At 66.6% G+C, this 51350-nt stretch carries 45 protein-coding genes and 10 pseudogenes; 22 read left to right on the forward strand and 33 right to left on the reverse strand.

Annotated elements, in window-relative coordinates:
- Together OG435_RS49545 and OG435_RS49550 are read left to right on the forward strand one after the other, a co-directional pair.
- A partial coding sequence (locus OG435_RS49545; RefSeq protein ID WP_266888461.1) for a hypothetical protein occupies positions 1 to 380 on the forward strand: 380 nt, incomplete at its 5' end.
- 476 nt (positions 381 to 856) lie between these two features.
- Positions 857 to 3526: a DEAD/DEAH box helicase gene (locus tag OG435_RS49550; RefSeq protein ID WP_266888464.1), complete on the forward strand. Its 2670-nt coding sequence runs from the start codon at positions 857 to 859 to the stop codon at positions 3524 to 3526.
- A 233-nt stretch (positions 3527 to 3759) separates the two neighbouring features.
- Here the strand turns inward: OG435_RS49550 and OG435_RS49555 are convergent, their stop codons facing one another.
- The 5 genes from OG435_RS49555 to OG435_RS49575 all read right to left on the reverse strand — a co-directional run bounded on the left by OG435_RS49555 (position 3760) and on the right by OG435_RS49575 (position 10000).
- Positions 3760 to 4695, reverse strand: coding sequence for a ParB/RepB/Spo0J family partition protein (locus tag OG435_RS49555; RefSeq protein WP_266888466.1), 936 nt, complete (start codon positions 4693 to 4695; stop codon positions 3760 to 3762).
- Between the two features lie 29 nt (positions 4696 to 4724).
- A complete protein-coding gene (locus OG435_RS49560) occupies positions 4725 to 5411 on the reverse strand; it encodes a ParA family protein (RefSeq protein ID WP_266888469.1) in 687 nt (228 codons plus the stop codon).
- 252 nt (positions 5412 to 5663) lie between these two features.
- On the reverse strand, positions 5664 to 7916 hold the full coding sequence (locus tag OG435_RS49565; protein WP_266888471.1) for a hypothetical protein: 2253 nt from the start codon (positions 7914 to 7916) through the stop codon (positions 5664 to 5666).
- Positions 7913 to 9019 carry a hypothetical protein gene (locus OG435_RS49570; protein ID WP_266888473.1) on the reverse strand — a complete coding sequence of 369 codons (1107 nt, stop codon included), beginning with the start codon at positions 9017 to 9019 and terminating at the stop codon, positions 7913 to 7915. Before OG435_RS49570 ends, OG435_RS49565 begins: the two co-directional genes overlap by 4 nt.
- 9 nt (positions 9020 to 9028) lie before the next feature.
- The gene (locus tag OG435_RS49575; RefSeq protein WP_266888475.1) at positions 9029 to 10000 is read right to left on the reverse strand and encodes a hypothetical protein; all 972 of its coding nucleotides are present in this window, start codon (positions 9998 to 10000) and stop codon (positions 9029 to 9031) included.
- A 250-nt stretch (positions 10001 to 10250) separates the two neighbouring features.
- On the opposite strand from OG435_RS49575, the gene OG435_RS50930 reads away from it, so the two are divergent.
- Together OG435_RS50930 and OG435_RS49590 are read left to right on the forward strand one after the other, a co-directional pair.
- A protein-coding gene (locus OG435_RS50930) for an IS630 family transposase (protein WP_430625886.1) occupies positions 10251 to 11329 on the forward strand; the annotation gives its coding sequence in 2 pieces (ribosomal slippage) (positions 10251 to 10752 and positions 10752 to 11329; 1080 coding nt in all).
- 377 nt (positions 11330 to 11706) lie between these two features.
- Complete coding sequence (locus tag OG435_RS49590; protein WP_266888477.1) at positions 11707 to 13122, forward strand: DHA2 family efflux MFS transporter permease subunit; 1416 nt, start codon at positions 11707 to 11709, stop codon at positions 13120 to 13122.
- 165 nt (positions 13123 to 13287) lie between these two features.
- On the opposite strand, the pseudogene OG435_RS49595 reads toward OG435_RS49590, so the two are convergent.
- Together OG435_RS49595 and OG435_RS49600 are read right to left on the reverse strand one after the other, a co-directional pair.
- A pseudogene (locus OG435_RS49595) lies at positions 13288 to 13663 on the reverse strand (transposase); the annotation flags it as partial.
- Between the two features lie 70 nt (positions 13664 to 13733).
- The gene (locus OG435_RS49600) at positions 13734 to 14453 is read right to left on the reverse strand and encodes an IS6 family transposase (protein ID WP_266888479.1); all 720 of its coding nucleotides are present in this window, start codon (positions 14451 to 14453) and stop codon (positions 13734 to 13736) included.
- Positions 14454 to 14633: 180 nt separating this feature from the next.
- Between OG435_RS49600 and OG435_RS49605 the strand changes: the two genes are divergently transcribed.
- From OG435_RS49605 to OG435_RS49620, 4 genes are all read left to right on the forward strand, one after another.
- The gene (locus OG435_RS49605) at positions 14634 to 15179 is read left to right on the forward strand and encodes a hypothetical protein (protein ID WP_266888481.1); all 546 of its coding nucleotides are present in this window, start codon (positions 14634 to 14636) and stop codon (positions 15177 to 15179) included.
- 335 nt (positions 15180 to 15514) lie between these two features.
- Entirely contained in the window at positions 15515 to 16756 is a 1242-nt protein-coding gene (locus OG435_RS49610; RefSeq protein ID WP_266888483.1) for a hypothetical protein, read from the forward strand.
- A 106-nt stretch (positions 16757 to 16862) separates the two neighbouring features.
- Positions 16863 to 18155, forward strand: a complete 1293-nt coding sequence (locus tag OG435_RS49615) for a hypothetical protein (protein ID WP_266888485.1) — start codon at positions 16863 to 16865, stop codon at positions 18153 to 18155.
- Positions 18156 to 18604: 449 nt separating this feature from the next.
- Positions 18605 to 18952 carry a hypothetical protein gene (locus tag OG435_RS49620; protein ID WP_266888487.1) on the forward strand — a complete coding sequence of 116 codons (348 nt, stop codon included), beginning with the start codon at positions 18605 to 18607 and terminating at the stop codon, positions 18950 to 18952.
- Between the two features lie 471 nt (positions 18953 to 19423).
- On the opposite strand, the gene OG435_RS49625 is transcribed toward OG435_RS49620, so the two are convergent.
- The 4 genes and pseudogenes from OG435_RS49625 to OG435_RS49640 form a co-directional block, all read right to left on the reverse strand.
- Positions 19424 to 20143 (reverse strand): IS6 family transposase, encoded by a 720-nt coding sequence (locus OG435_RS49625; protein WP_266888479.1) that lies wholly within the window; start codon positions 20141 to 20143, stop codon positions 19424 to 19426.
- A gap of 499 nt (positions 20144 to 20642) precedes the next feature.
- Complete coding sequence (locus OG435_RS49630; RefSeq protein ID WP_323188073.1) at positions 20643 to 21782, reverse strand: ISAs1 family transposase; 1140 nt, start codon at positions 21780 to 21782, stop codon at positions 20643 to 20645.
- A gap of 14 nt (positions 21783 to 21796) precedes the next feature.
- Positions 21797 to 22509, reverse strand: a pseudogene (locus OG435_RS49635) (helix-turn-helix domain-containing protein); the annotation flags it as partial.
- 70 nt (positions 22510 to 22579) lie between these two features.
- Complete coding sequence (locus OG435_RS49640) at positions 22580 to 22981, reverse strand: STAS domain-containing protein (protein ID WP_266888489.1); 402 nt, start codon at positions 22979 to 22981, stop codon at positions 22580 to 22582.
- Positions 22982 to 23217: 236 nt separating this feature from the next.
- Between OG435_RS49640 and OG435_RS49645 the strand changes: the two genes are divergently transcribed.
- Positions 23218 to 23937, forward strand: coding sequence for an IS6 family transposase (locus OG435_RS49645; RefSeq protein WP_266888479.1), 720 nt, complete (start codon positions 23218 to 23220; stop codon positions 23935 to 23937).
- Positions 23938 to 24018: 81 nt separating this feature from the next.
- Positions 24019 to 24222, forward strand: a pseudogene (locus OG435_RS49650) (integrase core domain-containing protein); the annotation flags it as partial.
- Between the two features lie 94 nt (positions 24223 to 24316).
- On the opposite strand, the gene OG435_RS49655 reads toward OG435_RS49650, so the two are convergent.
- The 4 genes from OG435_RS49655 to OG435_RS49670 all read right to left on the reverse strand — a co-directional run bounded on the left by OG435_RS49655 (position 24317) and on the right by OG435_RS49670 (position 26523).
- A complete protein-coding gene (locus OG435_RS49655; protein ID WP_266888491.1) occupies positions 24317 to 24625 on the reverse strand; it encodes a transposase in 309 nt (102 codons plus the stop codon).
- A 121-nt stretch (positions 24626 to 24746) separates the two neighbouring features.
- Positions 24747 to 25193: a hypothetical protein gene (locus OG435_RS49660; protein ID WP_266888493.1), complete on the reverse strand. Its 447-nt coding sequence runs from the start codon at positions 25191 to 25193 to the stop codon at positions 24747 to 24749.
- A gap of 452 nt (positions 25194 to 25645) precedes the next feature.
- Positions 25646 to 25978, reverse strand: a complete 333-nt coding sequence (locus OG435_RS49665) for an integrase core domain-containing protein (RefSeq protein ID WP_266888495.1) — start codon at positions 25976 to 25978, stop codon at positions 25646 to 25648.
- Positions 25975 to 26523, reverse strand: a complete 549-nt coding sequence (locus OG435_RS49670; RefSeq protein ID WP_323188074.1) for an IS3 family transposase — start codon at positions 26521 to 26523, stop codon at positions 25975 to 25977. Before OG435_RS49670 ends, OG435_RS49665 begins: the two co-directional genes overlap by 4 nt.
- A gap of 177 nt (positions 26524 to 26700) precedes the next feature.
- On the opposite strand from OG435_RS49670, the gene OG435_RS49675 reads away from it, so the two are divergent.
- Positions 26701 to 26910: a hypothetical protein gene (locus tag OG435_RS49675; RefSeq protein ID WP_266888497.1), complete on the forward strand. Its 210-nt coding sequence runs from the start codon at positions 26701 to 26703 to the stop codon at positions 26908 to 26910.
- Positions 26911 to 26959: 49 nt separating this feature from the next.
- Here OG435_RS49675 and OG435_RS49680 read toward each other — a convergent pair.
- From OG435_RS49680 to OG435_RS49690, 3 genes and pseudogenes are all read right to left on the reverse strand, one after another.
- Positions 26960 to 27445, reverse strand: a pseudogene (locus OG435_RS49680) (IS6 family transposase); the annotation flags it as partial.
- A 77-nt stretch (positions 27446 to 27522) separates the two neighbouring features.
- Positions 27523 to 27774: pseudogene (locus OG435_RS49685) on the reverse strand (DDE-type integrase/transposase/recombinase); the annotation flags it as partial.
- Between the two features lie 22 nt (positions 27775 to 27796).
- Positions 27797 to 29530 carry an IS1182 family transposase gene (locus OG435_RS49690; RefSeq protein WP_266875295.1) on the reverse strand — a complete coding sequence of 578 codons (1734 nt, stop codon included), beginning with the start codon at positions 29528 to 29530 and terminating at the stop codon, positions 27797 to 27799.
- An 89-nt stretch (positions 29531 to 29619) separates the two neighbouring features.
- On the opposite strand from OG435_RS49690, the pseudogene OG435_RS49695 reads away from it, so the two are divergent.
- Together OG435_RS49695 and OG435_RS49700 are read left to right on the forward strand one after the other, a co-directional pair.
- Positions 29620 to 29733: pseudogene (locus OG435_RS49695) on the forward strand (IS6 family transposase); the annotation flags it as partial.
- A gap of 408 nt (positions 29734 to 30141) precedes the next feature.
- Positions 30142 to 30639, forward strand: coding sequence for a hypothetical protein (locus OG435_RS49700; protein WP_266888502.1), 498 nt, complete (start codon positions 30142 to 30144; stop codon positions 30637 to 30639).
- 207 nt (positions 30640 to 30846) lie between these two features.
- On the opposite strand, the pseudogene OG435_RS49705 reads toward OG435_RS49700, so the two are convergent.
- The 3 genes and pseudogenes from OG435_RS49705 to OG435_RS49720 all read right to left on the reverse strand — a co-directional run bounded on the left by OG435_RS49705 (position 30847) and on the right by OG435_RS49720 (position 33503).
- Positions 30847 to 31607, reverse strand: a pseudogene (locus OG435_RS49705) (transposase family protein).
- 264 nt (positions 31608 to 31871) lie between these two features.
- Positions 31872 to 32426, reverse strand: coding sequence for a hypothetical protein (locus tag OG435_RS49710; protein WP_266888504.1), 555 nt, complete (start codon positions 32424 to 32426; stop codon positions 31872 to 31874).
- A gap of 369 nt (positions 32427 to 32795) precedes the next feature.
- Positions 32796 to 33503, reverse strand: coding sequence for an IS6 family transposase (locus OG435_RS49720; RefSeq protein WP_266888379.1), 708 nt, complete (start codon positions 33501 to 33503; stop codon positions 32796 to 32798).
- A 69-nt stretch (positions 33504 to 33572) separates the two neighbouring features.
- Between OG435_RS49720 and OG435_RS49725 the strand changes: the two genes are divergently transcribed.
- Positions 33573 to 34208, forward strand: coding sequence for a hypothetical protein (locus OG435_RS49725; protein ID WP_266888506.1), 636 nt, complete (start codon positions 33573 to 33575; stop codon positions 34206 to 34208).
- A gap of 46 nt (positions 34209 to 34254) precedes the next feature.
- Complete coding sequence (locus OG435_RS49730; protein WP_266888509.1) at positions 34255 to 34554, forward strand: hypothetical protein; 300 nt, start codon at positions 34255 to 34257, stop codon at positions 34552 to 34554.
- Here the strand turns inward: OG435_RS49730 and OG435_RS49735 are convergent.
- The 3 genes from OG435_RS49735 to OG435_RS49745 all read right to left on the reverse strand — a co-directional run bounded on the left by OG435_RS49735 (position 34551) and on the right by OG435_RS49745 (position 36732).
- Positions 34551 to 35468 carry an IS3 family transposase gene (locus OG435_RS49735; RefSeq protein ID WP_266874687.1) on the reverse strand — a complete coding sequence of 306 codons (918 nt, stop codon included), beginning with the start codon at positions 35466 to 35468 and terminating at the stop codon, positions 34551 to 34553. The two genes, OG435_RS49730 and OG435_RS49735, sit on opposite strands and share 4 nt — an antisense overlap.
- Positions 35465 to 35773, reverse strand: coding sequence for a transposase (locus tag OG435_RS49740; RefSeq protein ID WP_266874686.1), 309 nt, complete (start codon positions 35771 to 35773; stop codon positions 35465 to 35467). Before OG435_RS49740 ends, OG435_RS49735 begins: the two co-directional genes overlap by 4 nt.
- Positions 35774 to 35922: 149 nt before the next feature.
- Positions 35923 to 36732: a transposase gene (locus OG435_RS49745; RefSeq protein ID WP_323188075.1), complete on the reverse strand. Its 810-nt coding sequence runs from the start codon at positions 36730 to 36732 to the stop codon at positions 35923 to 35925.
- Here OG435_RS49745 and OG435_RS49750 point away from each other — a divergent pair.
- A complete protein-coding gene (locus OG435_RS49750) occupies positions 36628 to 36873 on the forward strand; it encodes a hypothetical protein (RefSeq protein ID WP_266888511.1) in 246 nt (81 codons plus the stop codon). The genes OG435_RS49745 and OG435_RS49750 overlap by 105 nt on opposite strands.
- Before the next feature lie 194 nt (positions 36874 to 37067).
- Here the strand turns inward: OG435_RS49750 and OG435_RS49755 are convergent, their stop codons facing one another.
- The 4 genes from OG435_RS49755 to OG435_RS49770 all read right to left on the reverse strand — a co-directional run bounded on the left by OG435_RS49755 (position 37068) and on the right by OG435_RS49770 (position 40114).
- Positions 37068 to 38543 (reverse strand): NF041680 family putative transposase, encoded by a 1476-nt coding sequence (locus tag OG435_RS49755; protein ID WP_323188072.1) that lies wholly within the window; start codon positions 38541 to 38543, stop codon positions 37068 to 37070.
- 253 nt (positions 38544 to 38796) lie between these two features.
- The gene (locus tag OG435_RS49760) at positions 38797 to 39216 is read right to left on the reverse strand and encodes a hypothetical protein (RefSeq protein WP_266888513.1); all 420 of its coding nucleotides are present in this window, start codon (positions 39214 to 39216) and stop codon (positions 38797 to 38799) included.
- An 11-nt stretch (positions 39217 to 39227) separates the two neighbouring features.
- Positions 39228 to 39689, reverse strand: coding sequence for a MarR family winged helix-turn-helix transcriptional regulator (locus OG435_RS49765; protein WP_266888515.1), 462 nt, complete (start codon positions 39687 to 39689; stop codon positions 39228 to 39230).
- Entirely contained in the window at positions 39686 to 40114 is a 429-nt protein-coding gene (locus OG435_RS49770) for a transposase (protein ID WP_266888517.1), read from the reverse strand. The genes OG435_RS49765 and OG435_RS49770 overlap by 4 nt, the downstream gene beginning before the upstream one ends.
- Before the next feature lie 309 nt (positions 40115 to 40423).
- On the opposite strand from OG435_RS49770, the gene OG435_RS49775 reads away from it, so the two are divergent.
- The 4 genes and pseudogenes from OG435_RS49775 to OG435_RS49790 all read left to right on the forward strand — a co-directional run bounded on the left by OG435_RS49775 (position 40424) and on the right by OG435_RS49790 (position 44500).
- Entirely contained in the window at positions 40424 to 41443 is a 1020-nt protein-coding gene (locus OG435_RS49775; RefSeq protein WP_266888520.1) for a glycine-rich protein, read from the forward strand.
- A gap of 571 nt (positions 41444 to 42014) precedes the next feature.
- Positions 42015 to 42590, forward strand: a complete 576-nt coding sequence (locus OG435_RS49780; RefSeq protein WP_266888522.1) for an IS3 family transposase — start codon at positions 42015 to 42017, stop codon at positions 42588 to 42590.
- A 449-nt stretch (positions 42591 to 43039) separates the two neighbouring features.
- Positions 43040 to 43699 (forward strand): hypothetical protein, encoded by a 660-nt coding sequence (locus OG435_RS49785; protein WP_266888524.1) that lies wholly within the window; start codon positions 43040 to 43042, stop codon positions 43697 to 43699.
- A 150-nt stretch (positions 43700 to 43849) separates the two neighbouring features.
- Positions 43850 to 44500: pseudogene (locus OG435_RS49790) on the forward strand (IS6 family transposase).
- A gap of 635 nt (positions 44501 to 45135) precedes the next feature.
- On the opposite strand, the pseudogene OG435_RS49795 reads toward OG435_RS49790, so the two are convergent.
- Positions 45136 to 45795 (reverse strand): annotated as a pseudogene (locus tag OG435_RS49795) (transposase); the annotation flags it as partial.
- 49 nt (positions 45796 to 45844) lie between these two features.
- Between OG435_RS49795 and OG435_RS49800 the strand changes: the two are divergent.
- Both OG435_RS49800 and OG435_RS49805 read left to right on the forward strand, forming a co-directional pair.
- A complete protein-coding gene (locus OG435_RS49800; RefSeq protein WP_266888242.1) occupies positions 45845 to 46144 on the forward strand; it encodes a transposase in 300 nt (99 codons plus the stop codon).
- Entirely contained in the window at positions 46132 to 47070 is a 939-nt protein-coding gene (locus tag OG435_RS49805; protein WP_266888243.1) for an IS3 family transposase, read from the forward strand. The genes OG435_RS49800 and OG435_RS49805 overlap by 13 nt, the downstream gene beginning before the upstream one ends.
- Before the next feature lie 39 nt (positions 47071 to 47109).
- On the opposite strand, the pseudogene OG435_RS49810 reads toward OG435_RS49805, so the two are convergent.
- The 4 genes and pseudogenes from OG435_RS49810 to OG435_RS49825 all read right to left on the reverse strand — a co-directional run.
- Positions 47110 to 47226 (reverse strand): annotated as a pseudogene (locus OG435_RS49810) (IS6 family transposase); the annotation flags it as partial.
- A gap of 81 nt (positions 47227 to 47307) precedes the next feature.
- Entirely contained in the window at positions 47308 to 48375 is a 1068-nt protein-coding gene (locus OG435_RS49815; protein WP_266888526.1) for a hypothetical protein, read from the reverse strand.
- Positions 48376 to 49936: 1561 nt separating this feature from the next.
- Positions 49937 to 50659, reverse strand: a complete 723-nt coding sequence (locus OG435_RS49820; protein WP_266888527.1) for an IS6 family transposase — start codon at positions 50657 to 50659, stop codon at positions 49937 to 49939.
- A 35-nt stretch (positions 50660 to 50694) separates the two neighbouring features.
- On the reverse strand, positions 50695 to 51350 hold a 656-nt coding region (locus OG435_RS49825; RefSeq protein WP_266888529.1), incomplete at its 5' end, for an IS3 family transposase.

Genomic DNA, 51350 nt, shown 5'->3' on the forward strand with positions numbered 1-51350 from the left:
GGGAGACCGATGATCTCTACTACAAGTACCAGTACTGCATGAAAGCAGTCTCCGAGGCTCAGCGGCCCCTGCTGGCCAAAACCCTGGCAAGCGAATCAACCTTTTCCATGGCTAAGGCGGCTGCCCTTGCTGGAATGCACGCATCACGACAACTGGAGGACGCACTTTTCCATCGAAAATCATCCACTAAAGAAGCACTTGCCTGGGGTGCAGCATACAAGAAGAAGATAAAAAGAGAAGAATATAATATTCTCCTTGCTGTATTCAACTCGAAAAACGAAAAAATCGTCGCGGCGATCAAGAATCTAGAGCTCGATCGATCGGACAGAAAGAAGCTGGCCGAGTATCTCCTGAAACCCAGCTTCGAATTTGAGGATTAATCAGGTTGAACTCGTCGTTGCCCCGACGGTCCCCCGGGGCGAGCAGGGCGGTGAAGCCGGTGATCTAACCCGAAAATACCCACCTCGATCTCGGACGCCTGTCTGAGCTGAGGGGCCGAGGGCGGCGAGGGTTGTGGCTATGCGGCCTTCGCGGTGAGGGTCACATCGTGACCGAGGGCCGTCGGACGGGCAGCCGCCACACGGCCCCATTTTCACGGCTGCGCCGACGTCCGGTATGCCGGATACAGAAACTCGTTGGTTTTGTCCAGCACTCTCAGCTGGCTGACGGTTCAGCCGGCGGCCGTAGCGCAGGGGGCCCGCGGGCTGGTTTGCTCCTGGTCGAGACCAACCAACCATAATGCATACACCATGGTGATGCACCATGTACTGTTGGCAGAAAGACGAGGCAGGGTCGGGGCCGTTACCTCTGGTCTGAGGCGTAGTCACTGGGATCCGGTATCGGGGAAGGCATGCGAATGTCTGGTATTCAGCTCAGGGAACATCAGGTGGACCAGCGGTCGGCGATCCGGAAATGGGTTGGGGTGCCGGTGAAATCGGCCGTGCCGCCTCAGGGGCTGCGGGGGACGATCGTGTCCGCGACTGGCTCGGGGAAGACGATCACCGCTGCTGCGAGTGCGCTGGAGTGCTTCCCGGGGGGCCGGATCCTGGTGACCGCCCCGACCCTGGATCTACTCGCTCAGACCGCGCAGGCCTGGCGCACTGTCGGCCACCGCGCCCCGATGGTCGCGGTGTGCTCGCTGGAGAACGACGCGGTACTCACCGAACTCGTGGTGCGCACCACGACCAACCCCGTGCAGCTCGCCCTGTGGGCCGCACGGGGGCCCGTGGTCGTGTTCGCTACGTACGCCTCCCTGGTCGACCGTGAGGACGCCACCGACCCTGAGGCCGTCCAGAAGGTGCGCGGGCCCCTGGAGGCTGCTCTCTCGGGCGGGGAGCGGCTCTACGGGCAGCGCATGGATCCCTTCGACCTGGCCATCGTGGACGAAGCCCACGGGACGGCTGGGGACCTGGGCCGGCCCTGGGCCGCGATCCACGACAACACCCGGATCCCCGCCGACTTCCGCCTGTACCTCACCGCCACCCCCCGGATCCTCGCCGCAGCGCAGCCGCGGAAAGCCGCAGCCGGGCCGGCGCCCGACATCGCGTCGATGGCAGACGACCCCGAGGGCACCTACGGTCCGTGGCTCGCCGATCTAGGACTGTCCGAGGCCATCGAGCGGGAGATCCTCGCCGGATTCGAAATCGACGTCTTGGAAATCCGGGACCCCACACCGCAGCGATTCGTACTCTCGGAGGAATCACTGCGGGGACGGCGTCTCGCGCTTTTGCAGACCGCACTACTCGAACACGCCGCGCGGCACAATCTGAAAACCGTGATGACCTTTCATCAAAAGGTCGAAGAGGCCCGGGCCTTCGCTGAAAAGCTTCCCGCGACAGCAGCCGAGCTGTACGTCAGCGAGAGTGACCCTGTCGCGCTGGCGCGCGCCGAGGAGCTCCCGGAGTCGTCGATCGAAGCGGAGCCCTACGAACTGGAGGCAGGCCGGCACGTGCCCCCCGGCCGGGTGTGGTCGGCGTGGCTGTGCGGCGATCACCTCGTGTCCGAGCGGCGCGAGGTGCTGCGCCAGTTCGCCAACGGCATCGACCACACCGGGCACCGCGTGCACCGGGCGTTCCTCGCGTCCGTGCGCGTACTCGGGGAAGGAGTCGACATCACCGGCGAACGCGGCGTCGAAGCCATCTGCTTCGCGGACACCCGCGGGTCCCAGGTGGAGATCGTCCAGAACATCGGCCGTGCGCTGCGGCTCAACCGGGACGGCTCCACCAAGGTGGCCCGGATCATCGTCCCGGTCTTCCTGGAGCCCGGGGAGGACCCCAAGGACATGGTGGCGTCCGCTTCGTACGCGGGCCTGGTCGCTGTCCTCCAGGGCCTGCGCAGTCATGACGAACGACTGGTCGAGCAACTCGCTTCGCGCGCTCTGAGCAGCGGGAAGCACACCGTGCACGTCCAGCGTGACGACCAGGGCCGGATCATCGGCGCCGCCGGCGGGGTCAAGGGGGACGACCAGGACCAGGAGGACGGGGCGGACGTCGCGGCGGAGTCCGCGTTGCTGCACTTCTCCACCCCGCGTGACGCTGCGGCTATCGCGGCCTTCCTGCGCACCCGCGTGTACCGGCCCGAATCCCTGGTCTGGCTTGAGGGCTACCAGGCACTCCTGCGCTGGCGCACCGAGCACGAAATCACCGGCCTGCACGCGGTCCCCTACGACACCGAGACGCCGGTGGGCGTCACGAAGAACTTCCCTCTCGGCCGGTGGGTCCACCAGCAGCGCAAGGCCCTGCGGGCCGGAGAACTGGAGGAGCGGCGCCAAAAGCTCCTGGACGCACCCGAAGCAGGCATGGTCTGGGAGCCGGGTGAAGAGGCCTGGGAGGACAAGCTTGCCGCGCTGCGCGCCTACCACCGGGCAAGCGGACACCTGGCACCCCGGCAGAACGCCCTGTGGGGCGAGGGCGAGACGATGGTGCCCATCGGGCAGCACATGGCCAACCTGCGGCGCAAGGGCGTCAAGAACGGCCTAGGGAAGGACGAAAAGACCGCAACGACCCGAGCCGCGCAGCTCGCCGCGATCGATGAAGACTGGGACTGCCCGTGGCCGCTGGACTGGCAACGTAACTACCGGCTCCTCGCCGCCCTGGCCGACGCTGACGGATCCCTCCCCGACATCGCCCCCGGAGTGACCATCGACGGCGACGACGTCGGCCGCTGGCTCCACCAGCACAAGCGCCCAGACGTCTGGGCACAGCTCACCGCCGAGCAGCAGAAGCGGTTGTCCAAACTCGGCATTCGCCCCGCCCTGGCGCCGACCCCCACCGCCCCGAGCACGAAGGCGACTCCCAAAGCGCAGCAGGCGTTCCAGCGCGGACTCGCCGCGCTCGCCCAGTGGGTCGCGCGGGAAGGCACCCGACCGGTACCCCGCGGGCACACCGAAACAATCACCGCCGAAGGCGAGACAGAACCCACCGTGGTGAAACTCGGCGTATGGACCAGCAACACCAAGAGCCGGCGCGACAAGCTCACCGCCGAGCAACTCGGCGCGCTCGCGAAGCTGGGCGTGGACTGGGCGTAACCGCCCCCGCCCACCCGGCCCGCCGGCCCCCTAGGAACGAAAGAGGGGGTCGGCCCGGCGGTACTGCCCCCGATCGAAGCGGGCACCGGGCCTGACCCGCGCACGCCATATCGGCGCGGGCTGCACATACCCTAACCACCCTGACTGAGCCGAGCTGATGCCGCCAAGAAAGCGGGACTTCCCCAATTGGGGAAGTCCCGCTCAATACCGGGCTCAGCCCGTGACGGTTGGGGTCAAGAAGCCGCTTCCTCCGCTTCCTGGCGCACGGGGCGGAGGGCGTCCAGCGCGGCCAGCATCACCGATTCGGGAGTTGTTCCCGTAGCAACGGCTTCCGCAGCAAACACGGCGGAGAACTCGGCAACCGCATCGGCCGGCATGGTCCAGGTGTGCGCAGCCGACTCGGGGCGCTGTTCCGGCACGGACCGGCCGCGCGAATTTTCCGCGGAAAATTTCCCGGCCTTCGGCGGCTTGGTCTGCGTCGTCTTGCGCGCTGCGGCCTTGTCGTCAACGCGGAGCAGCCTCGCGAGTTCCTCGCGCTGTTCGGCGAGAGGCATGCTCTCGATGCCCTTCACTGCTCCTAGCCGGCGCGCGTCTCGGATGGCGAGGCCTTCGGCTCCACGTGCCTTCGCCCTCACGGCTTCGCGCAGTTCTGGGTGAATCTTGAGGAGGTTCTTTCGGTGGCTGATCCATGGCTCCGACCAGCCTTCGGCGCTGGCCGCCTCTTTGGCCGTGGCGTACGTGGTGACGATGTCCATCACGACGCGGGCCTCCTCGATGGGGTCGAGGTCGGTCCGGCCGGCGTTCTCGTCGTAGGCCGCGCGAAGGACTGCCGCTTGGGAGGTGGCGAGGGTGTCGTCCGTGACGACGAGCAGTTCGTCACGCCCGTACTTCCGAGCGGCTGCGAGGCGGCGGTTGCCGTTGACGAACACGACGTCGTCGGGGCCCCCGCCGAGTGTCTGCGCGTCCTCGGGCCAGAGCTTCAGGTAGGCGGCCCGGGTGATGGCCAGGCAACTTTGGAGCTGACGATCCTTGATCGTGGCCAGGTCTGTCAGGTCGCCCACGGACTCGCGCGGGTTGCGGGGGTTGGGGAGACAGCGGTCGAGCGTCAGCCATCGGGCCTGCGGCCTGGTGTCCACCCCGGGCTGCTCCAGAACGGGATCGTCCGCCATGTCGGCGAAGGAGACACGGCGCCCCGCCATCAGGCACCGCCCTTGGCGGCCTGCGTGACGCTACCGCCGTAGCCGAGTTCAAGGGCGAGCTTGAAGTAGTCTTCACGCCCCCGGTACGCGGTCTGGCTGTCGCGGTATTGCGTGACGACTGTCCCCTCAGCGATGGCGCGACTGTGGATCTTGTAGCGTCGGACGACGCCCCGCGCGACCGGCCACCCCTTCTTAACGATGTAGGCCCGGGTGTCGTCCAAGTCGGCCTTGCCGTCCCTCGGGTCCCAGTTGTTGATGATGACCCGGTACGGGATCCCCCGCGGCTTGAGGACTTGCTCGATCGTGCGGGCGGTGGGGTCGAAGCAAAGCGGTTCGGTGATCATCGGCACCACGACGTCGTCGGCGATGTCCAGCGCTCTGTTCAGGATCTCCTCATCGGCGAGCGTGCCCGGGGTGTCGATGAAGATGTGCTGGTAGGTCTCCGTCTCGCCGAGCGAGTCATGCGTGACGGCAGCGAGATTGACCGTGGTGGTGGTCTTTCCCACCCCGCCCTTCTGGTTGGCGATGACGTGGATCCTCGCGCCGTGCTGCTTGAGCCTGACGAGCTGATCCGCCGCATGGTGTGCGGCCATGAAGTCGAAAGGCAGGCTGTCGCCTACCTTCTCGGCCCACGTGACCGCCGACCCCTGCGGGTCGGTGGACACGACGAGTACGGATGACTGCATGTCACATTCCAATCTGTCCGTGGATTTCCCGGTACGAGCCCGGTACTCCGGAGTGCTGCTACCGCCGGATCGGCCGGGGGCAGGCCGGTCCAGGGTCTCAGATCAGCGGCATCCCTCCGGGAACGGGGGCCCGGCTGGCGCCCGATTTTCCGCTGAAAATTTCCAGGGGCAGAACCCCGCCACAACGCAAAGAGGCCCGGTCCCCCCGGATCTCCGGGGGGACCGGGCCTCTTCGTGCGTGCCGAGCAGTCGTCAGGCGCCGGGCAGGCGCTCGCCCGTGTCCGCGTCGAAAGCGGCCCCGGAAGGGGACAGGCGGATCTTCCGCTCGGTCCCCTTGGCGCCTTCCTTCCAGATCTTGCCGCCGATGACTATCCGGACCGTGACGTCCGCCAGCGGGTCACTGACCGGAACCTCCAACTGAGGATCCTTGATGTATCGGTCGGGTCCGCGGGTGCTAACGGCGCTTTGACCGTCTGCCTCGATGCGCAGGTACTGAGCGTTGGTTTCGAAGAACGAGCGGAGTTCGATGATGACGCGGTCGCGGTCCCGGGTCCACTGAGCAACAACGTCAGCGTCGACGTCGTCCATGAGCAGGCTCGCGCCGGACTGTCCCTTGTACGCGGCGGCTGTCTGTTGCCGTGCTTCGGTGGCCCGGTCGGTTTCGGCCTTCTGCCAGATGCCGCCGGCTGTCAAGGCCAGGACGGCGATCACGGCGATGTAGGGCCAGGTCCGCCGGCGCGGTGCCGAGGGGGCCTTCTCGCCCGTCGTGTCTTGGGAGGGGGCGGGGGGCGGGGTCCCGTAGAGCGGCTGTGCGGGTGCGGGTACCGGCATCGGAGTGCCGGTGTTCGCGGGTTGCTGCTCCCACCATTCAACGTCTCGTCCCATGCGGGTGACGTTAGCCCGTAGCAAGGTGGCTGTCTCCGGCCTTCCGTTGAGTTCGGCCAACTTGGCCCGGGTGGAGAGCCAGGACAGGGCCTGGTCGGAGTTGATGCCGTGCGCGCGGATGTCCTGGGATTCACCCAGGACTGCCAGGTCGGATGCTTCAGCGTGCCGGCCTTCCCGCGCGGCCTGGACGACGTCGTGATGCCGACTGTCGATGACGGTGGGCGGCATGTCGAAGTCCCAGGCTCCTCCGGTATCCCGGCCTGCGTGCTGCGCGGCCGGTGGCGCCAGCACGTAGTCACTGTCTTCACAGCGGGGGAGCTCTTCGGGGAGCTCCCCCGCGTCCGCGTGCTCCTGGTGCTCCTCCTCCTCGTGGTGCTGCTCGTCCTCCTGGTCGTCCTCCTCGAAGGCGCCGTCCGGGTCTTGGTCGTGCTCGGCCTGGTCGGCTGCGGCCTTCTGTGCCTGGCGGCGGCGGGAGGAGGTATCGGTGAGGCGCACCTCTTCCTCGGTTTCGAGGACGGTCTTGATGATGTCCACGTAGTGCGGACCGACCTTCCACACCGCCTCTCCCTGCTCAAGACGGGGGATCTGCTCGACGGCCCACTGGGGCAGGCCGAGCAGCTCCCCGACAAGGGCGGCTTCTGGCGGTGTGAGCCGTCCGACGTGCGCGATCTCGCACAGTTTGGCCAGGTCCTGCGCCTGACCCTCTCCGAGGTCGCTCAGGGTGTGCATGATCGCCTGAATCGACAAGGACGCCTTACGCGAGTTCTTCGCGATCCGCTGAATCAGCCCCGTGGTGGCCGGGTTGCGCAGGATCTCCCAGGCCTCTTCGAGGACGAGGTGGCGGTGGCTGGCCGGCGCCTGGGGGAGCCACACGTGTTCGATCCATACAGCCACTACGGACATCAGGGCCGGAATCGCGGGGCTGTTGCGGTCCAGGCCGGAGAAGTCGAACGTGGTCATCGGGGAATCGACCGGGGGCAGGCTCGCGTGGTCCCCGTCGAAGAGGCCGGCCAGCGATCCCGAGATGTAGCGGTCGAGGGCGATGGCCGCGCCTTCGCCCCACCGCCGGAGTTTCGCGGCGGGCCAGGTGCCTGCCTCCGGGTGGACCAGGGCGTCGCGTACTCCGCGCAGGTCCACGGCCTTCGGGTTCGCTACGGCGTGCTGGAGTGCGTGCGCGCACTGCGGGTTCATGGCCTGGGGCTCCACCGCGAGGATGAGTGCGCGGATGAGTTCCTCCGGCACGCCGTGAGGGAGCACCGGCGAGCAGGGGTTGAGGGTGAACTCGCCGGCCCGGACGACCAGTCCGCCCAAGGCTTCGGTCACGGGTGTCCACTCACCGCCCTTGCGCTCTCCGAAGGAGTCAACAACGACGAACTGGTCTTGGTGCCGCCGGTTCTCCCGAAAGGCCCTGATCTTGTCCGTGGTGGACTTGCCGGAGCCGAGACCGCCCAGGGTGATCCCGATGGTGGACGGTAGGTCGCGCTGGTCCACAAGTACGGGGGACAGGTCGAAGGCGCGGCCATCGAGCAGGGACTTGCCGATGCGGATGCCGGGGAAGGCGTCGACGGCGGCGGCGAAGGGGGCGGTGACGGCTGCGGCATTGGCCGGGAGGCGGATCACAGGACCGCTCCTTTCCGGGTCTGGGCTCCGTGGGGGCTGGTCATCACGTGGGCGCGGTGCTGCTGGCCGGCAAGCCAGTCCAGGCCGAGGCGGTGCCGGTCGGCGCCGATGTCGGTTTGCAGGCGGGCGGCGGTGACCTCCTCGGGGCTGTCTCCCCAGGTGGTCAGGTACGCGTCCAGGTCGATCAGGGAGTCACCGGCAACGAGTGCACCGTGGGTCGTGTCGTCCGCGATGCTGTCGGCATCCGCCGCGACCTTGTCCATGCGGAATGCCTCGCTGATGGCGCGCGTCCACTTCGCTGAGCGCCGGGACTGGCCTTCGGGCAGCGGCCGGTACAGCACCGACAGGGACCGGTCGGGAAACGGCTCCGGGTTGGGGTTGAGGCGCCCTCGGACCGTGCCGAGCAGCAGATCCGGCATCAGGGTGCCGTCCGTCTGGGCCGGCCATCCGGTGATGCGGGCAGTGGACGCGTAGCGGCCGTCCACGAGGCCGACCCAGCCAGGGCCGCGCTCGGCCACCTCGGGAACGTCATCCACGTCGACCGGGATGAGCACGCCCAGCGCTTCGAACTCGCCTTCCAGGGTGCCCATGATCCGATCGGCTTTGCCCAGGCTCTTGGGGACGTGGACGGAGATGGTCTGGGTGTGGGTGCGGTATCCGTCCACGGTGGTCGAGTGGTAGGTGACGTGGACCTGGATGCCGGCCACCCGGGCCTGGTTCCCCGCGAAGGTCAGCGCGCGGCTGAGCGCCGCGTGGAAGCCGGCGCGGCGGGCGGGGTCCTGGATGGTGCCCTGCCCGGGGTACAGGGCCCACGTCATCGTGGCCCCGTCCGCGCCGGTCATGCCGGGCGGGGCGGTGCGTTCGGTCAGGCGCCGGTACCCGACCGTGGCCCAGCGGGCCAACGACCGGGGGCCCGGCGACATGTTGAGCAGCACCGCGGCTGCGCCGACCGCGCCGACCGACCAGAGCGGCGGGGGGCTGACGAATCCGCTGGCGAGCAGTACGCCCCCGACGCCGGCATTCACCTTGGCCAGCGCCAGTTCGGTGGGGCTCAGTCCGCGCTGAAGGGCCGGAACACGAAGGCCGGACGTCAGGGAGTACATGGGTTCCTCCTACGGGGTGCGGGGCGGGGGCGGCGCCCCACGGCTCGGATTCGGTACGGGTGCAGGTGCGGGGGTGCGGGGCGGGCGGGGCCCGCCGGACGGGCCGGGCGCGGGGCCCGGCCCGGACTGGCCGCCCCCGGCCGGGGGCCGGGGGTTGGCTGCGGCGGCAGCCAAGTGGGCTTGGCGCCGTGCCTCGGTCACCTGCTGGCGGCGGGGTGCTTCCCGCTCCGCCTTGTCGATCGCGGATCGGGTCGTGAGCTGACCGTGCGGCTGTTTCGCCCGGATCCCGAAGGCGCCGGCGAGCAGGGCCCCGTGTTGGCTCGCGGCCCGGCCCGGGGTGTCGACCGTGCGGGGCTGGCGGGGCGTGTTCTCGTTCTCGTAGAACGTGGGCACACCCGCCTTGACCACGGCCCGAGCAACGCGGTTGCTGGTGTTCTGCTCCACCGCGTCCCGGACTGCGTGACCAATCCGCGGCCCGAAGTACGGGATGCCGTGGAAGATCATCCGGAGCATGATGACGTCGGCCAGGCAGAGCAGGACCGCGTCCGCGATCAAAGCCCCCTGAAACCCCGCCACCAAGGGGGTGATGAGGATCATTGCGAACGGCGCGAAGATCAGCCCCAGCAACACCCTCACCCACGCTTTGACCGCGCGGGTGTCGCCCGCGCGGGCCAGCGAGGCCAGCACCAGAGGTGCGGAGCAGACCCACGCCAAAATGGCCAGGTTCCGGACCGCGAACACGATCGCCGCGAACCCGAGCGCGACCACCAGAGCCCCCATGAGGAGCATCCAGGCCAACGGATTCGCCTTGTCCGCCCCATGGTCCATGTCCGTCCGGATCGCGGCGAGCACGGTCCCCTCGCCACCGTCGAACATGGCCTTAAAGGCCCCGTTCACCGCCTTGCTGAGCAGCGCGACGATGCCGGGAACCGAGATCATGCCGACGACCGCCGCGAACGTCCAGCCGGTCGTCAGACCCATCTCTTTGAGCCGGGGCGATCCCTGCCACGCCGTCAGGCCACACGCCACAACGACACAAATGAAGATCGCGACGGCTAGATGTTGCCCGAGCCACAGAAACGGGCTGTAGATCCCGTCCGCCGTCTCCGGCGCCCACGAGCGCTCAGGCGCCAGGAGACGTCTCAGGCTCGTCATTACTGACTTCAGCTCTTTGGGGTGAATGTTTGCGAAGTCCCTGATGGGTCTGGGTGGGTGGCTGTATCCGTGGTGTGTGAAATATGCGGATGGGGGCGGGCTGACTCCTGCGGGACGTCGGCGCCGGGAGACGGTTCGTATGCAGGCGGCTGAGCTGTTCGAGCAGAAGATCAATCCGTCGGAGGTCGCACGGCGGCTTCGGGTGAGCGTGAAGTCGGCTTATCAATGGCATCAGTTGTGGCGGGATGGTGGTGTTCAGGCTCTGGCCTCCCGCGGTCCGAGCGGTCCACGGTGCCGTCTGTCCCCGCGGTGTCTGGAGAAGCTGGCCGCGTATCTGGAGCAGGGCCCGGCCGCTCATGGCTGGGTGGAGGACCAGGTGTGGACCGCGTCGAGGGTGGCCACGCTGATCGGCCGGAAGTTCCACGTCACCTACAGCGTCTCGGGCGCTACCCGGTTGATGCACCGGCTCGGCTTCAGCCCGCAGGTCCCCGCCCGGCGGGTCGCCGAACGCGATGAGCAGGCCGTGAGTATGTGGCGGGAGGCGACCTGGCCGGAGGTAAAAGGGCGAGGGCGGCCTGCGGGGGCTACGTCTGCTTCGAAGACGAAGCCGGGTTCACCCGCAGGCCGCCCCGGGGGCGTACCTGGGGCCGGCGAGGAGTGACTCCGGTCGTCACCATCAGCGGCCGGCGGTCGGGACGGCTGTCGGTGGCCGGGCTGATCGCGATGCGGCCAGGCTCGAGGACCCGGCTGTGTCACCGCCTACGGACCCATCCCGCGGGCAAGGGAACACGTCGCAGCATGAGCGAGCGGGACTTCATCGCGCTCGTCGACGGAGTCCACCAGCCGGTCAGGGCACCGATCGTGCTGGTCTGGGACCGGCTGAACACCCACGTCTCCCGCAGGATGCGCGACTTCGTCGCCGAGCGTGAATGGCTGACCGTGTTCCTGTTGCCCGCCTACTCACCCGAACTCAACCCAGTCGAGTGGGTATGGGCCCACGTCAAACGCAGCCTCGCCAACCTCGCCGTCATGGCCCTCGACCGCCTCGAAGCCCTCGTCCGCAACCGCCTCAAACGCCTTCAATACCGGCCCCACACCCTCGACGGCTTCATAGCTGGCACCGGCCTGACCCTCGACGCACCACCCTCACCCTGAAAAGCCGAAGTCAGTAGAAAGTCGGCAAATCCTTTGAGTACCTGATCCTGAAGCCTGCATGACAACTCCGGGCGCATGGGGATCCCAACGGAGCCGGCACCGAGTTGCCTCGTGATGATTGGTCGAGGCGAGGGCAGGATGTGCCTGGCATCCCCGGGTGGACCGGCCGATCGGGGGATGCCTGGTGTCGGTGTCGGCTGTGAAGATCAAAGGGATGCCGATCCAGGTGTTCGGTGTGTTGTCGAGTCTTTGGAGTCCTGCTGTGCGAATCGAAGTGTGTGTGAGCGCCATCGCCCGTGACGGGCTTTCGTTCCCCGCTTCGGTTTCCGGCGCCGTTTGGTGCGGCCGGGGCGGGCATGCCAAGGACACGACTGAAATTGCACCGCCTGCTTCGTAACCTCACGTCTTCCGGCTCGCCCGCGAGCCCTCAGACAGCGCTGTACGCGCTGTGCGTCAGCTTCTTCATGATCTGCCTGGACGCCACGGTCGTGAACGTGGCAGTCCCCGACATCCAAGCCTCGCTCGGGGCGTCCCTCAACGGGGCCGTCTGGGTCAACAGCGCCTACGCCCTCTGCTACGCCGTGCCGCTGATCCTCGCGGGACGGCTCGGCGACCGCTACGGCCCCAAGCGGATCTTCCTGACCGGCCTGGCCGGATTCACCGTGGCCTCGCTGGCCTGTGCACTCGCCCCGAGCCCTGAGGTGCTGATCGCGGCACGGGCCGTCCAGGGTCTGACCGCCGCGCTGATCGCGCCCCAGACCATGTCGATGATCGTGCACATGTTCCCCGCCGAGCGCCGCGGCAAGGCGCTCGGGGTGTGGGGTGCGGTCGGCGGTGCGGCGATGGCCGCGGGCCCCGTGATCGGAGGTCTGCTGATCACGTGGACCGGATGGCGCGGCATCTTCCTGGTCAACATCCCCGTCGGGATCCTCGGCTGGATCGCGGCAGCCCGACTGCTGCCCGACTGGCGGCCCGCCAAGGAGCACCGTCTCGACCTGTGGGGTATCGCGCTCAGCGGCCTGGGGCTGACCGCCCTGGTCTTCGGGGTGCAGAGCGGTGAGGCGTACGACTGGGGCACGGTTGCCGGACCGGTGACGATCCCCTTGATCCTGGTCTTCGGCCTCCTGTGTCTGGCGGTGTTCGTGTGGTGGCAGCACCACAACACCCGCGAGCCGCTCCTGCCGCTGCGGCTCTTCCACAACCGGAACTTCTCCGCCGCCTCCGTCGCGGGCGGTGCCATGGGAGCCGCCATGGGCGGACTGTTCCTGCCGCTGATGATCTACCTGCAGAGCGACCTCGGCTACAGCCCGCTGGCGGCCGGCGCCGCCACCGTCCCGATGTTCACCCTGTCCTCCATGTGCGCGCGTCTGGCCGGGAAGTGGTCCGACACCACAAGTCCCCGCGCCCTCGCGGCCCTGGGCTTCGCCCTGCTCACCCTGGGCACCGCCACTCTCGCCTGGCTGCTGCACCCCGGAATCCGCCTCTGGGTGCTGATGCCGTCGCTCCTCGTGGCCGGTATCGGGGTCGGCCTGGTCTCGGCGCCGCTTGCCGGGATCGCCACCCGGACCCTGGAGCCATCCCTGGTCGGCGCGGCCTCAGGAGTCTTCAACACCACCCGGCAACTCGGCGGAGCACTCGGCAGCGCCGCCACCGGCGTCCTCCTCCAGGCACACCTCGGCGACACCCCCACCACCGCCACCCAAGCGGCGCTGGCCTTCCCCGTGGCCATGCTCCTGATCGGACTCGCCTGCTGCACCGTCGTCAGGCCGGTCCCCAAGGCTCAGACCGTCTGATGACCCCGATCCGTGCATGACAAATTCGTCCGGAGGTGAGGACAGGTTGGGGTTGTCCGCGGGGACGTTCCTCGCTCTGGTGAAGTGAAGGATGAGCGGCCTCGCCTGGAGCTCGTTGTGTCAGAGTGAAGAGGCGGGGCAAGCCAGGTGCGGTTGGTGGCGGGGAACTCGGTCAGTCCCGGGTGTGTTCGCGGGGGGCCGGCTGGTTGGCCCGGCGGGACTGCCGGCGGGTGATGCGCCTGGTCATGAGGGTGATCGCGGCCCAGGTGATCAGGGTTTCGGAGTGCTGGACGAGACGTTCGTAGTCGCGGGCGTGACGGCGGGCGTGCATGACCCAGGCGTGCGATCTCTCGACGACCCAGCGGCGGGGCAGGACGACGAACCCGACCGCCTCCTTGGGCCGGCTCACGGTCTTCACTGTCAGGTTCAGGTACTTCTTCGCCCAGGTGACGAGTTGTCCGGCGTAGGCGGAGTCGGCCCAGACGATCGTGATCTCGGGGTGCATGAGCCGCAGGCGGAAGAGGACTTCCTTGGCGGTGCTGTCACGTTGTCGGTGGTGTGATCGTTTGATGGCGCGTCAGGCCGTGCGGGGGTAGCCGGCGGCTGGTTGCTCAGGCCGCGGAGGGCATGGCGGCGGCGCCGGTGATCTGGTCCCAGATCGTGAAGCGGACGGTCATCTCAAGGCGGTGGCGGCGGGCGGCCATCAGGTGGCGTCCGGTTCGGAAGTGGGGTGAGATCCCGGTGAACGCGGCCAGGAACCGCTGCGCTCCGCCGACGCTGCGGAAGCCTTTCATCGCCCGTTCCCGCTGCCTCGTCGGCTGGTGCGAGTTCTCCGCCCGGTTGTTCAAACCCTTATGGGCACGGTGCTCGACCGAGGGCATCACCTCACGGTGCGCTGCCCCGTACGAGGCGAGCTTGTCGGTGATGATCACCCTCGGCACCTGCCCGGTTGTGGTGAGGAGCCGGCGGAAGAAACGCCTGGCAGCAGCCTTGTCACGCCGGCTCTGGACCAGGATGTCGAGCACGTTGCCGTCGGCGTCGACGGCCCGCCACAAGTACTTCTGCTTCCCGCCGATCTTGATGAACACCTCGTCGAGATGCCACTTGTCACCGGGCTGCGGGCGCCTGCGGCGCAGCGCGTTCGCGTAGGCCTGGCCGAACTTCAGACACCACCGGCGGATGCTCTCGTACGAGACGATCACACCCCGCTCGAGCATCATCTCCTCCACCTCACGGAAGCTGAGGGGGAAGCGGAAGTACAGCCACACACAGTGCGAAATGATCTCCACCGGGTAACGGTGATTCGCATACGACAGCGTGCTCGACGACACGAATCAGACCCTTCGCCGGACGGACAACCCGAAGATCATCCCACCCCGCCCCGACAACGTGACAAGGCCTCCCAGCCCTCTGGAGCGGGGAACCCGCCGGGTCTGGAGACCAGGGAGCTGGAGCCGGAATATCTGCTGACGGTTCCGCAGGGCGAGGCGGCCCGGAGGCTTCTGGCTTATGTGACGGGGCTGGGCCTGGACGGTCCGGACGCGCAGCTGCTGGCCGTGGTCATCGCGATCCGTGCTGCTCGTACGGGGGCGGGCAACCTGAGCGGCCAGGACCTCGGCTCACTGCGCCTGACGGACCCGCAATCCGCTGTGTGGGCCCTGGAAGGCCTGGGATGGCGGCCGGCGGCCGATCTGCCGGGGGAAGACCCCAGCGTGCCCGTGGCGGTCGCCGTACCCGGCCTGGGCGGTCCTGAAAGCGCCCTGCCGTTCGGGAAGCTGGTCCGCTCCCGTGTATCGGGGTGGACGACTCGTACTGTGTCGGTGAAGCCGTTGAAGAAGACCGGGCCGGCGGTACGGCTGGCAGGCCTGTTCCTCGCCGCTCATGCCCCTGATGGCAACAGGCCGGCACCACTGCCCCCGGCCCTGCCCGGACACTGCCACGACGCGCTGCCCGAACTGCTCGCCAGGGGTTTCCTCGACAGCCTCAACGGCGATACCTACCGGCTGAACCCGGCCCTGCGCCACCACTCCGGGCGCTGCGCGGACGCCATCACCTGATGAGACACAGGTTTTCGGCCTTGGCGGCGGACCGGTTGATGACCGCCGGCGGTTGCTGGCGCTCAAACGGTCTTTCGGCCCCAACCGCCAGTGGAGGTGGAAGCGCGGCTTCTGGGCGTGGGTGCTTTGCGGTGTGTTCGTAGAATGGTCGGATGCCAGTCTCTAAGCCGCGTAAGAAGAAGCCGTCACGGTCTGTCGCCAAGGCGAGGCGGTCGGGGAGTCCCGCTGCTCGGGAGGCCGACAGGAGGGCACCTTCATCGGGACAGTCGACGCGGGGCACATGGGGCGATTTTCGCGATTTGGGGGAGCATCGTCGCTCGCTCGATCGGCGGCGGATGGATTTCGCGGCTCGCGACGCCGACCCCCTCGTCGCGAGCCTGGTAGCTGCGGACGACTCGGCGTCCGCGTCCTGGACCGAGGAGGAGTTGTGCCGCGGTTTGGGTCGGGTGCTTTCCGCGCAGGACGCGTCAAGAGACGCACGGCGGGAATCAGGGGTCTCCGGGATCCTTGACGATTACAGCCCGGACCAGCTGCTCGATGCTGTGACCGATGCCGCCGTGCAAGCGGCCTTCCAGACGGTCACGGCCGCCGAGCCGGAGTCCTCGGACGGCACGTGGCGGGTGCTCTTGGCCCTGGCCAGGATCACCCCGCACCCTGCGGCCCAGGTTGCCATCAAGGCCGTCGCGGATCTGCGGGGGCGTGTCGCCTCGGTTGCGAACGGGTCCATCGACAGCGCGCCGACTGGTACAGCCCTGTGGTGCCGGGACGTCTACGGCACCCGGTTTGCCGTCATCGCGCCGTTCGCCGCCGTGGGCGGCCCGGACCGGTGGTATCTGTGGGACATCGACGCTTGCGGCAATGACGCGCTGACCGTCGGTGCCGGCTACTTCCCCGATGCTGAGCAGGCCTTGGCCGCTTGGCGGGCCGCGGCCGGACCCGTCGCCACGTCCGGGTGTCGTCTCGAACCGGTCTCCGACCCTTACCTGGCCGCACGGCTGCTCCCGGGCCCGGCAGATTTCTTCCATCCCGGGGGAGAGTCGGAACCGCAGTACGCGGAATTCCACCGTTGCCGACGGCTGGCCCAAGAGCTGCGCCGCTCGGACTTTCTGGACGGGAGTACAGCGGCCACCACCGGCGCCGCTGTACTGGCTCAGCCGGTCGACAAGGACGCGTGGATCTCCGAGTTCGCGGCCTGGCGCGCCAAGTTCCGCCCCGGCCACAACGTGGTCCCTGATGACTTCCCGGTCGAGGAGGAGGACGAGGCGCCTCCCACCGAGGATGACGTCTACCAGGAGCTGGCCGGCAGCTGGCTCAGCACCGAGTTCCCTGAATTCGCCCATGCCTGCTCCCCGCACCGGATCGCCCTCCTGGCCGCGAACGTCCGCGATTTCTACACCAGCGACTTCGCACTGCTAGTGCTGCGTCTCGTCCCGGATTTGGCAGCCTGGCTCACCGAACGGTCCGAGCTACCGGCCGAGGCAAGCGGACGCACTCTGGCCTACGCCGAGAGCACGGCTATTCCAGATGCGGATTTGGGCTACCGCGCTCACAGCGCCCTAACGCCGGTACACGAGTAGAGACGGGTAGCGAAACGGACCGAGGGCTGTGAAACGGCCGTTCCCCCCACGCACGGGCGGGAATCCTGCCCGTGCGTGGGGGGAACGGCGAGAGCGGAGTGTGGCGGTGTTGGCGGAAGACACGGCGATGGTGCAGCGGTTGTTGGGCTGGCTGGTGCCCGACGGGGACCCACTCGCTGTGCTTTCCGCAGCTGGGGTCGAACGTTTCTGCTGGTATGAGCTGCCCTGCAAGTGGGACGCGGCCGCAGCTGAGCAGCACCGGGCCGTCGTGGTCTTGGCGGTCCTGCTGGCCGGTGCCGGCCGCGTGCGGGCTGCCGCGGTGTGCACGAGCGAGGTCACCGCCGAGGTGCTGGCGGCCTGGGAGCGTTCCGAGGAGGCGGGCTTCGCGGCCTACCGCAGGGCTGCGGCGGCCTCTCCTACGACCCCGCAGGATGTACCCGAGCTGAGCTGGGGCCAGGTCATGGGAGTCCAGGAGACGCTGGCCTACGCCAGCCTCGAACGTCGGCTCGAGCAGGCCCTGGACGAGGGCGAGCTCGACCCGGATGGGCGTACCTTCCCGGACGTGCGCCGACGGCTCGTCCAACACTGGCTCACCACTGCGCAGCCCGTGTTCGGGGGCCGTACCCCACTGGAGGAAATCCGCTGCGAACGGAGAGCATGGTGGGCTGCTGCGCCTCCCATGGAACGCCGTGTTCTGCTGGCTGCCGTCCTGCCTGCCCTGGAGGAGGCTTCTGCGGCACCTGCGGACACGGCTGAGCCGCTGAAGTGGCTGCTGGAGCAGATCGGTGACGGCGTCACCCTGACGCAGGCCGGCTACCTGCCGCGGGAACTGGTGGCCGCTGCGTTCGCCCGTTACCCGCACTGGTACCCGATCGGTAAGGGCCCGCGTTCAGAGGCGGACCTGTTCCAGCTGGCCCACCTGCGCGAACTCGCCCGCGCACACAGGCTGGTGGCCAAGCGCCATCGCGTGCTCAAGCTCTCAGCTGCTGGCCGCGCCCAGCTGGCGGATCCCCGTCTGCGTGAGCGCACGGCCGCGCTGGCGTGGCTCGGCAGTACCGCTGCCGAGCGGCAGGTGGCAGAGTCTGCCCTGTGCGCCCTATGGGCGGAGCCCCGCCTCCGCGAAGACCTGTGCGACGTTGTGCATCCGGTGCTTTCCGCGAGCTTCGCCCGTAGCGACGGCCCGGTGGAAGTGACGGAAACCGAGCGGCTGCTGTGGAGGTTCTGGCACACGGGCCGCGAGCTTGGATACCTCGAACAGGAACGGTCCCCCGACGCCCCGATCTCCCTGACCGCCACTGGCCGCCCAGCCGCCCTCACAGCCCTCCGCCTCCTGGCCGAGGGCCCACACGGTCACCTGCCCCATGTGCGGGCGCACTGTGACGAGCGGTCAGAGCGGTAACACCACACGCTGTCCCAAGACGCGCGGCGGCTGGGGAGCGGCCATTCCGGTCCCGGCCGGGGTCACCCGCCCGCCGGTAGGTGTTGACTGCCGCGAATGCGGCTACACCTGGGCCACTCGCGCCAAGGGTGGTGCCACCATTCGGTGTCCCGAGTGCGCCCACCCCCGCCGGGTCCCCGCCGCCGCCCGCACCGCCGCCGTACCGGCCAACTCCCCGGCGGGCCCCCGCGCCCCGGCCCGCCCCTCGTGCCGCCGCTCTCGACGAATGGGGCGAGGACGGCCTCGAGTCGGGCCAGGTGCGCGTGGAGCGTCGTGCGGCTACCCGCCGCGTCCTGGAGGAGTTGAAGGCGCTCCGGCGCCCCGCTCCAGGCCCTGCCCGGGATCCCGTGCCCGCTCCGGTCCTGGCTCCGGCCCCGCGGCTCGTCCGTTCTGCGCCGCAGCCGGCCCCGATGTCCGGGCGCCGCTTCACCCCGCGCCCGGTGTCCGCACCGGTCTCCGTGACGGCCCCGGCCACCGCTCGGCGCCGGACCGCAGCAGCCGCGTTCCTGGACGCCCTCGGCGGCGCCCTGCAAATCCGTACGGACGCCCCGCACGGCGGCTGCGAGGTGACCGACCCCGCGCAGGCACCCGGGCGCCGCGCCTGCGGCCAACAGGCGGCCCTGACCGTCCACTACACCGACCAGCGCAAGCGCCGCACCTTCGTGTACGCCTGCGCCACCCACGCCGAGCCCTTGCGCTACCTGGCCACCGCCCGCCCCGGCGTGCAGGCGGCCATCCGCAGCTACAGCCCCGGGTGACCGGTCCCGGCGGTCGCGCACCTGAAACGCACATCGACCACACATGGACTGAGGAATCCATGGGATACAAGACCAGCGAGGCTGGCCCAGGACGACCAGGAGCGAGGCCTGGGCCGGCTCCGGGGGTTCACTGAGATTCAGGCCGGAAGGATTCCCCTTCGAGCCATGTAATTCGTTCGAGGTGGTGTGAACTGTAGTGGTAAGTTCGACTGCCCTAAATTCGGGAGAAGATTTTATGGCATCCATCGTTTTTGAGGGTCACGGACAGTTCTACCCTTCCGTCTCTCCTCCGATTTGTACCGTGCCTGAAAATTCGGCGATATTTTTCTTTACGGAAGGCCTTAAAGGCCTGTCCCGAGGTGATGCGGAGGAGTTGCTGTCTAAGGACTCATTTGGGTGCTGTCACGTTGTCGGTGGCGTGATCGTTTGATGGCGCGTCAGGCCGTGCGGGGGTAGCCGGCGGCTGGTTGCTCAGGCCGCGGAGGGCATGGCGGCGGCGCCGGTGATCTGGTCCCAGATCGTGAAGCGGACGGTCATCTCAAGGCGGTGGCGGCGGGCGGCCATCAGGTGGCGTCCGGTTCGGAAGTGGGGTGAGATCCCGGTGAACGCGGCCAGGAACCGCTGCGCTCCGCCGACGCTGCGGAAGCCTTTCATCGCCCGTTCCCGCTGCCTCGTCGGCTGGTGCGAGTTCTCCGCCCGGTTGTTCAAACCCTTATGGGCACGGTGCTCGACCGAGGGCATCACCTCACGGTGCGCTGCCCCGTACGAGGCGAGCTTGTCGGTGATGATCACCCTCGGCACCTGCCCGGTTGTGGTGAGGAGCCGGCGGAAGAAACGCCTGGCAGCAGCCTTGTCACGCCGGCTCTGGACCAGGATGTCGAGCACGTTGCCGTCGGCGTCGACGGCCCGCCACAAGTACTTCTGCTTCCCGCCGATCTTGATGAACACCTCGTCGAGATGCCACTTGTCACCGGGCTGCGGGCGCCTGCGGCGCAGCGCGTTCGCGTAGGCCTGGCCGAACTTCAGACACCACCGGCGGATGCTCTCGTACGAGACGATCACACCCCGCTCGAGCATCATCTCCTCCACCTCACGGAAGCTGAGGGGGAAGCGGAAGTACAGCCACACACAGTGCGAAATGATCTCCACCGGGTAACGGTGATTCGCATACGACAGCGTGCTCGACGACACGAATCAGACCCTTCGCCGGACGGACAACCCGAAGATCATCCCACCCCGCCCCGACAACGTGACAAGGCCCCGGCGGGCAACCGCGTGTGTGCGACAGTCGTAAACAACTCGACGAGCTCAAGCCCAATTACATTGACCGGCGGATCGAGCTCCGCACAAGGGACACAGACCGGCCAGGTCGATCCCACCCTCAGCCCTGGAGAGCGGACAACAGTATGCGCAATCGAAACGAACCTGAATCTGATCCCAACAGTTACTATTTCATATTCGGGGCTTCAATGGTCACTTCCCGCTGCTGGGGGTGCGAGTTCCTATACCGCATCAGGCTACGCGGTCAACTGCCCTACGGCCCTGCACACTGGCCCTCTCCTCCTTGGCGTCCAAACCTCCACTCCGGTTTGTGGAAGCATGAGCCAGGGATATTACGACCACTCCGCCGTATTCAGCTTCACCCTCTGAGACGCAGGGCCCCGGCAGGGCTAATTCATAGTCTGGTTGATCATGTCCCGTTGCAGGTCAGGGGCAGTCCGAGCAGGTCGAGTGGCCGGGTGAACGGCGTATAGGAGACCTCTCGGAGTCCCGCTGCGATGCTGTGGTGGCCGGCGTCCCGGAGAGTGTTGATCGCAAGGTTCCGTAGCGTGGCCATGTTCTCCGGTCCGTGTCCGGTCCGGATCTTGGAGGCGTCCTCGGCGAACGTTGTGTCCCGGACGTGGTGGACGGCCTCGATGCCCCATTGCGCTCTGGCGATACGGCTGATGAGCTGCGGCGATGCCTCAGCCGACGTCATGTCGGTGATGGCGTGGACGGTCTGCCGGGTGACCTTGCCGGTCTTCAGATCGGTGCGGTGCCGGTGGATCTTCACGGCTTGGACCAGGTACGGGAAGTCCAGGCCGAGGCCGGTGACGGTGAGTGTGCGTACCGAGCGGGTCTCGCGACGCCCGTGTCCGCGCTCGCGGTCGTATCGGCGGGCGGTCACCTCCTTCCACGGCAGGGCTCTGACGGCTGCGTGGAGTTTCGGCTGGTTGCCCTTGACGACCATCAGGTAGTGGGCGTTCTTCTCCTCCACCAGCCATTTCGCGTGTTCGCGCTGGGTGTGGAGGGCGTCGGCGGTGACCACGGTGCCGGTCAGGTCGAACGGTGCGAGCAGCGCGGTGAAGCCTGTGATTTCGTTGGTTTTGTCCGGTACCCGGAGCTGGCTGACGGTCCGGCCTGCGGCCGTGACGGCGGACAGGAGGTGGGCGGCCGGAGCGGTTTCGGTGCGTGAACCGCGGGCGGTCTTGCCGTCGACCGAGACGGACTCCGTGCCGGCCGGGCCGTGGCCGAGGAGGTCGGCGAGCCCGCCGGGACACACCAGAACCAGCACCCGGCGCACGGTCGAGGGCGAGGCCGGACGGCGCACGCCGAGGGGTCCGCGCGCGTGAAACCCCAGGCGGGAGAGGGTGTCCTGGGGTGCGTGGCTGGCCCACTGCCCGATAGCAAGATACGAGCGGGCCCCGGCCAGGACCGCGCACGCGGCGGTCAGTAACACCGAGGCGAGGGTATAACGGCGTCCGCGCCGGTCACGGGGATCGGGCAGGACTGCCAGCCGGGCCGCCGTGCCGGCAAGTTCACGGTGTTCACGCGAGGGCGGCTTGATCAGACAGACGGTGGCAGACTGGCCTCACCCGCGGGATGGGTCCGTAGGCGGTGACACAGCCGGGTCCTCGAGCCTGGCCGCATCGCGATCAGCCCGGCCACCGACAGCCGTCCCGACCGCCGGCCGCTGATGGTGACGACCGGAGTCACTCCTCGCCGGCCCCAGGTACGCCCCCGGGGCGGCCTGCGGGTGAACCCGGCTTCGTCTTCGAAGCAGACGTAGCCCCCGCAGGCCGCCCTCGCCCTTTTACCTCCGGCCAGGTCGCCTCCCGCCACATACTCACGGCCTGCTCATCGCGTTCGGCGACCCGCCGGGCGGGGACCTGCGGGCTGAAGCCGAGCCGGTGCATCAACCGGGTAGCGCCCGAGACGCTGTAGGTGACGTGGAACTTCCGGCCGATCAGCGTGGCCACCCTCGACGCGGTCCACACCTGGTCCTCCACCCAGCCATGAGCGGCCGGGCCCTGCTCCAGATACGCGGCCAGCTTCTCCAGACACCGCGGGGACAGACGGCACCGTGGACCGCTCGGACCGCGGGAGGCCAGAGCCTGAACACCACCATCCCGCCACAACTGATGCCATTGATAAGCCGACTTCACGCTCACCCGAAGCCGCCGTGCGACCTCCGACGGATTGATCTTCTGCTCGAACAGCTCAGCCGCCTGCATACGAACCGTCTCCCGGCGCCGACGTCCCGCAGGAGTCAGCCCGCCCCCATCCGCATATTTCACACACCACGGATACAGCCACCCACCCAGACCCATCAGGGACTTCGCAAACATTCACCCCAAAGAGCTGAAGTCAGTAGACGTGGGGGAGCCAGCCCTTGGTGAAGTCGGAGCGTTCCCGTGTGCGCTGTGCTTTTTCTTCGAGGAGTCGGCGGAAGCCTGCGATGGCGTAGCGTTCGCCGGTGCTTGTTCTGGGTCCGGGGATGCCGGCCACGGTGGCCATGCACTGCTGGGGCTGGGTCTGCCAGCCGGTGACCATAACCCGTAGCTGCATGCGCTCCGCGCGCCGGTGCAGGTCCAGGAGGTGGAGCAGGCCGTCGACGTTCATGGCCGTGATGGCGTGCAGGTCCACCAGGAGATCGCGTTCGTCCATGGTCACGTAGTCCAGAGCGCGCTGGAAGACTTCTCCCGCGCCCTCGTCGAGTTCCCCGGTGGCGCTGATCACCACCGCGCTGCGGCAGTGCTGGACGTCCACGTTAATCAAGATGCTGCTCCCGTCACCCGAAAGGCTCCGTACCCACGGCCCCCCATCCTTGCCCGGTCGGCGCAGGGCCGGCATGCGGCGCGCTGAAGTGCGTAGCAGACCGGGTCCAGGGCCGGGGCACCGAGAGGGGCCAGACGGCGGGGTCAGGCCAAACCCAGGGCCTTGTCACGTTGTCGGGGCGGGGTGGGATGATCTTCGGGTTGTCCGTCCGGCGAAGGGTCTGATTCGTGTCGTCGAGCACGCTGTCGTATGCGAATCACCGTTACCCGGTGGAGATCATTTCGCACTGTGTGTGGCTGTACTTCCGCTTCCCCCTCAGCTTCCGTGAGGTGGAGGAGATGATGCTCGAGCGGGGTGTGATCGTCTCGTACGAGAGCATCCGCCGGTGGTGTCTGAAGTTCGGCCAGGCCTACGCGAACGCGCTGCGCCGCAGGCGCCCGCAGCCCGGTGACAAGTGGCATCTCGACGAGGTGTTCATCAAGATCGGCGGGAAGCAGAAGTACTTGTGGCGGGCCGTCGACGCCGACGGCAACGTGCTCGACATCCTGGTCCAGAGCCGGCGTGACAAGGCTGCTGCCAGGCGTTTCTTCCGCCGGCTCCTCACCACAACCGGGCAGGTGCCGAGGGTGATCATCACCGACAAGCTCGCCTCGTACGGGGCAGCGCACCGTGAGGTGATGCCCTCGGTCGAGCACCGTGCCCATAAGGGTTTGAACAACCGGGCGGAGAACTCGCACCAGCCGACGAGGCAGCGGGAACGGGCGATGAAAGGCTTCCGCAGCGTCGGCGGAGCGCAGCGGTTCCTGGCCGCGTTCACCGGGATCTCACCCCACTTCCGAACCGGACGCCACCTGATGGCCGCCCGCCGCCACCGCCTTGAGATGACCGTCCGCTTCACGATCTGGGACCAGATCACCGGCGCCGCCGCCATGCCCTCCGCGGCCTGAGCAACCAGCCGCCGGCTACCCCCGCACGGCCTGACGCGCCATCAAACGATCACACCACCGACAACGTGACAGCACCTCCGGCAGAGCATGGGCGCGATCGGATCCAGCGCCGACAACGCAGCCGCAGAAAGCTTCAACGCCGCCTTCAAGAGGGAGACACTCAAAGGCCGCAAAGCCTGGTCGAGCGAGCGCGAGGCCAGGCTGGACGCGTTCCGCTGGCTGACCCGATACAACACCCGCCGCCGACACTCCCGCCTCGGCCACCGGTCCCCGATCGCCTACGAGAACGACCTCCAGCCAGCTGCAACTACCCTGACCCCAAGCCGCATAGACGTGTTCAAAATCCGGGGTCAAGGCCCCCAGAAGATGCCCCCGAGAATCACTCAACCTGACAACGCCCCCCGTCGCCGTCATCGAGCAGGTCCACGGCCCAGGCCGCCATCCGCTCCAGCACCGATTCCTGGTCCCACACCGCACGGGAGAGCAGATGGTGCAGCCGGTGTGGGCCCTGCTCACCGATCGCTTCCGCCAGGCTCCAGCAGTTCACGTCCTCGAGCTCCATCAGCATGCCCCGCGTCATCCGCGCGAACGTCTCCCGCGTTTCCGAGCGGGCGAAGCAGCCGGCCAACGAGGCCAACAGAGACCCGAAGCCAGCCTCATGGCCGACCGTGGCCGAAGCGGCCGTCACGTTCTGATGTTGAGTCACACCACGTCATGATCGAGACGGCCGTCCTCATGCCCGCCCCCACCCCCGTCAACACGCTGACCAGCCACGACGAGCCCAGATACAGCTATCTACAGCTGCCGTGTCAGGACGTGAACATGAGCTTGCTGACGGAGCCGATGAAGTCGCCGCTCCACGGGTCGTGGGGGTTGCCGTACATGACCTGCACGAAGCGCTGCTGGGAGGTCAGGGTGAAGGAGACGCCGCGCCAGTCGCCGGTGGAGGTCTTGCCGGCCATGGGGATGACGCGGTTCGTGAGGACGTCCAGGAGGTAGAACTCGCCGTCGGCGCAGTTCTGGGGCGCGTCGGAAAGGCGGTATACGGCACGGGCGTTGACCGGGGGGGCATCCGTGCGGTAAAAGGCGTCGATGTTGGTCAGGGCGTAGTGGTCGGCCGTGGTCCTGCTCTGCCTCGTCTCCACCGCACACGTCTGCGCGGGGGCGGGGGCGGCCTGGGCGGCCTGCAGACCGAAAATGCCGGTGCTTATGGCGGCGGCCGCGAGGGTGACCGCGATCCTACGGGTGGTACGCATGGGACACCTAACAGTAAATGGCGGAGATCTTCCGCTGGTGGATGCAATCGAGAGGAGGTCTTACGGTCAGAGGGTTTCTCCGCCGTGATCTCCACACTTAAGTTACTGTGCAGTAGATCTGTTGTGGACGCCACCCCGACCCTCGGGAACCAGCCGGCGCCGACACGACGGAGAACAGGACTCCACGACACTCCCTCCCGACCCCTCCCCCCGACCGCCCCACACTGGCGAAATGAGGCTCCCCGCCACCACCCATACACGTACACCGCCCACCTCCGACATGCGCCCGCCCGATGCTGGTTTGAGCCTATATATACCCCTCTTCCGAGCAGTCGCGGTTGGCTCATACCCGACCCTGTAAGGGGCACCGCCACAACCCCCAGACCCCACACACAGGCACTGTCACGTTGTTGGGGGCGGTCTGGGATGTGAACCGCTCCGGGTTCGAGACTTCAGCTTGTGGCTTTGATCTGCTGGTTTGGTTGTTGCTTGTAGTGGTTGGCCTCGTACTCGGCGGGCGGGATGTGGCCGAGCTCACTGAAGAGGCGGCAGTTGTTGAACCAGTCGACCCACTCGGCGGTGGCGATCTCGACATCGGTAGGGGTCTTCCAGGGGCCGAGTCGCTTGATGACCTCGGTCTTGTACAGTCCGATGATCGATTCCATCAGGGCGTTGTCCAGGGCGTCGCCGACCGAGCCGATGCTCGCCGCGATCTCCTCCCGGGCCAGGTGGGCAGCCAGACGGAAACTCGTGTACTGGGAGCCGGCATCGCTGTGATGTATCAACTCCCTTGGAAGGACGGGCTGTCCGTCGCGTTCGCGGCGCCACAGCCCATCTCCAGGGCGGACAGGATCAGAGGCGTCTGCTTGTTCGTCGCGGCCGACCAGCCGACGATCGCGCGGGAGAATGTGTCCACGACGAACGCGACGTATACCGTGCCCGACCAGGCCCCCACATACGTGAAGTCCGCCACCCAGACGCGATTGGGCGCGGTGGCGACGAAGGCGCGGTTCAGCAGGTCCGGCGCCCGGTCGGCGGTCTTGTCAGACACGGTGGTGACGACCTTCTTTCCGCGCACGGCCCCGGCCAGGCCGGCCGTCCTCATCAGCCGGGCGACGGTGCAGCGGGCCACGCCGGTGTGACCGGCTCGCTTGAGTGCGGCCCACATCTTGCGGACCCCGTACACGCTGTAGTTCTCCTCGTGGATCTCCTTGATGACCGCGATCAGCTCGGCGTCGCGCACCGCCCGCGCGGACGGTACGGCCTTGTGATGGGCGTAGTAGGTGGACGGGTGGATGCCGCAGCCGTGCCCGGTGAGCGCTCTGCAGATCTACTCGACCCCGCCGAGGCGGTCCCGGTGCTCGTCGATGAACGCTACGAGCGTCGTTGTGGCCGGCGGTCGAGCTCCGCCGACCCCGTGACCGTCACCCCGGCCACCTGCACTTCACCAGGCCGGCAACCAGGGACAGAGTCCCGCGAGTGCACGGCGACCGGCACAATTGACGGTATGAGCAGTGACGATTCCCTGGAAGCAGCAGACCAGACCCTCCGCCAGGCGCAGGAAGCGCTGCACGCGGCCCGCCGGAACCTGGCCGCGGCCGTCCTCGACGCCTACGCGAACGGGGAGACCGTCGTCCGGATCGCCGAGCGCACCGGCAGAACTGCCACCGAGGTCTGGAACACCCTCGCCGGTGCTGTCACGTTGTCGGTGGTGTGATCGTTTGATGGCGCGTCAGGCCGTGCGGGGGTAGCCGGCGGCTGGTTGCTCAGGCCGCGGAGGGCATGGCGGCGGCGCCGGTGATCTGGTCCCAGATCGTGAAGCGGACGGTCATCTCAAGGCGGTGGCGGCGGGCGGCCATCAGGTGGCGTCCGGTTCGGAAGTGGGGTGAGATCCCGGTGAACGCGGCCAGGAACCGCTGCGCTCCGCCGACGCTGCGGAAGCCTTTCATCGCCCGTTCCCGCTGCCTCGTCGGCTGGTGCGAGTTCTCCGCCCGGTTGTTCAAACCCTTATGGGCACGGTGCTCGACCGAGGGCATCACCTCACGGTGCGCTGCCCCGTACGAGGCGAGCTTGTCGGTGATGATCACCCTCGGCACCTGCCCGGTTGTGGTGAGGAGCCGGCGGAAGAAACGCCTGGCAGCAGCCTTGTCACGCCGGCTCTGGACCAGGATGTCGAGCACGTTGCCGTCGGCGTCGACGGCCCGCCACAAGTACTTCTGCTTCCCGCCGATCTTGATGAACACCTCGTCGAGAGGTGCTGTCACGTTGTCGGTGGTGTGATCGTTTGATGGCGCGTCAGGCCGTGCGGGGGTAGCCGGCGGCTGGTTGCTCAGGCCGCGGAGGGCATGGCGGCGGCGCCGGTGATCTGGTCCCAGATCGTGAAGCGGACGGTCATCTCAAGGCGGTGGCGGCGGGCGGCCATCAGGTGGCGTCCGGTTCGGAAGTGGGGTGAGATCCCGGTGAACGCGGCCAGGAACCGCTGCGCTCCGCCGACGCTGCGGAAGCCTTTCATCGCCCGTTCCCGCTGCCTCGTCGGCTGGTGCGAGTTCTCCGCCCGGTTGTTCAAACCCTTATGGATCCTGCTGGCCAAATGTGGGGGGCAGTCAGGCCGTGAGGGTGAGGTCAAGTCTCGCGAGGTGACTGGTGCGGGTGTGGTCGAGGGGTTGGTTGTTCCACCAGGCGTCGAGGCGGATGAGGTTGAGGGCGACGGCGGAGTAGACGTGTTCGAGGTGGGTCTTCGCGAGGCCGCGATAGCGGGCCCTGCGGTTACCGGTGACGGCTGTGGCCTGGCGGATGGTGCCCTCGACGCCGGCGCGCAGGGCGTATGTGGTCTGCCAGTCGGCGTCCTGCTGGGCGGCGTGGTTCGTGTTGATCAGTTCCTGCAGGTCCCGTGGGCGCAGGGTGAGCTGGCGGCCCTGGCGTGTGGCGTCGGTGCATGCCGCTCTGACCGGGCAGGGGCCGCAGTCGGCCTCGTCGAAGCGGACCGCGATCCCTTCGCGGCCGTGTTGCCGGGCCGGGCTCCAGAACCTGCTGGTGGCGCCCTGGGGGCAGGTGGCTTGCTCGGCGTCCCAGTCGATGGTGAAGGCTTCGCGCTGGTAACCGGCGTTCTCCCGGTCCTGGCGGGAGGTGCCCGCCAGGAGCGGTGCGACCAGGGTGATCCCGAAGGCGGCCCGGGCCCCGGCGAGGAGTTCCGCGCTTGCGTAGCCGGAGTCGAGGTAGTGCTCGGCGGGCAGCAGGCCCCGGTCGGCGAGGGCCCGGTGGACGGGCTCGACCAGCTTCACATCGGGCACGGTCGCGTCCGTGGTCGCGACATGTGTGATCACGTTCGGGATGTCCGGACGCGCCCGGCGTCCCGGCCGCGGGGTCCCTCCGCCGGGCCGGGGCCGCTGGCAGACCTCGCTGATGTGCAGTTTGTACCCGGTCCAGTGTAGGGCGTTCTTGGTGCCGTTGCGGGCGTCGAGGTCGTAGGGCGAGGCCAGGCGCAGTCTGCCGGGCGGGAGACCCTCCTTGTCCGCCTCCCGCCGCTTGACCACCTCCCGCCCGTCGCCGCCGGTGGTGACCAGGTAGTTCTGCACAGTGATCCGGCGCAGGACCTGGACCGCGGGCAGCTCGCGCAGCCACAGGGGCGAGTGAGGGTTGTGGACCGCCCGCAGCAGGGCCACCGCGTCACGGCCGTAGTCCAGTACGAGTTCGTCCCGCTTGGCTTTGGAGCTGGCGGGACGCCAGCTCTCGTCGATGCGCCGCCCGTAGCGGCGGTTCCACCCACGGACGTCCACGGCCTGCGCCACCCAGTGCGGGGCCGCGGCGGACAGCGCCTCCAGCGCGGCCCGCACCGACTCCCCGCACAGCTCGAGGCGGTTCAGGTCCCGCACCGCCGCCAGTACGTGGGTGGAGTCGGTCCGCTGCTTACCCCCAGCCTTGACCAGGCCCTTGCCCTTCAATGCCGCCAGCAGCAGATCCAGTACCCGCTCCTCCAGGCCGTGCTCGACCACCCGGGTGCGGAACTCCGAGAGCACCGAGGCATCGAAGCCGACGTCCTCCAACTCCAGGCCAAGGCAGTACTTCCACGACAGGTCGAACCGGACCCGGTGGGCGGCGGCGCGGTCGGTCAGGTTCTCCGCCATCTGCAGCACCGTCACCATCGCCAGCCGCCCCGGCGACCAGCCCCGCCGGCCCCGCAGACCGAACGCCCCGGCGAACTCGGCATCCGCGAACAGCCCGCCCAGCTCATCCCGCACCCGCATAGCCAACGGCGGCGCCCCACGACCAGCCACCGCCCGCGCGACCCGCACCGTCACCTCAGGGACCTCGGGCCACTGCTCCGGCAGCAACGACATGACTCCCACCCCACCAGCCGGGAACGACAGAACCGGCCACCACCATGCCAACCGCCCGCCCTCACCGCAGGACACGACATTTGGCCAGCAGGATCCACAGGGGACTGAACAACCGGGCGGAGAACTCACACCAGCCCACCAGGCAGCGCGAACGCGCGATGAAGGGCTTCCGCAGTCCAGGCGGGGCGCAACGGTCCTGTCCGCGTTCATCGGAATCTCACCCCACTTCCGACCCGGACGCCACCTCATGACAGCCGGACGTCACCGCTTCGAAGTGAGCCTCCGCTTCACCACCTGGAACCACATCACCGGTGCCGACGGCCTGCCCGCCACGGCCTGAACAACAGACCGCCGGCGCCTCTCCCCGCCCCCAGATGATCATGTCCCCGATAACGTGACAGCACCTCTCCGGGGCTGGTTCGACGTGGAGCGCAGCGGAAGCAGTGCGAGTCCGGAGCGAAGCGCAGGACGTCCAGCCCAGGGCTCCCGCGCTCCGCACGGGAGTTGACGCCCCATCCGGGCCATCGCGATTGCCGCGCCTCCCCGCCCCACGTCCCCAACAGGCCCAAACTTAATAGACGTCACCTACAACGACCGGAAAGGGACATCACATGCGATATGCACGCACCTCACTCGCCGCCGCCACCGTACTTCTCGCCCTCACCACCCTCAACGGCACCGCACACGCCAACAACGACCACGGTGACGGTGGCGACACCAAAACCTGCACCATCAATAACACCGGCAATCACAACACCGGAGCCTGCGGCGACATCAGCCACGGCGACAACGCCACCACCGGACAGTGGCACACGATTGGAGCCACGCAATTTCCTGCCCACGCTACCTTCACTGTCATGAATAACAGCAGCTTCGACCATATGGCCATTGTCTGTACCCCTCAATCGGCATGCCTGTACCCCGACCTTGGCGTTATTGACAACGGGAAGCAAACCACCATTTATGTCCTCGCGAGCACGACACTCAAAGGCCAGGTAAATGGAGCAACTTTGGGCTCTGCGAATATCGCCTATAGCAACAATACGGCCGTGGCCACCTGTACTACAGGATGTAGCGCCGTCGGATCCGTCATCAACTTTCTGCCGTAGCCCGGTCTGCGGGAGTAGGGTCTGACCCTCGATCCTTCAGCCGTCTTCGTGGGGTGATCGGCTGGCCGCGTCGGCGACTCCGTGTGAGTCCTTGGGGTTCACTTGAGGGTAATGCGGTCCTGGAAGTAGATCGAGAATGTTACTTTATGGGGCGGCTGGTGCGGGTCCGGGGTGGAACGCAGTGCAGGCACTGAGCCTTTTCCAACCTCATGTTGAGGCGTGGTGGAGGGCGAGGACGGCCTTCACGATGTCGGTGATCCGGTTGGTGCTGCAGCGGAGCTTCCGTAGAAGACGCCAGGCCTTCAAGACGGCCATGGCCTGCTCGCCGACGCACCGAATCTTGGCGTGATTGCTGTTGTGCTGTCGCTTCCACTGCTTGAGCCGGCGGCCCCGGAAGGGGACTCGGATGTGCCGGCCGGCGCCTTGGCAGGCCAGGCCTTGTCCGCCCAGCACTTCAGGCCCAGGGCGGCGAGCGCGTCGACGATGCCATGGCTTCGGGCCGCGGTCAGGTCGTGAGTGGCTCCGGGCAGGGCTGGGGATGCCCAGAGCAGTCGGCCGAACGGGTCGGTGAGGACCTGGACGTTCATGCCGTGCCGCTTGCGTTTTCCCGAGTAGCAGGGGGTGCCGGCGGCGATCCGGTCGATCGGCAACAGCGTGCCGTCCAGGATCACGAACGCCTTCGTCCGGGCCGTCTCCATCACCTCGGCCAGGGTCGGTGCGCGAGAGGCCAGGACTTCGATGGCCTCGCGTATGTACCGGTAAACGGTCGCGATGCCGATTCCGAACCCGGCGGCAAGCTGGGCGTAGGTGCCGCCGCACCGCAAGTGGGACAGGGCGAGCAGGGCCTGACGGCCGGCGGGCAGCCGTCGCCACCGCGTACCGATCTCCCGTTGCCGAACTGCGAGCTGCTCGGTCAGGTGCCGCAGGGTTCTGCTGGACAGATCGATCGAGGACGGGTAGACGAGCACGCGAAGCTCCTGGCGGCACGGGTGATCTTGGTCGAGAACCCGTCTACCAGGAGCTTCGTCGTTCCGTACAGCCCACACCGACCAACACCACAGCCCCACCGGCAGGTTGAAAAGGGCTCAGTGCCGACCAGTGCCGAACGCGAGGAACTCGGGACTTGGTTACAAAGCCCCGCACGAAGTCTATCTCGAATACGAGAAGATGCAGCTCGCAGCGTAAGTAACTCGCGCAAGCGCTGTCCGTTTTCTTCGGGGCCGCTCACTGGGCTATGGGGTGGGGGTGACGGTAATTGTTTTTGGGCCACCGTTGACGGTGCAGGTCCATCCGGATTTCGGTTGGCATCCGATCACGATGATGGTCAGGTCGGGCAAGTTGGGGTCGCCGCTCGGCTCCGTGATGGTGGTGCCAAACAGTGTTGCGATTGTTTGATCGGGAGTCTCGAGTGTCCCCGTGCCATTTCCCCGCATTCTGACCGTTGCGGTGCCGGGGATGGTGGGGGTGGTGGGGGTGGTGGCTGGGATGGTCGCGTTGCAGATTCCTGTGCACGTTAGTTCTTGCGTTGAGTGGTTTGTGATGGTGTAGACGGCGGTGGTGGGCGGGAGGGCTCCGAGTCCGCCGGTGGTGTGTCCTTGTCCGGTGGTGGCGTGGTCGCCGAAGGTGATGTTGCCGCAGGCGATGTTGCTGTGGTCTCCGATGGTGCCGATGGTGATGGTGCAGTTGTTCCTTTTGGTGGTGTCGTCGGCGTGTGCGGTGGTGCCGCCGAGTGTGGTAAGGGCGAGGAGTGTGGTGGCGATGGCGAGTGCGGTGCGTGTGTAGCGCATCTGGTTTCCTCTCGTTTCTGTTGGGTGTGGTTGTTGTATTTTGGGTGGGGTGTGGTGGTGGGCTGGAGGAGGCTTGGCCGTTCGGTTGGGTGAATTGGTGGAGTGTCTTGGTGGTGCTGTCACGTTGTCGGGGGTGTGATCGTTTGATGGTGTGTCAGGGTGTGCCGTGGCCTGGAGGGGCCGTGGTTCAGACCGTCGCGGGCATGCCGGCGACGCCGGTGATCTGATCCCAGATCGTGAAGCGGACCCTCATTTCGAAGCGGTGGCGGCTGGCGCTCATGAGGTGCCGGTGGGGTGCTGTCACCTTGTCGGTGGTGTGATCGTTTGATTGCGCGTCAGGCCGTGCGGGGGTCGTCGGCGGCTGGTTGCTCAGACCGTCGCGGGCATGCCGGCGACGCCGGTGATCTGGTCCCAGATCGCGAAGCGGACGGTCATTTCGAGGCGGTGGCGGCGGGCGGTCATGAGGTGCCGTCCGGGTCTGAAGTGGGGTGAGATCCCGGTGAACGCGGCCAGGAACCGTTGCGCCCCACCCGGGCTGCGGAACCCTTTCATAGCCCGTTCCCGCTGCCTCGTTGGCTGGTGCGAGTTCTCCGCCCGGTTGTTCAAACCCTTGTGGGAACGGTGCTCCACCGAGGGCATCACCTCGCGGTGCGCTGCCCCGTACGACTTCAGCTTGTCGGTGACGACCACCCGGGGCACCTGCCCGGTGGAGGTGAGGAGCCGACGGAAGAAACGCCTGGCCGCAGCCTTGTCACGTCGATTCTGCACCAGGATGTCGAGGACGTTCCCGTCGGCGTCCACAGCCCGCCACAAGTACTTCCGCACCCCGCCGATCTTGACGAAGACCTCGTCCAAGTGCCACTTGTCGCCGGGCTGCGGGCGCCGCCGGCGCAACGCGTTGGCGTAGACCTGGCCGAACTTCAGACACCACCGGCGGATTGTCTCGTAGGAGACGACCACGCCCCGCTCGAGCATCATCTCCTCCACCTCACGGAAGGAGAGCGGGAACCGGAAGTACAGCCACACACAGTGCGAAATGATCTCCACCGGGTAACGGTGATTCGCATACGACGGCATGCTCGACGACACGAATCAGGCCCCTCTCCGGACGGACAACCCGAAGATCATCTCACCCTGCCCGACAACGTGACAGTGCCCTTCGATGGAATCCTGAGCCTCCTTGCCGACCACTTGGGCCAAGGTCCCGAGGTTGCCCCTCAAGCAACCAAGCGTGGGCGCGGGCCCAAGGTCAACATCAGCATCGACTACGACGACCCCAAGCCGACCACGACGCACACCATGGCCGGCAACACGGGCTACAGCCTCACCAGCAACTGGTTCGCCCAGCGAATGGGCCAGTTGATCGTGGCCCGACGCGTTTCTGCATCCCAGATCGCGGTGTTCATGTACGTCGCCGGAGGCCAGAAGAAGGGCACCGGAATCACGTCGTACACCCAGCAGCAGATCACCGACGGGCTCAACGAAGAAGCGGTCAAGATTCCCGACGGCAAGAAGATCACGCGCCCGACGGTGAACAAAGCGGTCAAGGCGCTCTGCGACTGGGGATGGCTGGAGAGCGCAGGCTATGGTCGCATCCGGCTCAACGTCACCCTGTGGTTCAACGGGAACAGCGGGGAGCAGAAGGAAGTCCTGCAGGGGATCGCGTCCGACCACGGCAACGATCCTGAGGGCTTCCCCCACAAGATCGGCCCCCGTGACATCCCCGGGCAGCAGGAGCTCGACTTCGAAAACCTGCCCCACGCCCGGGAGGCGACAGGGTGATAAGAAACCGAATCCACCCACGAGGCGACCAAGGAGAGAAGACCCGATGGCCAAGCCGGTGATGTCCCCACTTGTGACCGAACGCATCTGGGCCCTCCCCATCGGAGGCGCCGCGGTGAAGTTTCTCTCCTACCTGGTGTTCAGGAGCGAGCCTGGAAGCGGCGTGCTGCCCTCTCAAAAGACGATGGCGATCGAGTACAACGTCAGCCCCTCGGCCATCAGCAACCTGCTGGATCCCCTATTTGAGCTAAACATCGTTCTGCGCACGCCGAGCGAACGTAGCAAGAGGGCCAACAGGTACAGCCTCCACCTGAGGTTCCCCCGTTGTTCGGGAGTTGCTGATTAGCTGGTCAGGAGGGGTTGACGGGTGTTCAGGTTCGCTGGTTCGGCCGTCGCCTGGTTGGCGTAGTGCTTCTCTTCGTACTCGATCGGGCTGAGGAAGCCGAGCCGTTCCTGGATGCGACGGGAGTTGTAGAAGCCATCGATGTACTCGAAGAGCGCGAGGTTCGCCTCAGCCCGGGTGGTGAAGGTCCGGCCACGGAGGCCCTCGGTTTTGATGAGCATCCAGAGGTTCTCCGCGAGAGCGTTATCGTATGAGTCGCCGATCGAGCCCATGGACGCTTCAACTCCAGCTCTCATTAGCCGGGTTGTGAGCTTGATAGACGTGTATTGACAGCCGTGGTCCGCGTGATGAATCAGCTGGCCGGGCTCGACCTCGCGGGACGCGAGGGCGTACTCCAGGGTGGTCAGCACCAGGTCGGCGTCCGCGCGGGCGGAAGTCTCCCAGGCGACCACCCGGCGGGAGAAGGCGTCGCGGATCGCCGAGAGCCACAGAGGCCCCTCACCGGTGGAGATCATGGTGAGGTCGGTGACCCACAACCGGTTCGGAGCCGGTGCGGTGAAGTCCCTGTTGACCAGGTCCGGGGCCAGGGTGGCCTTCGGGTCCCGGCGCGTGAAGCCCTTGCGCCGTGGGCTGACCCCCGCGATGTCGGCCTCGCGCATCAGGCGCTCGACCCGCTTGCGGCCCACGTGGACACCCTCACGCTTGAGGACGGCGTGTACCCGCGGCGAGCCGTAGTTGCCGCCGGAATCCGCGTGGATCTCTTTGATCCGCTCGGTCAGCTCGACGTCACGGCGCCTTCGCTCGCACGGCTCGGCCTCTGCACGGCGCCAGCGGTAGTAGGTGGAGGAGGGGATGTGCAGTTCCCGAAGTACGCACTCGACTCCCAGGCACGGGTGCTCGTCAACGAGCGCCGTCACCTGGGCCGGGTCGGGTCGAGTTGCGCCGCGAAAAACGCCGAGGCCGTCCGCAGTACGTCGTTGGCCCGCTTGAGCTGGACATTCTCCTTGCGCAGGGCCGCGAGCTCGGCGCGTTCGTCGGTGGTGAGCCGGTCATCGCGTTCGCCGGCATCCGCCTCCGCCTGGCGGATCCACCCGCGCAGGGCCTCGGGATGCACGCCGAAGTCGACAGCCAGCTTCTTGATCTGGGGCTTCGGCTCCGCGGTGCGATACATCCGTACCGCACGCTCACGCAACTCGAGCGAGTATTTCCGGGGTGCAGCCATGGCCACTGGTCCTCTCATGAGTCCCATCTGACCCGATGTCAACACTCTCCGCATCCCGGGGGAACCTCACTGCGGCTGCGCCGGGTTCCACGGCCCGGAGACTGCGAGTCTTCTCCTTCCTGGTCCTCGTTGGGACGCTTTTGTGCTGGTCAGGTGGTCTGCGGCTGGCAGGTGAGCCGGTTCCAGGCGAGGGTGAACGTGGTGGCCCAGGGCCATGACGCGTCGAGGCGGAGGTGCCGGACACGGGCATGGCGGGCGAGGCGCCCGGCCTGGTGGTAGATCCGCATCCGCATGGTCTGGGGCTCGGCGTCGGCAAGGTCGTCCTGGTCGTGGAGGGCAAGGAGCCGGAGCCAGGCGTCGAGGTCGGCGGCGACGTTCGCGGCGAGCATCCAACTACGATTTGCCGTCCAGGATTTGGCGGGCAGGTTGTGCAGGCCCATGGCCTTGTTCGTGCGGACGCGGTCCTCGACGACGGCGTGGTGCCGGTGCAAAGCGTCGATCCACTGCACCTGGTGGCTGCCGGCGACGCCCCACAGCTTGGTGATGTTGGTCGCGATGATCGAGTATTTCCAGCCGGTCTTCTTCTCGAGGCTGGTGAGGTTCTCGGTGTGCCGGCCCGAGGGCCGGACGCGGCGGACGATCAGCCGCATGCCCTTCAGCCAGCCCTCCCGCCGGTTGAGGCCGGTGAGTTCCGCGACGCCACTGTGGTCGTCGTCGTGGAGGTCGCCGTCTTGTTTGAGGCTGTATTCCCAGGCGTGTTCGGGTAGTTCGGCGATGGCGGTCTCGTCGGTCGGGGTGATGGTCCAGCCGGTGGTGAAGCGGACGCGCCGTCGGGTGGTGGTCAGCTTCTCCATGTGTTCGTGCAGGTCGTGGGTGGCTCCCGCCCCGTCGAGGCGGATGAGGATCTTCGCACTGGAAGATCCGGGGATCTGGGCGAGGGCTTGGTCGAGGACGGTGATGTGGTCGGTGGCGGCGCTGTCACGTTATCGATGTATGGCATGGACGCGTCAGTGGATATTTCGGTGGGCGCCCTGGATCGCATCGTCAGGCGAGAGATTTTCCGTGTCGGACACCTCGGAGGAGGTGCCCAGATTTCCTGACGTGGTCACGCCAATTTCGATAACGTGACAGCGCCAACCCCAGAACACACCACAAGACAGCACCCCGAATACCCACAAACCCACACATAACTTGTGAATAACAGGCAAAACTCATCTTTCTCGTTAATTCGCCAGACCGGAACCAGACACCGCGCCCCAATCCCGGACTGAACAACCGGCCTTAACCTTGAGTTTTATCCTGTTCGGCGGGGTTTGGTGCCGACCTCGTGGTGGGCGGGTCGCTGGTAGGGCTGGCCTGTGACGAGGACTCTTCCCACGTTGTGGCGTGCTGCGGGGTGCCGGTTCTTCGATCCGGGTGGCCGTCCGGGGCCGGGGCGGGCGGGTTTGGGTGCACCGGCTGGTGAACCAGTGGCGGTTCGGATGTTCCTGAACCCGCGTCGGACCCGGGCGGGGGTGAGTCGTTCGGGTGGGGTCGGCTTCTCCCAGGGATGCCGGAGGTCCTGTGCGAGCGGCCGGGCGAGATTGAGCTGGGTGTGGGCGGCAACCAGGAGCCATGTCCACCGGTCTGCGGCCTCGGGGCTGCGGAGCTTGGGGCGGGTCCAGCCCAGGGTCTGCTTCCAGAAGCGGAATGTGTGCTCGACGTCGAACCTTCGCAGGAAGGCCTGCCAGCAGCGGTCGACGTCAGCCGCGGTGGCGCCGGTCCTGGACCACCACAGCCACACCGGCTTCGGGTCTCCGCCCGAGGGCAGGTGCCCGACCTTCAGGCGGATGACGGTGCCCTCGATGACGGGCAGCTCGGCAGAATGGTCGATCCAGGCCGCCCGGCGGGTCAGCCGAGGATGGAGCCGGTCCCACGCTTGCGCGGTCGCTTTCCCGTAGCGGCGGGTGTCGGTGACGGTGACCGCCTGCTCGCCGCCCCAGGTGTCCGGCCGGCCGAAGACGAACTCGCCTCCGTGCCTGGGCGGGCGTCCGCCGGCGGGGTGGTCCCGGTGGAATTCCTCGCGGGAGGGCGCCGGCCGGCGCATCACCCGGTCCGATCGCGTCCGGCCCAGGATCTCGAGGGGCAGGTCGGCCAGCAGGTGGGCCAGGCGCGGAGCGTCATAGCCCGCGTCGACCACGATCATGATGTCGGGATCGCCCTCCCGCCACTGGCCCGCTTCGACGAGGCGATCGACGACCTCTCTGATCTGGGCGGTGGTAACCGCGGCGACGTCGGCGCCCGGCTCGATCCGGATCGCGTCCAGCACGGCGGTCCACGAGGTCCGGCCCGTCTCCAGAGCGGCCACGATCTGGTAGGGCCAGCCCGGGATCATCAGATGCTTGTTGTCGCCGTACCCGTAGGTATGGCAAAAGCACCGCTCAGGGGCGGTGTCCGCATCCGGCCGCAACCACGGCGAGACATCGACGGCCAGGACCAGACGGCCGTCGGCCGCCTTCGGCAGCGGGACAGAGACCAGGGCCCTCCGTAACCGGCCCACATCCAGTCGCCCATGATTCAGCCCGGCATACAGGGCTCCATGGCCACGCCGGTGCTCCGGCGCAAGTGCCAGACCGACCAGCGTCTTCACCGGACCGTCCGCACACAGCACCGCGTCGGTCAACTCGAACAGTGCGTCGCCACGGGCCGTCATCGACGCGTACAACTCCGTCCGGAAGCGTGACAACACCCCGAACGGCTCCCGCTGGACATCGTGATACAGCAGACTCACCCCTACGGCCTTCGGCTGATTTCGTGCCTCTGTGACGGAGCACAGGATCAGACGAAGGCCGCCCTGCCGTACGGGAGTTACCACCACGAGTGGTCAAGTTCGAAGAACGATTCGACCCTCGAGGATAAAACTCAAGTTAACTGCCTGTTTCTCAACCGCAGGCACGAACTGACGCAGGTCAACGCTTTGACGGTTCCGGCGGATCTGCCGGAACCGTCAAAGGGCTTGTAGCGCGGGGGTTGTTGGGCCAGGTTCAGGCGCCGGTTTCGAGGATGCGCTTGAGGGTAGCGAGCTCGGAATCGACCAGGGCGACCTGCTCGTCGAAGAAGGCGTCGGTGAAGGCCGGGGGCTGGAAGAAGGTGATCATGAATTCGGAGCCGGTGCTGTTGGCGACGACGCGGGCGGGGACCTGCCAGGATGCCTGGTCCTCGACGTAGTCGTGGTCGAGGATTCCGAGTTCTACGTTTCCGCGGATGCGGAGCCTGGCGGGGCCGTGCGGGGTGGCCATCAGCCACCAGTCCGGGTCGTCGGTGGGCTCGATCGCCTTGACGTTGACTATCGCCCAGGCGGGCCAGTTGGCCGCGTTGGCGAGGAAGGCGAAGACGTCGGCGACGGGACGCTCGACGGTGACGGTCTTGGTGACCGAGCGGGCGGTGGTGGGGGCGGTGCTCATGGTGGCGTCTTTCAGGAGGTTGGTGGTGCGGTGGGCCGTGGGAGGGCTTCACCGAGTAGGCGGCGTATCCATTCCTCCAGCTGGTGGCGCTGGGCCGGGTCGAGGCTGGCGAAGAAGTGGGCGTCGTTGCGGTCGGCGATCTCGGCCAGCTGCGGGGCCAGGTCGCGGCCGGTGTCGGTCAGTGCCAGCCGCAGCGTGCGGCGGGATGTGGGGTCTGGTTCGCGGGTCATCAGGCCTTTGGCGGCCAGGCGGTCGACCAGGCGGGAGACCGCGCCGGCGTCGATGTCCATGTACCGGGCCACTTCCCGGGTGGTGGTGGCGTCGCCGCGGTGAACGGTGATCAGGACTGCCCACTGGGAGACGGTCACGTCATGTTGGGCGAGTTCGCGTTCGAACCGGCTGTGGACTTCGTCGGAGAGGCGGCGGAGCCAGTAGCCGAGATGATCACGCAGGCCGCTGCTGGAAGCTGTCACCCTTCCAGATTGAATGCCGCGACAACTGTTGTCAAGGCAACAATGGGTTCTTGCCGGGGATGACCACCTATTTGCGAGTTCTCGTCGCCCGTCTCGTCCACCACAAGCATCACGTCCATGGAGCCGAGCTGCTCCACCGTCCATGCCGCGGCCGACCGGCGTATCGCCTCGGTGTCGAAGCGGGCACGGGAGAGGAAGTGCTGCAGAACGTGCGGACCGGTGTGGCCGATGGCCTCGGCCAGCGACCAGCAGTTCGCCGAGTCCTTGACCATCAGCAGCCCCTGAACCATGTTCCGGCAGGTCAGCCGCGTCTCCCGGCGTGGGAAACAGCCCGCGACCCGGCCCATCAAGGCCTCGAAGGACTCGACCCACAGGCCGTGTACTACCGTGGCCTGCGCGGCCACCGCCTCTTGATCTGTCTTCACAAACGATCACGATGCAGGTGGCCGCACCTCTGCCCGCAGGCACCCCACCCACCACGCTGACCAGCGACGACGTCCTACGCCTCACGAACTACAGCTGCCGTGACTACAGCTGCCGTGTCAGAAGTCGCGCTCGTCCTGCAACCAGCCACATCAAACCGGGGCAGAACGACTCAAGGGAGAACTACGCCGGGGCCGTGGAATCAAGACACGCCACCAATTCACCCAACCGAACGGCCAAGCTTCCCCCACCCCACCACCACATCCCACCCAAAATTCAAAAACCACACCCAACAGAAAAAGGAAACTCGGATGCGTTCCACACGCCCGGCACTCGCCATCACCACAACACTCCTCGCACTCAGCAGCCTGGGAACCATCGCCTACGCCGACACCAGCGACCCCGAACACGGCGATAAAAAATGCAATATCGTTAACAGCGGCAACAACGACAACATTTCCTGCGAAAGCATGATCATCGGAGACAACAACACCACCGGCACCGGACACGTTGTTGGGCTCGCAGCCCTGAACCCACCGCTCTCTCAACCACAATGCAGCGTCGTCAGCGGGAACAGCGCCCAATGCGTCTTCAACATTGCAGGAAGCTACACTTTCCAGATTCCGGAAGGTGTGCAATCGGTGAACGTTTCCGCTACGGGCGCCAGCGGCGCCAGCGCATATCGAGCCGCGGGCGGGCTTGGCGCAGAGGTCACAGGCACTCTCAGCGTGCCCCCAACCAGAATCTTCTACGTACTCGTCGGCGGCACCCCCACCACGGGCAATTGCCGTGTACCCACCCTACCCTGCATCGGCGGATTCAACGGAGGCGGCAACAGCTTTGAAGGCGGAGGAGGCGGAGGCGCAAGCGACATCCGCACAACCGCCCCAGGAAGCCAGGGAAGCCTACAATCACGCCAAATCGTGGCAGCAGGCGGCGGCGGAGTCAGCACCCCGACTCTGAATACGAGTCAGCCCTGTCCTGAAGCTACGCCCGGAGGTAACGCAGGCATGCCAGGAGGCGCCAACCCCTGCGGTGGCGGCACCAGCGGACAAGCCGGCACCATGAACGCCGGCGGCACCGGAGGAACACCCCGTGGCCTCCCCGGAGTTCTCGGAGCGGGCGGCAACGGCGGCGGAACCGGAGGGGGCGGCGGCGGAGGCGGACTCTACGGCGGAGGCGGTGGCGGCGACACCATTCGATTCGGAAATGAAGCCTTGGGCGGCGGCGGAGGAGGCGGCGGCTCCTCACTCACCCCCACCAACGGAACCGCACCAACAAACACCACAAACCCCGCAAACATCACCATCACATACACTATCCCCGGATAATGCTGAGATTCCCCCGGAATTTGCGACAACCGACTTCCCTTGCCGAATGGTCCCCGGCCGCCGGTGCGGCCGGCCTCCTCGGCCAGGACACCCTGGCCCGCCCGGGGTTTCATCCGCGCAGCCCCCTCGGGGTCCGCGGGATGGAGGCGTTAGCCTTCCCGTCAGTCGTGGCGACGGCAACCGCGGCGTTGACGACGATGTTCGCGTGCGCTCGGCACGCTTCCACTCCCACTGAACCTCGGACTGCCACACGCGGATCCGCGTCAACCGGCCGCGGCAGCAGGGCCCTGGCCGAAGCGCGGTACGTCTGCCGCAGTCACATCGAGGCGCAGTCGCTTGAAGCGCAGCGGGTGGCGGAACACTCCGCCGTGGTCTGAGACGCCCCGAACCTTCCGGGCAGTGTTCCAACTGGCGCGGCGTACAACGTCATTGCCCCCGCCTCGCGGGGCGGGCGGGCGGGCGCCCGCTTCGCAGGCTTCGGCCAGCTTTCTAGAGCGAAGCGGAAGAAAGCTGGCCGGCTTCGCCGCCCTGGTGCCAGCCTTCGGCCGGAGTCCTGCGCTTCGCTCCGGACTTGGGGACCGCTCCCCCACCCGGGTCCTTACGGCTCCGTCTCCAGGGCCAACGCAGCCGCGCCTCCCCCAACGCGCACGCCCACCCCCCCCAAGATGCAAGTGCCAGACCCATCCCCTGGGAAGGCTGGGTATTCCTCGCCACCGTCATCGACTGCCACACCAAAGCCGTCATCGGGTGGGCCATGGACGACAACTACAAGACCCCACTCATCGAATCAGCCATCAAAATGATGGCACGCAACCATCCACTCGCCGAAGACGCCATCTTCCACTCGGACCGCGGCAGCAATTACACCTCGGCCCAGTTCGCCCATACACTGACCGAACTGGGAATCCGGCAATCCGTTGGACGAACCGGAATCTGCTACGACAACGCCATGGCAGAATCATTCTTCGCGACCCTGAAAAATGAACGTGTCCACCGGACCATCTACCCCACCCGCGAACACACCTACCGCGACATCGCCCGCTACATAGAGGTCCGCTACAATACGAAGCGCCGTCACTCAGGACTCGGATACCGGACCCCACGAGAGGTCCACGACGAGTACCTGAACCAGCAGATCGCAGCCTGAATTAACTAATTGGCAGCTGTCCGGAAAACGCGGGGCCCCTCAAACGGCCTCGCTGCGCTCGGCCGGGCCCTTCGGCCCGGCTCTCCGCTTCGCTCCGAGCAAGAGCCGGCCCTTCGGGCCGGAGTCCTGCGCTTCGCTCCGGACTAGTTCGGGGTTCCGCTTCGCTCCACCCCGAACGGCCCGCTCCGCGGGCCAGAGTGACCCCGTTTCACGGGGTTCAGGGCCTTCGGCCCGTTGGGCAGGCTTGCTCTGCTCCCCACCCAGGTCCTTCCGGCTCCGCCTCCAGGACCAGCCCCTCCGCTTGCCTGCATCATTCTGAATTCAAAGATAGACCCTGGAATTAAGACACTCACCCAATTCACCCGACCGAACGGCCAAGCCTCCCCACCCCACCACCACACCTCAACCAAAATACAACAGCCACACAGACCAGAAAAAAGGAAAGCCGAATGCGCTACACACGCACCGCACTCGCCACCGCCACAGCCCTACTCGCCCTCACCAGCCTCGCCACCACCGCACACGCCAACAGTGACGGCAAGGACAAAGACGGGAAAAGCAACATCTGCTACATCCACGTCGAAGGCAACCACAACCACAACGCCTGCGGCAGCATCAAATACGGCAACAACGCCACCACCGGCTCAGGACACAACGTGCGGGGCCTATCAGACTATCCATACCAATGGAACATGTGCGCCGGAATTCAGAACCTGGACACAACCGGCAACTTGACCATGGAAAATTTCGAGTGGACCTCAGACATCAACGACGCAAACTCTGCTCTCGCCAATGTGACTCCTGGCTTCATCAGCAACAACCGAAATGATCCTGACGACGGCGGAAGCCTAGGAAATGGACAGAGCGCAGGCGCATGCATTTCCGCCATTGAACCACCACGATTCACCCTTTCGGCTACCATTCACGACGCCCGCAATAATAGGGATACTCGAGTATCATTCAGCCTTCTACACCCAGGTCAAAACGTCTACAACCAGCCCCCGACTCTCGCAATCGTCGGAGGGCGCCCTTACACCTTCGTCACCTCCACCAGCACCGCTAATAACACTCCCGCTGGAACCTTCGGCCTCCAGAACCCGCCAGTTTAACAACAACAAGGAAATCCTCAATAAGTCAGCTGCTTATTCTGCAAAATCCATTCGCGAAATAAGCAGCTGACTATCGGGGGTGGTGCTGTCACGTTGCCGGTGGCGGTCTGGGATAATCTTCGGGTTGTCCGTCCGGGGAGGGGTCCGAGCATGCCGTCCGCTACGCCGTCGTACGCGAACCACCCCCGGCCGAGATCATCGCGCATTGCGTGTGGCTGTACTTCCGCTTCCCGCTCTCCTTCCGCGAGGTTGAGGAGATGATGCTCGAGCGGGGCGTCGTCGTCTCCTACGAGACCATCCGCCGGTGGTGTCTGAAGTTCGGCCAGGCTTACGCGAACGCGCTGCGCCGCCGGCGCCCGCAGCCCGGCGACAAGTGGCATCTCGACGAGGTCTTCATCAAAATCGGCGGGGTGCACAAGTACCTGTGGCGGGCCGTCGACGCCCATGGCAACGTGCTCGACATCCTGGTCCAGAACCGGCGGGACAAGCCGGCGGCCAGGCGCTTCCTCCGCCGGCTCCTCACCACCACCAGGCAGGTCCCGAGGGTGATCGTCACCGACAAACTGAAGTCGTACGGGGCAGCGCACCGCGAGGTGATGCCCTCGGTGGAACACCGCTCCCATACAGGGTTGAACAACCGGGCAGAGAACTCCCACCAGCCCACCCGTCAGCGCGAACGCGCGATGAAGGGGTTCCGCAGCCCCGGGTGGAGCGCAACGCCCGCCACCGCCTCGAAATGACCGTCCGCTTCAGATCTGGAACCACATCACCGGCGCCGCCGGCATGCCCGCCATGGTCTGAACCCCGGCCCCTCCAGGCCCCGGCTCACCCCTGACGCACCATCAAACGATCACGCCGCCGACAACGTGACAACGCCCGCCGACCTGCCCGTGGAGGTGCCTTTGCGTACCTAGCGCGACGACTCACAAAGATCCAGAGTTGACGTCTACCTACCGCCTGGAACTCTACGGTTACCGGGCCAGCACATGACTGTTTTCCAGACAAAGCGGCAAAGAATTAACAAAATGAATCACATGAAAACCCTCATTGCGCTCGCAATCATTCCATGGCTTACGTTCACGTCAATCGGGATGGCGCATGCCGCCGAATCTGATCCGACGCCTCACCGCGAAACAAAGCCGTACACCATTGTAAATAAGACTCAAAATTTTTACAGTGTTACATGCACTGGCTGCACTTCATCCAGGATCGTCATAGACCCTGGAGGCTCGACAGAAATAACTAACATCGAACCCTCTGCCAGTGTTGATCTCAACGCCCCAACCACCGCACTGCGAATCGGCCTCGACACCGGTGCATGCACTGCAATAATCAAGCCCCTACCCCTGTGCACGGTTGATGCTGTCCCCCCCACGGAGACCACCGTAGGCGGACCATAACCTCGGTCCGTCACGGTACTGATGCCCCTATGGATGTCAAGGGGTGGTTGAGGCGGGGGCCGCCGGCTCACTGGGCGTGATGGCGGGGACGAGGAGTTTGTACACCTCTCGTGCGACGTAGCGCTTCAGGCATCGGATGATCTCCCGCTTGGTCTTGCCTTCGGCTGTGCGCCGTTGCAGGTAGTCCTGGGTACGTGGGTCCCAGCGCAGGCGTGACAGGACGGCGCGGTAAAGGGCGGCGTTGGCCAGGCGGTCGCCGCCGCGGTTGAGCCGGCGACGCTGGGTCTTACCGGAGGACTGCTCGACGGGACTGACCCCGCACAAGGCAGCGAAGGCGGCCTCACTGGTGAGGCGTTCGGGATTGTCACCGGCCGCGATCAGCAGGGCTGCGGCGCTGTCCGGGCCGATACCGCGCACCTCGAGCAAAGCGGGACGGCTGCTCTTCAAGGCCTGGGTTATCCGCTTGACCAGGTCGTCTATCTCCTCGGTCAGGTGCTGGATACGGCGGGCCAGCAGCCGCAGCGTGTGGCGGGCGGCGCCAGCCGGGCCCGCGGAGCCGAGGTCGTCCAGCCCTGCGCAGTGCTTGATCAGGTGGGGGTTGGCCAGTCCGGCGAGGTCCTCGCGTAGCGCCGGGTCGGCGCAGACCAGGATGCTTTTGAGCTGGTTGATGGCCTGGGTGCGGGCCTTGACCGCGGATTGGCCTTCCCCTCGTAGCGTGGAGTCGTGACCCGATAAGGAGTTGAGGGTGGGGAAGCGACGTAGCTATGACGCGGAGTTCCGTGACGGGGCTGTGGGGATCGTGTTGGAGACCGGGAAGCCGGCGGCGGAGGTTGCTCGGGATCTGGGTGTGCACGAGGGGACGCTGCAGACCTGGGTGAGTAGGGCCCGCGGGGCGGCGGAAATGGGTACGGGCCCGCTGGAGGAGTCCGAGCGGGAGGAACTGGCCCGTCTGCGGTCGGAGAATCAGCGGCTGCGCAAGGAGACCGTGGAGCTGGGGATGGAGCGTGATGTCCTCAAGCGATGCATGGTCCTGTGGGTGAAGTAGCTGAGACGGACCCGGCGGTGCTCGTCGGGGTGATCAGTGACTGCAGGACCGAGGAGAAGATCCCGCACACCGTGGCCTGCCGCGCGCTGGGCGTGTCACCGGCCTGGTACTACAAGTGGCGCGGCAGGCCCGCGAATCCGACGAAGCGTGAGGTCAGACGGGCTGCGCTGACCGAGCGGATCAAGCACTTCTTCGACGCCTCGGGCCAGACGTACGGCTCGCCCAGGATCACGCTCGATCTGTGGGCGGAGGGCTGGCAGGTGTCGGTGAACACCGTCGCCGAGGTCATGGCGGAGGAGGGCTGGTACGGCCGTGAGCCGAAGAAGCGCCGGAACCTGACCCGGCAGGGCAAGCGGCGTGCCGCCCGTGACCTGGTCGGACGGCACTTCGACGCGATCGCTCCCGACGTGCTCTGGGTAGGAGACATGACCGAGATCGACACCGGCGAGGGCAAGCTGTATCTGGCCACCGTCATCGACCTGTTCTCCCGCCGCTGCCTCGGCTATGCCATGGACGCTCACCACGACGCGGCCCTGGTGAGCGCGTCCCTGCGGATGGCCACCGCGACCCGGGGCGGCGCCGTGGACGGAGTGATCTTCCACAGCGACAGGGGCAGCGAATACACCTCCGCCGCCTACAACAGCCTGTGCGACCGCCTCGGTGTGGTCCAGTCCATGGGCCGGGTGGGGTCCTGCTTCGACAACGCCGCCGCCGAGGCGTTCAACTCGACGATCAAGGTCGAGTACATCCACCGGCACCGGTTCACGACCCGGGCCGAGGCCCGGATCAAGATCGCCACCTGGATCGCCGACTTCTACAACACCAGACGCCGCCACACCCGTGCCGGCGGACTCCCGCCCGCGGAGTTCGAGCAGAAGATCAGACAGCAACGCTGCCAAGCCCACCAGAGGGCCGAAGCCGCATAGAAGAGGACTCTACGTTTCCAGGGGATTGACATCAGCCCTGCGCCGGATGGTCTCGTAGGAGACGACGACGCTCCGCTCGAGCATCATCTCCTCCACCTCGCGAAAGGAGAGCGGGAAGCGGAAGTACGGCCACACGCAATGCGCGATGACCCACACCCCTCTCGGACACCCATAACCTCAAGATCATCCCAGACCGCCGAACAAGGTGACAGTGCCTTTTCCCCTTCGCTGACTTCTCTATTCGGAGATGCAGTCACCTGCGGACAGGCCGCCGGGAATCCACGTCCACGCGCCGGTGAATCCTGCACCGGTGGGCACTGCTTCCTCGCGGGACCACGGGAGCTCGGTCGCCGCGTCGCCGATCCTCATGACGGCCATTCCGCTCATCACTCGGATCACGGGCGAGTGATAGAGCTGCATGGATGATTTGCCGGGAACATTGGTGGGCACCTGTTCCTCGAACCTGGTGGTCTCGGAACTCTCCCACGAGGTCTCCGTCTTGATGGCCTGCTCGAGCTTCGCCTCGACCCCGGGCCACTTGCCGGTGATCCCGTACGACGTGGTGACCCCGAACGTGAAACTGGAGCTGTTGGTCCACGTGTGACCTGCCCACACCGTCATGGTCTGTGCGGTGTCGGAGCAGTTCACCGGGCGTGCGGTGAGGACCTTGGGGCCGTTCTTGTAGGTGATGGCTGGATCCGCTATGAAAATACAGGCGAGGAGCGCCCCGCCAGCGTTGCAGGACGAGACGAACTCCTCCGGCGTGGGCGTGTAGCCGAAGCGGATGGAGCTGTAGGTGTTGAAGGGAATCGACCCTTCCGCAGTCGTGGTTCTGGGCATCCGGGACTGCAGGTGCGCCCCGCTGTAATTGGCGTCTTGGGCCAGGCCGCTGGAGCATCCGTTCATCCCGATCGTGGAATTGAACCGATTGTCCCAAGCCGGTCTGGATCCGAACTTTTTTTCCAGCGGGCTGAAGTTAATCGTCCAACTGGTCCCCTTCGTTCGGCAGGAGTGCGGACCGACGAAGATGGCGCTTGAGCCGGCGTACGTGGAGCCGGCGAAGGCTATCCCGGCGATCTGCGGATTCGCAGATTCCATCCTCTTCACCAGGGAGTTCGGCATCGCAGCGGCTTCCGCCGAGCTGGCAATGATCTTGCCGGACGTCGCGTCCTTGATGGCTTCGGGAAGACTCCCGTAACACTTGTTCGCGAACGTGACAATGTTGTTGCGGAGCACGCAATGGGTGGGTGTCTCGGCGGCGGCACCGGCTACAGCCGGGGTCGCCAGAACACCTGCTGCTGCCATGACCAAAGTGGTCGTGGCGGTAACGGACCTTCGCATCATCTCCGACATCCTTAAGCTGATGGCAGCGTCCGGGATGGACTCCCCAACCGGCGAGCACCGACGCGTGCGGAGCAGTCGGCGGAGCTCGCAGGATGTGGTATGCCGCGTTGAGGGCACCAACGATGACGGGCCACGTGCCCGAACTCCATCCACCGAACGGCTCCACCCACCACATCGCCCATCGGGCTACGGGTGAACACGATCGCGACTGGCGGGTGCGCCTGGCCCCCACCCGGGTGCTGTCACCTTGTCGGTGGTGTGATCGTTTGATTGCGCGTCAGGCCGTGCGGGGGTCGTCGGCGGCTGGTTGCTCAGACCGTCGCGGGCATGCCGGCGGGTGCTGTCACGTTATCGAGGGTGTGATCGTCTGAGGGTGCACCAGGGCGGGACAGGGCCGGGGGAAACCCCAAGATCATCCCAGACCGCCCCCGACAACGTGACAGTTGCACTCAGCTGGATGCGCACACAGCAACTGCACCGAGCACGACAACGAAGGACTCTTGATTCTCCGCAGCAACCGTCCATCCGACACCTTGAGAATTCGGGATGATCGGCACGGGAGAACTATAGGCAATGTTAACCGTGGGGTAAAGGTCTCCCCCTTCCACGGTGGGACTAAGGGTATAGCCGCCCCCTGTAACTTTAGTTCCTTCGGGGCAGGTCGCAAAGGCAGTACCACTACCCCCAGGGCTGAGAATTACAGGCGCCCCGAAAATACTTTGTGTTGTCACCGGACCTGCTGGACCCGTAGATCCGGTAGCTCCGGTCGCGCCTGCTGGACCCTGGGCTCCCGCAGTGCCCGCTGCACCGGTCGCACCTGGCGGCCCTTCCGCGCCAGTTGCCCCTGCCGGACCGGCCGGCCCCACCGCGCCGGCAGCGCCGGTCGCACCCGCCGGACCGGGTGAGCCCGGGGCCCCCGGCGCGCCAGGCGCACCTGGGGAACCGGGTGCGCCTGGGGCGCCGGCGGGGCCTTGTGGGCCGGTGGGTCCTAGAGGCCCGGGGTGGCCATGGGGGCCGTGGGGGCCTTCGTGTCTGTCGGGGTGAGGAGGGTCAAGGGGGTTGTCGGGTGGCGTGTCGCACGAGTTGGCCCACGGGGCGGACTCGCATCCGTTAATCGGGCGGGGATCCGCGGCCACCATCGCGTGCGCGGTCGTGTCCCCGACGGTGGGGAAGGTGCTCGCAGCGGCTGTCGTGCCGGCGAGTGCACAGTCCGCGAGCGCCAGGAACACGAGCGTTCCGCGCACCACGGACGCCCGATGCCGCAGCTGATGGTTTGTTCGACCGCGCCTGCCATGTTGAGCAGCCATGTTGTCCGTTCCGAAGCACTCTGCGTGACGTGAGGCTCATGCCCCACGACCGCTCCCATCCATGCCCCCCAGAACATGAACCCCTTCAAGCGAACACAGAAATTCATGCAGACAGATCAGGCGAAACTGCTTGTGTCAGGGCACTGTCACGTTGTCGGCGGCGTGATCGTTTGATTGCGCGTCAGGGTGTGCCAGGGCCTGGTAGAGGGCGTAATTCAGGCCGCGGCAAGCAGGCTCCTCGTGCTGCCGGTGATCTGGTTCCAGACGGTGAAGTGGATCATCATCTCGAAGCGGTGGCCGCCGGCGGTCATCAGGTGCCGGTGGGGCCGGAAGTGGGGTGAGATTCCGGTGAACGCGGCCAGGAACCGTTGCGCCCCACCCGGGCTGCGGAACCCTTTCATCGCGCGTTCCCGCTGCCTCGTTGGCTGGTGGGAGTTCTCGGCCCGGTTGTTCAAGCCCTTGTGGGCACGGTGCTCCACGGAGGGCATCACTTCCCGGTGCGCCGCCCCGTACGACCTCAGCTTGTCGGTCACGACCACCCGGGGTACCTGCCCGGTGGAGGTGAGGAGCCGACGGAAGAAACGCCTGGCCGCAGCCTTGTCACGCCGGCTCTGGACCAGGATGTCCAGGACGTTTCCGTCGGCATCGACGGCCCGCCACAAGTACTTCTGCTTCCCGCCGATCTTGATGAACACCTCGTCGAGATGCCACTTGTCGCCGGGCTGCGGGCGCCTGCGGCGCAGCGCGTTGGCGTAGGCCTGGCCGAACTTCAGACACCACCGGCGGATGCTCTCGTACGAGACGATCACGCCCCGCTCGAGCATCATCTCCTCCACCTCACGGAAGGAGAGCGGGAAGCGGAAGTACAGCCACACACAGTGCGAAATGATCTCCACCGGGTAACGGTGATTCGCATACGACGGCGTGCTGGACGACACGAACCCGGGCCTTGACCCCGAATCCTGAACACGGGTTATGCGGCTGGTGTCAGCGTAGTTGGTGTGAGGTGGAGGGCGTTTTCGAAGGCGATCGGTGATCGTTGTCCGAGGCGGGAGTGTCGGCGTCGGGTGTTGTATCGGGTCAGCCATCGGAAGGCGTCGAGTCGGGCTTCGCACTCGTCTGGCCAGCTCTTTCGTCCCTGCAGGGTTTCGCGTTTGAAGGTCGCGTTGAAGGACTCGGCGAGTGCGTTGTCCGCGCTGGACCCGACCGCGCTCATGCTTCGCCGGACCCCTGCTGACCTGCAGGCTTCGGCGAATGCCCTGCTCGTGTACTGGGCTCCGTGGTCGGTGTGCATGATCGATCCGGCAAGGCTGCCGCGCGTGCGGATCGCTGCGGCCAGGGCGTCGGTGACGAGGTCCGCGCGCATGTGGCCGGCGATCGCCCAGCCGGCCAACCGGCGCGAGGCGAGGTCGATGACGGTCGCCAGGTAGCAGAACTTCCCGCCGTCGATGGGCAGGTAGGTGATGTCGCCGACGTACTTCGTGTTCGGGATTTCGGCGGTGAAGTCGCGGCCGATCAGGTCCGGCGCCTTGGCCGCGGTCGGGTCGGGGACGGTGGTGCGGTGCCGGCGGCGCAACCGGACTCCTTCGATCCCGGACGCCCGCATGAGTCTGGCGACCCGCTTGTGGT

It is taken from the genome of Streptomyces sp. NBC_01264 (genome assembly GCF_026340675.1).
Lineage (GTDB): Bacteria > Actinomycetota > Actinomycetes > Streptomycetales > Streptomycetaceae > Streptomyces.

Bases quoted from the DNA above. Each gene is read 5' to 3' on its own strand.
- OG435_RS49570 (WP_266888473.1), bottom strand. From the start codon at position 9,019: ATGTACTCCCTGACGTCCGGCCTTCGTGTTCCGGCCCTTCAGCGCGGA.
- OG435_RS49740 (WP_266874686.1), bottom strand. From the start codon at position 35,773: ATGGCTGCACCCCGGAAATACTCGCTCGAGTTGCGTGAGCGTGCGGTA.
- OG435_RS49575 (WP_266888475.1), bottom strand. From the start codon at position 10,000: ATGGGTCTGACGACCGGCTGGACGTTCGCGGCGGTCGTCGGCATGATC.
- OG435_RS49610 (WP_266888483.1), top strand. From the start codon at position 15,515: ATGGATTTCGCGGCTCGCGACGCCGACCCCCTCGTCGCGAGCCTGGTA.
- OG435_RS49555 (WP_266888466.1), bottom strand. From the start codon at position 4,695: ATGGCGGACGATCCCGTTCTGGAGCAGCCCGGGGTGGACACCAGGCCG.
- OG435_RS49660 (WP_266888493.1), bottom strand. From the start codon at position 25,193: ATGCGTACCACCCGTAGGATCGCGGTCACCCTCGCGGCCGCCGCCATA.
- OG435_RS49550 (WP_266888464.1), top strand. From the start codon at position 857: ATGTCTGGTATTCAGCTCAGGGAACATCAGGTGGACCAGCGGTCGGCG.
- OG435_RS49675 (WP_266888497.1), top strand. From the start codon at position 26,701: ATGAGCAGTGACGATTCCCTGGAAGCAGCAGACCAGACCCTCCGCCAG.
- OG435_RS49760 (WP_266888513.1), bottom strand. From the start codon at position 39,216: ATGAGCACCGCCCCCACCACCGCCCGCTCGGTCACCAAGACCGTCACC.
- OG435_RS49775 (WP_266888520.1), top strand. From the start codon at position 40,424: ATGCGTTCCACACGCCCGGCACTCGCCATCACCACAACACTCCTCGCA.
- OG435_RS49720 (WP_266888379.1), bottom strand. From the start codon at position 33,503: ATGCCGTCGTATGCGAATCACCGTTACCCGGTGGAGATCATTTCGCAC.
- OG435_RS49815 (WP_266888526.1), bottom strand. From the start codon at position 48,375: ATGGCAGCAGCAGGTGTTCTGGCGACCCCGGCTGTAGCCGGTGCCGCC.
- OG435_RS49710 (WP_266888504.1), bottom strand. From the start codon at position 32,426: ATGCGCTACACACGCACCGCACTCGCCATCGCCACCACACTCCTCGCC.
- OG435_RS49620 (WP_266888487.1), top strand. From the start codon at position 18,605: ATGTCCGGGCGCCGCTTCACCCCGCGCCCGGTGTCCGCACCGGTCTCC.
- OG435_RS49730 (WP_266888509.1), top strand. From the start codon at position 34,255: ATGGCCAAGCCGGTGATGTCCCCACTTGTGACCGAACGCATCTGGGCC.
- OG435_RS49560 (WP_266888469.1), bottom strand. From the start codon at position 5,411: ATGCAGTCATCCGTACTCGTCGTGTCCACCGACCCGCAGGGGTCGGCG.
- OG435_RS49785 (WP_266888524.1), top strand. From the start codon at position 43,040: ATGCGCTACACACGCACCGCACTCGCCACCGCCACAGCCCTACTCGCC.
- OG435_RS49690 (WP_266875295.1), bottom strand. From the start codon at position 29,530: ATGTCGTTGCTGCCGGAGCAGTGGCCCGAGGTCCCTGAGGTGACGGTG.
- OG435_RS49700 (WP_266888502.1), top strand. From the start codon at position 30,142: ATGCGATATGCACGCACCTCACTCGCCGCCGCCACCGTACTTCTCGCC.